50 protein-coding genes and 1 tRNA gene (1 of these 51 running past the window's edge) are annotated in these 57,671 nt (G+C 57.8%); 31 read left to right on the forward strand and 20 right to left on the reverse strand.

Annotated features, from left to right (window positions below):
• From ADS46_RS18870 to ADS46_RS09380, 7 genes are all read left to right on the forward strand, one after another.
• Positions 1-657 (forward strand): bacteriophage T4 gp5 trimerisation domain-containing protein (locus ADS46_RS18870; protein ID WP_420706119.1); only part of this gene is annotated, 657 nt, incomplete at its 5' end.
• Positions 654-1,568, forward strand: a complete 915-nt coding sequence (locus ADS46_RS09355) for a DUF4123 domain-containing protein (RefSeq protein ID WP_066319279.1) — start codon at positions 654-656, stop codon at positions 1,566-1,568. The genes ADS46_RS18870 and ADS46_RS09355, both read left to right, overlap by 4 nt.
• 12 nt (positions 1,569-1,580) lie before the next feature.
• Positions 1,581-5,057 carry a toxin VasX gene (locus tag ADS46_RS09360; protein WP_066319282.1) on the forward strand — a complete coding sequence of 1,159 codons (3,477 nt, stop codon included), beginning with the start codon at positions 1,581-1,583 and terminating at the stop codon, positions 5,055-5,057.
• A 302-nt stretch (positions 5,058-5,359) separates the two neighbouring features.
• Complete coding sequence (locus tag ADS46_RS18995; protein ID WP_234346797.1) at positions 5,360-6,205, forward strand: hypothetical protein; 846 nt, start codon at positions 5,360-5,362, stop codon at positions 6,203-6,205.
• 271 nt (positions 6,206-6,476) lie between these two features.
• Complete coding sequence (locus ADS46_RS09370; protein WP_066319285.1) at positions 6,477-6,680, forward strand: hypothetical protein; 204 nt, start codon at positions 6,477-6,479, stop codon at positions 6,678-6,680.
• Positions 6,681-7,322: 642 nt separating this feature from the next.
• Positions 7,323-8,126: a hypothetical protein gene (locus tag ADS46_RS19000; RefSeq protein ID WP_234346798.1), complete on the forward strand. Its 804-nt coding sequence runs from the start codon at positions 7,323-7,325 to the stop codon at positions 8,124-8,126.
• A gap of 28 nt (positions 8,127-8,154) precedes the next feature.
• Positions 8,155-8,583, forward strand: coding sequence for a hypothetical protein (locus ADS46_RS09380; RefSeq protein ID WP_234346799.1), 429 nt, complete (start codon positions 8,155-8,157; stop codon positions 8,581-8,583).
• Positions 8,584-8,845: 262 nt separating this feature from the next.
• Here ADS46_RS09380 and ADS46_RS09385 read toward each other — a convergent pair whose 3' ends face one another.
• On the reverse strand, positions 8,846-9,727 hold the full coding sequence (locus tag ADS46_RS09385; protein ID WP_066319289.1) for a LysR family transcriptional regulator: 882 nt from the start codon (positions 9,725-9,727) through the stop codon (positions 8,846-8,848).
• Positions 9,728-9,836: 109 nt separating this feature from the next.
• Between ADS46_RS09385 and ADS46_RS09390 the strand changes: the two genes are divergently transcribed.
• Positions 9,837-10,718, forward strand: a complete 882-nt coding sequence (locus ADS46_RS09390; protein ID WP_066319293.1) for a hypothetical protein — start codon at positions 9,837-9,839, stop codon at positions 10,716-10,718.
• A gap of 48 nt (positions 10,719-10,766) precedes the next feature.
• Positions 10,767-12,050: a M24 family metallopeptidase gene (locus tag ADS46_RS09395; RefSeq protein WP_066319296.1), complete on the forward strand. Its 1,284-nt coding sequence runs from the start codon at positions 10,767-10,769 to the stop codon at positions 12,048-12,050.
• A gap of 36 nt (positions 12,051-12,086) precedes the next feature.
• Here ADS46_RS09395 and ADS46_RS09400 read toward each other — a convergent pair whose 3' ends face one another.
• The 8 genes from ADS46_RS09400 to ADS46_RS09435 form a co-directional block, all read right to left on the reverse strand.
• Entirely contained in the window at positions 12,087-12,929 is an 843-nt protein-coding gene (locus ADS46_RS09400; protein WP_066319297.1) for a nitrilase-related carbon-nitrogen hydrolase, read from the reverse strand.
• A gap of 94 nt (positions 12,930-13,023) precedes the next feature.
• Positions 13,024-13,905, reverse strand: coding sequence for a glycine betaine ABC transporter substrate-binding protein (locus ADS46_RS09405; protein ID WP_066319299.1), 882 nt, complete (start codon positions 13,903-13,905; stop codon positions 13,024-13,026).
• A 45-nt stretch (positions 13,906-13,950) separates the two neighbouring features.
• Positions 13,951-14,682 carry an ABC transporter permease gene (locus ADS46_RS09410; protein ID WP_066319300.1) on the reverse strand — a complete coding sequence of 244 codons (732 nt, stop codon included), beginning with the start codon at positions 14,680-14,682 and terminating at the stop codon, positions 13,951-13,953.
• A gap of 2 nt (positions 14,683-14,684) precedes the next feature.
• The gene (locus ADS46_RS09415; protein ID WP_066319301.1) at positions 14,685-15,845 is read right to left on the reverse strand and encodes an ABC transporter ATP-binding protein; all 1,161 of its coding nucleotides are present in this window, start codon (positions 15,843-15,845) and stop codon (positions 14,685-14,687) included.
• 42 nt (positions 15,846-15,887) lie between these two features.
• Positions 15,888-16,553, reverse strand: a complete 666-nt coding sequence (locus ADS46_RS09420; RefSeq protein WP_066319304.1) for an ABC transporter permease — start codon at positions 16,551-16,553, stop codon at positions 15,888-15,890.
• Positions 16,554-16,765: 212 nt separating this feature from the next.
• Entirely contained in the window at positions 16,766-17,701 is a 936-nt protein-coding gene (locus ADS46_RS09425; RefSeq protein ID WP_199825212.1) for a GGDEF domain-containing protein, read from the reverse strand.
• 185 nt (positions 17,702-17,886) lie between these two features.
• On the reverse strand, positions 17,887-18,405 hold the full coding sequence (locus ADS46_RS09430) for a hypothetical protein (RefSeq protein ID WP_066319307.1): 519 nt from the start codon (positions 18,403-18,405) through the stop codon (positions 17,887-17,889).
• Between the two features lie 334 nt (positions 18,406-18,739).
• A tRNA-Met gene (locus tag ADS46_RS09435) sits at positions 18,740-18,816 on the reverse strand.
• Between the two features lie 273 nt (positions 18,817-19,089).
• Between ADS46_RS09435 and phbB the strand changes: the two genes are divergently transcribed.
• Positions 19,090-19,836 (forward strand): acetoacetyl-CoA reductase, encoded by a 747-nt coding sequence (phbB, locus tag ADS46_RS09440; protein WP_066319309.1) that lies wholly within the window; start codon positions 19,090-19,092, stop codon positions 19,834-19,836.
• Positions 19,837-19,931: 95 nt separating this feature from the next.
• Here the strand turns inward: phbB and ADS46_RS09445 are convergent, their stop codons facing one another.
• Positions 19,932-22,736 carry a DUF349 domain-containing protein gene (locus ADS46_RS09445; protein WP_066319314.1) on the reverse strand — a complete coding sequence of 935 codons (2,805 nt, stop codon included), beginning with the start codon at positions 22,734-22,736 and terminating at the stop codon, positions 19,932-19,934.
• 189 nt (positions 22,737-22,925) lie between these two features.
• On the opposite strand from ADS46_RS09445, the gene minC reads away from it, so the two are divergent.
• From minC to sbcB, 4 genes are all read left to right on the forward strand, one after another.
• Positions 22,926-23,699, forward strand: coding sequence for a septum site-determining protein MinC (gene minC, locus ADS46_RS09450; protein ID WP_066319320.1), 774 nt, complete (start codon positions 22,926-22,928; stop codon positions 23,697-23,699).
• A 136-nt stretch (positions 23,700-23,835) separates the two neighbouring features.
• Complete coding sequence (minD, locus tag ADS46_RS09455; protein ID WP_066319322.1) at positions 23,836-24,654, forward strand: septum site-determining protein MinD; 819 nt, start codon at positions 23,836-23,838, stop codon at positions 24,652-24,654.
• Positions 24,651-24,902, forward strand: coding sequence for a cell division topological specificity factor MinE (gene minE / locus ADS46_RS09460; protein ID WP_027337743.1), 252 nt, complete (start codon positions 24,651-24,653; stop codon positions 24,900-24,902). The genes minD and minE overlap by 4 nt, the downstream gene beginning before the upstream one ends.
• 130 nt (positions 24,903-25,032) lie before the next feature.
• The gene (gene sbcB / locus ADS46_RS09465; protein WP_066319325.1) at positions 25,033-26,526 is read left to right on the forward strand and encodes an exodeoxyribonuclease I; all 1,494 of its coding nucleotides are present in this window, start codon (positions 25,033-25,035) and stop codon (positions 26,524-26,526) included.
• A 24-nt stretch (positions 26,527-26,550) separates the two neighbouring features.
• Here sbcB and ADS46_RS09470 read toward each other — a convergent pair whose 3' ends face one another.
• Both ADS46_RS09470 and ADS46_RS09475 read right to left on the reverse strand, forming a co-directional pair.
• A complete protein-coding gene (locus ADS46_RS09470; RefSeq protein ID WP_156524495.1) occupies positions 26,551-29,373 on the reverse strand; it encodes an insulinase family protein in 2,823 nt (940 codons plus the stop codon).
• A 50-nt stretch (positions 29,374-29,423) separates the two neighbouring features.
• On the reverse strand, positions 29,424-30,101 hold the full coding sequence (locus ADS46_RS09475) for an SOS response-associated peptidase (protein ID WP_066319329.1): 678 nt from the start codon (positions 30,099-30,101) through the stop codon (positions 29,424-29,426).
• A gap of 177 nt (positions 30,102-30,278) precedes the next feature.
• Here ADS46_RS09475 and ADS46_RS09480 point away from each other — a divergent pair, with 177 nt between their 5' ends.
• Together ADS46_RS09480 and ADS46_RS09485 are read left to right on the forward strand one after the other, a co-directional pair.
• Complete coding sequence (locus ADS46_RS09480; RefSeq protein ID WP_066319331.1) at positions 30,279-30,893, forward strand: TetR/AcrR family transcriptional regulator; 615 nt, start codon at positions 30,279-30,281, stop codon at positions 30,891-30,893.
• Positions 30,893-31,555: a 1-acyl-sn-glycerol-3-phosphate acyltransferase gene (locus ADS46_RS09485; RefSeq protein WP_066319334.1), complete on the forward strand. Its 663-nt coding sequence runs from the start codon at positions 30,893-30,895 to the stop codon at positions 31,553-31,555. The genes ADS46_RS09480 and ADS46_RS09485 overlap by 1 nt, the downstream gene beginning before the upstream one ends.
• Positions 31,556-31,567: 12 nt before the next feature.
• On the opposite strand, the gene ADS46_RS09490 is transcribed toward ADS46_RS09485, so the two are convergent.
• Positions 31,568-32,845 carry an HlyC/CorC family transporter gene (locus tag ADS46_RS09490; RefSeq protein ID WP_066319336.1) on the reverse strand — a complete coding sequence of 426 codons (1,278 nt, stop codon included), beginning with the start codon at positions 32,843-32,845 and terminating at the stop codon, positions 31,568-31,570.
• A gap of 82 nt (positions 32,846-32,927) precedes the next feature.
• Positions 32,928-33,725 carry a cytochrome C assembly family protein gene (locus ADS46_RS09495; protein WP_066319338.1) on the reverse strand — a complete coding sequence of 266 codons (798 nt, stop codon included), beginning with the start codon at positions 33,723-33,725 and terminating at the stop codon, positions 32,928-32,930.
• A 199-nt stretch (positions 33,726-33,924) separates the two neighbouring features.
• Between ADS46_RS09495 and ffh the strand changes: the two genes are divergently transcribed.
• From ffh to ADS46_RS09550, 11 genes are all read left to right on the forward strand, one after another.
• Positions 33,925-35,346: a signal recognition particle protein gene (ffh, locus tag ADS46_RS09500; protein WP_066319340.1), complete on the forward strand. Its 1,422-nt coding sequence runs from the start codon at positions 33,925-33,927 to the stop codon at positions 35,344-35,346.
• Positions 35,347-35,567: 221 nt separating this feature from the next.
• Positions 35,568-35,816: a 30S ribosomal protein S16 gene (gene rpsP / locus ADS46_RS09505; protein ID WP_007111767.1), complete on the forward strand. Its 249-nt coding sequence runs from the start codon at positions 35,568-35,570 to the stop codon at positions 35,814-35,816.
• Positions 35,817-35,861: 45 nt separating this feature from the next.
• Positions 35,862-36,407 (forward strand): ribosome maturation factor RimM, encoded by a 546-nt coding sequence (rimM, locus tag ADS46_RS09510; RefSeq protein WP_066319342.1) that lies wholly within the window; start codon positions 35,862-35,864, stop codon positions 36,405-36,407.
• Between the two features lie 47 nt (positions 36,408-36,454).
• Positions 36,455-37,231: a tRNA (guanosine(37)-N1)-methyltransferase TrmD gene (gene trmD, locus ADS46_RS09515; protein ID WP_066319345.1), complete on the forward strand. Its 777-nt coding sequence runs from the start codon at positions 36,455-36,457 to the stop codon at positions 37,229-37,231.
• 173 nt (positions 37,232-37,404) lie between these two features.
• Positions 37,405-37,761 carry a 50S ribosomal protein L19 gene (gene rplS, locus ADS46_RS09520; RefSeq protein WP_066319347.1) on the forward strand — a complete coding sequence of 119 codons (357 nt, stop codon included), beginning with the start codon at positions 37,405-37,407 and terminating at the stop codon, positions 37,759-37,761.
• 112 nt (positions 37,762-37,873) lie between these two features.
• Positions 37,874-38,755 (forward strand): site-specific tyrosine recombinase XerD, encoded by an 882-nt coding sequence (xerD, locus tag ADS46_RS09525; protein ID WP_066319488.1) that lies wholly within the window; start codon positions 37,874-37,876, stop codon positions 38,753-38,755.
• On the forward strand, positions 38,730-39,533 hold the full coding sequence (locus ADS46_RS09530) for a DsbC family protein (protein WP_066319349.1): 804 nt from the start codon (positions 38,730-38,732) through the stop codon (positions 39,531-39,533). The genes xerD and ADS46_RS09530 overlap by 26 nt, the downstream gene beginning before the upstream one ends.
• An 85-nt stretch (positions 39,534-39,618) precedes the next feature.
• Positions 39,619-40,935: a homoserine dehydrogenase gene (locus ADS46_RS09535; protein WP_066319352.1), complete on the forward strand. Its 1,317-nt coding sequence runs from the start codon at positions 39,619-39,621 to the stop codon at positions 40,933-40,935.
• Between the two features lie 8 nt (positions 40,936-40,943).
• Positions 40,944-42,332, forward strand: coding sequence for a threonine synthase (thrC, locus tag ADS46_RS09540; RefSeq protein WP_066319355.1), 1,389 nt, complete (start codon positions 40,944-40,946; stop codon positions 42,330-42,332).
• A 5-nt stretch (positions 42,333-42,337) separates the two neighbouring features.
• Positions 42,338-44,161, forward strand: a complete 1,824-nt coding sequence (locus ADS46_RS09545) for a single-stranded-DNA-specific exonuclease RecJ (RefSeq protein WP_066319490.1) — start codon at positions 42,338-42,340, stop codon at positions 44,159-44,161.
• A gap of 44 nt (positions 44,162-44,205) precedes the next feature.
• Positions 44,206-44,823: a YitT family protein gene (locus tag ADS46_RS09550; protein ID WP_066319359.1), complete on the forward strand. Its 618-nt coding sequence runs from the start codon at positions 44,206-44,208 to the stop codon at positions 44,821-44,823.
• A gap of 74 nt (positions 44,824-44,897) precedes the next feature.
• Here ADS46_RS09550 and ADS46_RS09555 read toward each other — a convergent pair whose 3' ends face one another.
• Both ADS46_RS09555 and ADS46_RS09560 read right to left on the reverse strand, forming a co-directional pair.
• Positions 44,898-47,414 (reverse strand): heavy metal translocating P-type ATPase, encoded by a 2,517-nt coding sequence (locus ADS46_RS09555; RefSeq protein WP_066319362.1) that lies wholly within the window; start codon positions 47,412-47,414, stop codon positions 44,898-44,900.
• Positions 47,411-47,830, reverse strand: a complete 420-nt coding sequence (locus ADS46_RS09560) for a MerR family transcriptional regulator (RefSeq protein WP_066319364.1) — start codon at positions 47,828-47,830, stop codon at positions 47,411-47,413. Before ADS46_RS09560 ends, ADS46_RS09555 begins: the two co-directional genes overlap by 4 nt.
• Positions 47,831-48,096: 266 nt before the next feature.
• On the opposite strand from ADS46_RS09560, the gene ADS46_RS09565 reads away from it, so the two are divergent.
• The gene (locus tag ADS46_RS09565) at positions 48,097-49,449 is read left to right on the forward strand and encodes an OmpP1/FadL family transporter (RefSeq protein WP_066319367.1); all 1,353 of its coding nucleotides are present in this window, start codon (positions 48,097-48,099) and stop codon (positions 49,447-49,449) included.
• Positions 49,450-49,559: 110 nt separating this feature from the next.
• Here ADS46_RS09565 and ADS46_RS09570 read toward each other — a convergent pair whose 3' ends face one another.
• The 4 genes from ADS46_RS09570 to ADS46_RS09585 form a co-directional block, all read right to left on the reverse strand.
• On the reverse strand, positions 49,560-51,173 hold the full coding sequence (locus ADS46_RS09570) for an ABC transporter ATP-binding protein (protein ID WP_066319369.1): 1,614 nt from the start codon (positions 51,171-51,173) through the stop codon (positions 49,560-49,562).
• A gap of 33 nt (positions 51,174-51,206) precedes the next feature.
• Positions 51,207-52,085 carry an ABC transporter permease subunit gene (locus tag ADS46_RS09575; protein ID WP_156524493.1) on the reverse strand — a complete coding sequence of 293 codons (879 nt, stop codon included), beginning with the start codon at positions 52,083-52,085 and terminating at the stop codon, positions 51,207-51,209.
• Positions 52,078-53,007 carry an oligopeptide ABC transporter permease OppB gene (gene oppB / locus ADS46_RS09580; RefSeq protein ID WP_066319373.1) on the reverse strand — a complete coding sequence of 310 codons (930 nt, stop codon included), beginning with the start codon at positions 53,005-53,007 and terminating at the stop codon, positions 52,078-52,080. Before oppB ends, ADS46_RS09575 begins: the two co-directional genes overlap by 8 nt.
• Positions 53,008-53,084: 77 nt before the next feature.
• Complete coding sequence (locus tag ADS46_RS09585; RefSeq protein WP_066319375.1) at positions 53,085-54,659, reverse strand: peptide ABC transporter substrate-binding protein; 1,575 nt, start codon at positions 54,657-54,659, stop codon at positions 53,085-53,087.
• Between the two features lie 219 nt (positions 54,660-54,878).
• On the opposite strand from ADS46_RS09585, the gene prfB reads away from it, so the two are divergent.
• The 3 genes from prfB to ADS46_RS09600 all read left to right on the forward strand — a co-directional run.
• Positions 54,879-55,977 (forward strand): peptide chain release factor 2 gene (prfB, locus tag ADS46_RS09590; RefSeq protein ID WP_156524494.1). Its coding sequence is split into 2 segments (ribosomal slippage): positions 54,879-54,953 and positions 54,955-55,977, totalling 1,098 coding nucleotides; the frame shifts between segments, so codons are not numbered across the junction.
• Between the two features lie 34 nt (positions 55,978-56,011).
• Positions 56,012-57,523, forward strand: coding sequence for a lysine--tRNA ligase (gene lysS, locus ADS46_RS09595; protein WP_066319379.1), 1,512 nt, complete (start codon positions 56,012-56,014; stop codon positions 57,521-57,523).
• Positions 57,524-57,614: 91 nt separating this feature from the next.
• Positions 57,615-57,671: the start of a hypothetical protein gene (locus ADS46_RS09600; RefSeq protein ID WP_066319382.1), read on the forward strand. It continues 330 nt past the right edge of the window; the window shows 57 of its 387 coding nt (coding positions 1-57); the start codon lies at positions 57,615-57,617; the stop codon falls past the right edge of the window.

Raw genomic sequence — 57,671 nt, forward strand, 5'->3', positions numbered from 1 at the left:
GCGGTGAATACCGCGCCGTACCCGCTGCCCGAACACAAGACCCGCACGGTACTGCGCACACAAAGCCACAAGGCCGAGGGCTTCAACGAACTGCGCTTCGAAGACGAAGCGGGCGAAGAGCAGATCTGGCTCCACGCCCAGAAAGACCTGGAGCTGCTGACGCTCAACAACCGCACCGAAGAGATCCGCCGCGACAGTCACCTCAAGGTGCACAACGACCGCATCAGCGAGATCGACAACGACGATCACCACATGGTGCATAACAACCGTCACACCCAGGTAGACGGCAACGACCACCTGATGATCGATGGCACCCGCCACGAGAAGATCGGCCAAGCACACCTGATGGAAGCCGGACAGGAAGTGCACCACAAGGCAGGCATGAAAGTGGTGATCGAAGCAGGCGCGGAAATCACCCTCAAAGCCGGCGGCAGCTTTCTGAAAATCGACCCCAGCGGCGTCACCATCGTCGGCCCGCAGGTCAAGATCAATTCTGGGGGTAGCCCAGGCTCGGGCAGCGGGCAGGCGGCGCAGCCACCGCAGTTGCCGGAGGAGGTGGAAGCACCGCCTAAATTTACGCCGGTAAAAGCACCGCAACAGGCGGCTCTCTTGCAGCAACAGGCCCTGTGCCCCGTCTGTGAGGCAGCAAGTGAATGAATAGTTGGCCACTAAGCGCAGGTTTACAGGGCGGTGCATGGCACTGGCCTGAAGGCCAGCGGGTCTATCTACTCTTGGATGGTGTACGCGTTGAGCAGCTGGCCAGGCGGCTTTATGAATGGTCGTCGGATCATCAACTTGATGCCGACCTGCTTTACGCAGGCACGCCGTTGGCGGATGTTAGCGATGTTTCCCCATGGCTTATCGAGTTGCCGGATGCTCGCCATCCCGTCTTGCAGGCTTTTTTAGCGCAAGGTCTTGAAGACGAGTGGGGGTATCTTATTGAAAGCCAGGTATCCCTTGAGGAGGTTGGGTACCACCTGCGTCAACTGTTGCAGGTGCGCCATCCATCAGGGGTCAGCATGTGGCTGCGTTTGGCAGACCCCGCCGTAATAGGGGCGCTCCTGCCCGATCAAAGCGACCCGGACATGGTGCCGTGGGGGCCTATTGAATGCTTAGTCCGACCTGATGCGGTAGTAGAAGCATGGGTAAAAAGCTCCCCTGCTATTAGTGCCACCGAATCGCCCGTAGTGATTCCCATAGAGGGTTATCTACTCAATGAAACGCAGCTCAGCCGCTTACAAGCATGCGATAAGAGACGTGATGTTCGTAGCTTGCTGCATTTTGTTGAGAAGCACTGCCCTGAATTCCCGCTGCCAGTAAAGCAGCTCGAACGTTACAAATTGCTGGTGGCGCTGACTGAACCCGCCCGCGGGTACGGCTTTACGAACCCGCGCCAGTGGGGCCTGTTGTGTACGCTTTTTTCACGTTGGCATTGTGCTAGCTGGAAAGCGCTAAGCGGCAAGGCACCTGGGCTGTACGCTTGCCTGACGAATACGTCAGAAGCCTCGCCCTCTGAGCGGCTTAAAACAGCCTTTACTATTTCTTCCATCCACTCTGAGACGACATAGGGAGTTTGTCATATGTCTGCGTTTGAGCGCCCCACTGATGACCGGGACGACAGTGCACTTGCCGCCCACGAACTCCCATGCCGTGATAGCGAAGAAGGCGCTACCTGCCCTCTGCTCCAAGGCAAGGTGCAGTTGCTGCCGTTACGCTATGGCCTAGTTGAAGAACTCGAACCCGGATGTCCCACGCCCTATGCCCTGAGCGCCCGACCGCTGGGCCTTCGACTGCTGCGCAATGGCTATCTCTATATACTCGATGGGGAGACGAATGAACTCGCCGAGTACGAGTTTCGTGACCAGGGTGACACGATCAAAGGTGGCAAGCTCGACTACGAGACGGACCGTACGCTCTACGTCTGCTTTTCGGAGGTCAAGTGGACGGACGCAAAACGCGCCCAGGTGCAGGAAAGCGGAGAGGATCGTGATGCCTTCATGCAAGCGGTCAATCTTGAAGGCGCCAACCCTATTTCCGGTGGTGGCGAGCATCTAATTACTACCGCCCAGGCTGAAGAGTGGGTGGCTGAGTTCGCGGAAAACGCCGAGCTAGAGGTGCCAGAAGAAGGCTATGAACAGGAAAGTGAAGCCTATCACTGGGAAAATGACCACTATTACCACAAAACGCGTTTAGGCAAGCTGCTAGATCAGCATGACGTTGAAGATCGCGACGAGTGCCTGTGCCTGATCGTTCGCGATGATCTTGGCGTGATGCGTGATTTGGCGCAGTTCCAAGATGAAGTAGTGGGGTGGATAGAGCAGTGGGCTACGGAGAACGAAGGGCGTACCGAACGGGATTACATGTTGGCCTGCTATATAGAGTCGCTCTCCCAACTGAACGAAGCTTCATTAGACGACATGCGCCAAGTGTCTGATGATCCAGCCGTTCAGGAAATGTTGGACGAAGTGGCCGCGATGGAGGAACCGCGGCAAAGTGAGGTTTGGCAGGAGCTGCTTGATTTTCTCAATCAGGACAGTAATACCGGTAGGTTGCCACAGCCCACCGACCCGGACTTACCTGATGATCTTAAAGAACGCCTTGACGAAATCCGTAGCGACGCGGACCGTACTAATCCGCGTACAATCGTCGATCAGTTGAATAGCGAAGTGCATGGCTACTACCTCAAAGAGAGTCTTGGCGAGAGCTTAGGTAGCGACTTTCTAGATCGCCATGGTGAGGCGTTGCTCACGATGAAGCAGGGGCACAACGAGCGGCTCAAGGCCCTGCTAAAAGGCAGTAAAATCGGAGAGCGAGGCATTAATGACCTGATTGAACGGGAACGCATGGATGATTTTCTCGCTAAGCAACGCCCCCGCTTGCAGCGTTGGAATACTTTGCTCGATGCTATCTCTGATGACCGCGCCGATATGCTATGCAATACACGCTTCCATAACGCTGCCTGGTATTTTGATGCCCAGGTTGACGAACAGGTACTTGAAGGCTTCAAGGCCCAGTACGGCTGCTTGAAAGACATCTGCCGCAACGACGAGGTAACGGAGCGGATAGCTGATTGGTTGGAGGACGCACCGCACTATGATAGGCCGCTGTTCCATACGCTGCCGCTTGCTGAACAGAATGATTTCATTGGCCAGTACTCTACCATTGCTAATGCTGGCTACGGCACTTTGCTCAAGCTGGATGATTTATGCAGTGAGCTTACGTCCATTGAGTCGGGGCAGTTACCCGCAGTTGATACACTTCCCGAGAATACTCAGGTTATTGCCGATAGTGCCCATCAAACCCTGGGGCCCGCTATCTCGCGGGGAATCGCCAAGGTTATGGAGGAGCTTCATCAGGGCATCGACCGTCAGTCAATGCCCGACCTTGAGGAGCTGTTCCGGCGCCTGCCCAAGGCCCTACCTGCACGAATTCTGGATGCCGCCCAACGTACGGGCGCCAGTTTTGTGGTGGCGTCTCGTCAGGAGCTAGAGAGTTTCCGTCGCACCATGCAGCGTGTCTTGGCGCTGCGTGAGGAGCTCGACACTACCCGTAGACGCCGCAATCAAGTGAAAGCAACGGCCGGGCACCGCTCCCCAGAGGCTCAACGCCTGCTTAATGAATTCAAACGCCTTCGCCAGGAACTACAAACGGTGCATGAACCCGCTCTCGCGCGGGCTCTCAGCCCGATTGAAGAACTCCCCGAGGACAGCGTTCGTATCTCTGGCGCTGCACCCGGTCGTGCTGGCCTGACACTGATATTGCCCGCGGCCCAGCAGACTGAAGTGGGCGGCTTAATTCGCAATTTACGGCAGGGGGTTGCGGCGGCACCTAGGGCAAATCTGGCCGGGGATGGGCTAGGGCTCTTGGTGTTCGCAGCTCAGTTTTCAGTGTTATACAACGCCACAAAAGTACTAGTGGAAAATTATCTTAATGGTGGAGAACGTGATTGGACCCCTGTTTTAAAGAGTTTTGTTGCGACTGGCAGTGCTGGATTCCTAGCTGCTCAGGGAATTATGGATACTGCGCTCAGCGCTAGGGCAAACGTTCTTGCCAATGCTTTGGACGTTCCTGGTGCCCAAGGGGTGAGTGTCGCACTTGGAAGGCTACATGTTTTTCTTGGTGGCTTTACATACTTCTTTGGCTCTTTTGCAGCGTACTCAAGTTTTTCTAATCGCCACGGAACATGGCAAGAAGCCGTCCGTAGTGGTAACCGTAGCGCTCAGAGCGCAGCCATGGCGAGCATGGCTGGTGCGGGGGGAATGCTGGGGGCCAATGCTTATGGGCTGACTAATACTATTCGTACTGGTTTTTCGGTGGCGTTCCGGGGTGTTGAATGGGCCGCCGCTGGCATCCGTCTGGGAGCAGTATTTTGGCGTTTTAACCTTGCTGGGGGCTTGTTCAGCATACTCGAGTTAGGCGGCAGCTGGCTTTATAACCACTATAGCATCAGCCGCCATGACGAATGGCTACTGTCCACGCCCTGGAGCCAGGATGCCTCTAAAGCCGGGAATGACTCGCTTGAAGCGTATCAGGCACGGTTACAAGAGATTGCCCAGGCGCCTAAAGTTAATGTCAGTATTGACGAGGCTGACAGCTGGTGGAAAAGGAAAATAAGTGGGCCAGAATCGGTCGATTTTAAACTCTCCTTGCCCATCAGCCTGCAAGACCTCACGGCACCGTTTGGCGGCAAAGCGCTGGTGCGTCTTTCCTTGGGCGGCTACCAGGTGCAGCCTGAAGATGGTGGGCGAGATTATCGGCCTGAGCGCTGGGTGACGGCTACCGATAAGATCGTGGAAAGCTTAACGCTTGCTGATAAAGCGCCACTTGCGTTTGACCTGCCTCGGCCCGAGCCACTGAACTCGATATCGGCGCGCCCTACCCATACTGTTTTTGCTGTTCAGTTGGAGGTGCTGAACAGCGATGGTCAATATCAGGCCAACGATTACCATATTTACGTATCGCCCTCGGGCGGGGAGGGGGATTACACGCCATCGGACGTTGCTATTCGTGGCGAAGAAGCCCCTTGGCAGCACATCGATCCTCTTCTTTTTACTTGATTTAAGGCTCCCCTATGTCGGTCAAGCAGAACACAACTTCGCGCCCTGATATCCTCCGGCCCCACCGGGCTGGGGATATTGAGTCCTTTCCAGGAGGCAAGGTTATTTACCTGTCGCCGACTCCCTTGCCCACGAAATCCGCACCCTTGGACTTCAACCAGGCGATTGGGGAAGTAAACGATGCTTACATGGATTTCGGGGGGAGCCTTCCCACGCCTTTTACCTGGCAGTTTACGTTAGGCATACCCTTTATAGGTTTTTTAATGTTGGCTTTTCTTATTCCAGTGTTGGGGGGGGGGCTAATGTGGTTCATTGGAAAGGATATTGCCCTATTTTATGAAGGGATTGACGGGCTATTTAATGAGGTATTCACTCAGGCAGTAGTGTTCTGCACATTGATATTAATATTAGCCCTAGTGATTAAAGCCCACTACCACTTTAAGTTTCGTGAGGCTGTGCCCACCCGTTTTAATCGCCAGCGCCGCGAGGTCGCCTTTGCGCCGGGCGGAGGTAAGCCACCCATCATTGTGCCCTGGGAAAGCGTGGCGGCCTGGGTGACTCAAGCGCAGGGTATGACGCAATACGGTGTGCAGCGTCAGTATGGCTTGGGGATAGGCTTTATCGAGCCTGAGACAGGGCAGCAGCACTTTCTTGAATTATCACAGCCGGGTATGCCATTGGCGTTGGGGCTTTGGGAAGCGGTGCGAGCCTACATGGAATACGAGGTCAACACCCGCGAGGAACTCCAAGACCCGCACGGGCTGCATCGCCCCGGTGATCCGCCCTACGAGGGCGTGCATACCTTCCACAACGCCCGGCGTCGATTGCATCGCCGCTACCGCGAGGGCGAAATAGGCCTGTTCAAGGTCACGATATGGTACCTGTGGCATATTCTCGACCTATGGACGATTCCCTTCCATCTTGCAGAATGGGAAATCCGCGCCATTCAGAAGGCCGAGCGCAAGACCCTGCCAGCGAGCCTTGATGAGTGGTCGCAACCCCTGCCCGAAGCCCAGTGGGCCAAGCCTAGCGAAGAGCTCATGCGCCTATCAAAAGAAGTCAGACAGCGCCACGCGCAACAGCCAAACCGGCCGATCACAGCCATTTTCGCCGAGGTCTATGGCGAGGAGGCGTCACTTTCGGCCTGAGGCAACGAGAGTAAGTACGCAGCCAGCGTTTTTAATGGTATTCATCAATAATCCAGTATTGGAGAGTAAAGAAGTGACCGAAAAAGCAGTAGGCGCAAAATAAGAGAATGCTTTAATTGAAAACATTGATTTTGAGTGCCCCTCATGCGCCTCTTGCTTCTCCGAAGAGTCGCAATGGATTACTGGTCTTTTACAAGCCCAGACGGCCACTTGCCCGCATTGTAAAAGCGAGCTGTTGATCGGAACCGAGGATAAGGAGCGCCTGGCGAGCATGATGAAGAAAAAAGAGCAATTCGGGAAGGCGATGTTTGTTTTTATGCTGCTCTACACAATAGGGGGACTAATCGCCTCTCTCTACTTTGGCGGGCTGGGTTTTATTCTTTATATGCCCGTCGGGCTCGGGGTTTTCGGTTTATTGAAAGCATTCGTTGATAATCAGGTTGATCTAACGATTAGTCTAAACCAAACCGTATAACCGGAATGCCGACGATTAAATCGAAAGTTGGCGTACGCTAATATTAGCTAAACGATGCCTGTATTGCTCCCCAAATCGGTATTGATTCTAAAGTGATTGAATATAACCCGAATGTTTAACACCAACCCCACAGAAGCGCTTCCCCCCATGCGTGCGGGCGAACGGGAAAGCCGTGCCGGAGGCGAGCAATATTGCTTGAGCCCGATACCCCTACCCACAGATAGCGAGTACGCGGTGGATGTAGCGCATATCGATGTTCGTCACGATGACGTCACTATGGATATTCGCCAGGGCGCGAGCCCCGACACCATGATGACGGCAGGGCATGTGCTAAGCGTTGGAACTTTGTTTATGAACGGCTTTTTTTTAGTGGTGTTTTGTATGGCAATCATAAAAAACACGGCGTACAGCCAGGTATTAGCATTCTGGGGTGGGGGGCTGTATTTTGTTTTTTTGTATATTTTTATTCTAGGTATTATATGGATCAATACGCTGCTTAAGCGCACACCTCCTATTCGCTTAAATCGCCAGCGCCGTGAAGTTGCTTTTGTAGTAGAACCCCCAGGTCGCTTCTGGCTTCCTGCGCCTCAAAACCTGTGGTTAATATCGACAGTGGGTACAGCCGCAGCGATATCTGGAGGAATGGGGATAATTGAATTTAACGAATGGTTGCGTAGTGCTCGGGATAGTTTCCCTATCGGTTTGACGCTGCTGCATATCGTCGCCATGGCCTTTTTCTTCGTTTATCCCCCTCTTTACGATCTCATCTGCCGACTCTGCAAGCGCGAGCGCCGCACGGTACTGGTGCCCTGGGAAGATGTGGTGGCTGTGTGTGGCTTCAACCCCAGCTTGGGGCCGGGGGCGGTTACCGGCTTTGGCTGGAACTTTGCGCTACTGCCCCCGGATCCAGAGCGCCCTGGCTACACTCTGCCAGGGTCGGGCATTATCGTCGGCGTGGGTGGCCTGCCGGGGGCGCTGGCCCAGTGGGAGTATATTCGCCGTTTTATGGAAGAAGGCGCTGATGCCATTACACCCTCTGCCAAGGAGTGGGGCGTGGAGTGGTATGACGCCTATGTGGCTCGTGAAAAAGCCGAATGCGAGCGTACGAATGACAGCGCTCGCTGGCGGCGCTTTCGACGTAAGCGGCTATGGGAGCATGCTCGCTTCGCCCACTGGTACACCGAGTACCGCATGAAGCATATCCTCCCCAAAGCCGTGCCCCGCGATTGGCTAGCTGAGTGGTCGAAGCCCTTACCCAAATCCCAATGGGCTAAGCCTTCCCAAGCCGAGAGTGAACTGAGTGAGCACTTGCGCGCCGCTTACCAGCGCGGCGAAACGTTTATCGAAATGGGCGATATCGAAAAGCGCTTTGGGGTAACAGTGCCTAAGGCACCTCATACGTCTTATCCCACTCTGCCCTTTAGAGAAAACGCACGAACGGCATGAGCCGTAAACGGACCCAGATAAGGACATCATGATGCAAAAGGAAAAGTGGCCGTTGGACACGATGGCCGTTCTAACGTGTGAGCAATGTGGCCATCAATGGTCGGCTAATTGGAAAAAGGCCAAAGCAATACAAGATGAACGCTTGTCGGCTTGCCCCCAGTGCAACCATCAGGGGGAGTTAAGCGAAGAACAGAACACGACTCTTGCGGCTCATTTAGACAATGTCGAGAAGGTCACGAGCAGAGGTTCCACAAGGGTGATGTTGGCAGGTTTAGCCGCCTTCTTAATCGGCATCGGTAGTTTTTTGGGGCTAGTGCCAATTGGCGTGGTCATAGTCGTCATGATCCCCGCTGTGTGGATGATGTTTTCTTCCTCGTCTGAAGCGAAAAAATTAACGCCGATCAGGTTTGCTTTGTCTTCGCCAAAAAGTGATAAGAAAGCAGGTTTCCATCATTGAGCTAAAGGCGCCTGCTTTACCAAGCTATTTATTCAAGCGATATAAAAAGCGGAATTAATGGGGGCATACCAAGGTCCAGTTCCCCTTGGACCGACATCATTCCATCTTCAGTAGCACCCAGGTTTAGAGCCAGCAGTGACTTTATATCTTTGTCACAGCGAATTGCGCGGCTGGCTCTATACCAGGCCCAATCAATCTCAGCTCATTTGCTCAAGCCGCTGTGCGTAACTTGATATCCAGGTCAATAAAAACCAGCGACGTACTAAGGTGCTTCCCTGCCCCCAAGACAGGCAATCGACTCGTGCTCGGCGACCACGCTTTCAAGGGATTTGCATAACGCCTGAAACGCTTCGCTGGAGTGTCCGGGGCGTTGGTGGAGTTCAATTTCGACATGTCCCAGGTTGGGGAGGCCTTCTTCTTCGGTCACTATCCGGCAGCCCGGCGGCACGCTACGCGGGGTTTTAACGGTTATTGCCAGTCCGTTTTGCACCGGCACGTTGATACCTGTCGGGGATTGGCTGACGTAGCGAAGCTCCCAGCGGGTCTCATCGCGGCCCAGCGCAGATAACGCATGCGCCCTGAAAATGCAGCCCTCGGGATTCAGGGCCAACGGCAGTGTTTGCCATTGCGAAAGTGAGACGTGGTCGGCCATGACCCATACCATCGGCTCCCAGCCAAGCAAGTGACCGGATTGAGTGGGCTTGTGCCTTACCGAGAGCACCACGTCTAAAAGCCCTTCCTGGAACCGCTTGACCAGGGTGTCGCTGATATCGCAATGCACTTCTAACTGAATCTGCGGAAACTGGGCCGCAAAGCGTGGCAGCAAGTCGGGCAGGTAGGTAGCGGCCTGTTCTTCCGAGGTGCCCAGCCGAATAAGCTCGCCATGCATCCCGCCCTTCAAAAGGTCCTTGGCCTCATCTTCGAGCTTCAGCATATGGCGCGCATAGGGAAGCAGGTGTTCCCCGGCGGCCGTCAGCAGGACGCTGCGGCTGGTGCGCTCAAAAAGCGCTTGATGCATCTGGTCTTCAAGCCGCTTGATTTGCAGGCTCATCGCCGATTGAGTTCGATGCAGCACCTTCCCCGCTGCGCTAAACCCTTGGCATTCGGCGACGGTGACAAACGCACGTAGTAAGTCTGTGTCCATGATGAATGAGCCATTTAAATGGGTGTTATCTTAACTATTCATTTCTATTATGGAAGAGCCTTCACTAGCCTGTCCAGATAAGCTTCCAACGCGACAGGAGCGTGACCCCATGACAATAACCGCCGCTAAACAACCCGTGAATGCCCTCGAAGGGCTGATCGACCTTGAGCGCTACCCGCTCAATGAGTTGTCCTCGCCGGCAGGAAAAACGTTTATCGCCGATTGCCGTCGCCAACTTGAAGAAGATGGCTGTGTGGTGCTTAAAAACTTTGTTCCTGAAGCCGCATTAGCTCGGCTTGAGCGTGAAACTGAACGACTATCGCCAGACGCCCACTACAACCAGACCGAGACCAATCCGTACAACAGCGACGGTGACGCATCGCTACCCGCCACACACCCCAAAAACCGCTTTGATGATCGGACTAACGGCTTTGTCGCCGGAGACCGCATCGACCATGACACCATTATCCGCCAGGTGTACGAGAATCCCGAATTTCAGCGGTTTATTGGTGCGGTTGTGGGTATCGAAGAGATCCACCAATACGCCGATCCCCTGGCCGATCTGGTGGTGAACGTGTTGCGCGAAGGCTGTCAGCACCCCTGGCACTACGACACCAACGAGTTCATCGTCACCATGATGACGCGGCAGTCCCACAGCGGTGGGCGCTTTGAATATGCGCCGGGGATTCGTAACCCCGAGGGTGAAAACTTCGCTGAGGTGGAAAAGGTCATCGATGGTGATCGCTCTCGCTTGAAAGCGCTGGATCTTCAACCGGGTGATTTGCAGATTTTCTTTGGTCGCTATTCGCTCCACAGGGTGACACCCGTGGTGGGTGACAAAGAGCGCCATACGGTGATTTTCGCCTATGCCAAGGAGCCTGGTTTCGTGGGTCGTCCCGAACGTGCACAGCGCATCTTCGGCCGCATGGCGCCGGTCCATGAGCAGATTCTTAAAGATGGCATGCAGCGCAGCGATAGCCTGGCAGATTAACGCCATGTCGTCTTTACAACAGCTACCCACTCCCAACGCGAGATATTCATGAGCATTGTTGAAAGCGAAAGCCTGACTGATAACGAACCGGATCACATTCCCGTCGTGCCCTCGGCGCCCATGGCCAACGGCGACAGTATCCCCACGGCGTTTGACCCCAAGCAGCTGCGCGCCGGACGTCTTGAGCGCCTGCGCGCCATGATGGCGGAAGAAGGGTATGCAGCGCTGGTACTGTTTGACCCGAACAACCAGCGCTATGCGACAGGGTCGCGCAATATGTTTGGTTACTTTTTGCGCAACTCCACGCGTTACGTCTACGTACCGCTGGAAGGGCCCATTATCCTGTTCGAATATCCTGGCAGCGCGCACGTATCCACCTGGCTTGAAACCATCGATGAGGCGCGAACCTCCAAGGTAGTATGGTCGGCGGTGAACCAGCGTGATGGTATGTCATCCGACCCCTTTGGAGTGGAGATTGCCGAGCTGGTCAAAGAGCACGGTAAGGGCAACAAAAAGGTCGGGCTTGATCGCTGCACGCTGAACCTGGCGCGGGCATTGGAAGCCCAAGGGCTCGATGTGTATGACTGTATGCAGGACACACTGCACTGTCGACGTATCAAAACGCCCGAGGAAATCGCCTGCCTGGCGCAGTCGATGGCCGCCAGTGAGGCCGCTGTCGCCGAAGTCGAAGCGGCGATTAAACCGGGGGTTACCGAAAACGAGCTGTTCGCGATCATGTACGGCGAAGTGATCAGAGGCGGCGGTGAGTTTATCGAGACCCGTCTGCTTTCCTCGGGGCCGCGCACGAATCCCTGGTTTAACGAAGCCAGCGACCGCAAGATCCGCCCGGGTGAATTGGTGGCGCTGGATACGGACACCATTGGTTGCCATGGCTACTACTCGGATTTTTCGCGCACTTTCCATGTCGGGCCCGGCAAGCCGACGGCCTATCAGCGCGAGCTTTACGGTATGGCCTACGATCAGGTGCAACATAATATGGGCTTGCTCAAGCCGGGCATGAGCTACCGGGAAATTGCCGAGCAGGCATGGAAAATCCCCGAGCGCTTTATCGACCGCCGTTACCCGTCGATCATTCACGGGGTAGGCATGCACGGCGAGACGCCGCTGGTCGCCCACCACATGGATTTCGACCGTTTCTCCAAGGACGGTATCCTGGAGCCTGGCATGGTGGTGTCGGTAGAAAGCTATATTGGCGAAGTCGGGGCAGCCGACGGCGTCAAGCTGGAAGAAGAGGTGCTGATCACCGAGACCGGCATTGAGCGGCTTTCCCGCTATCCGTTCAACGACGTGTTGTTGAACCGAGAAGTGTAGTCGCTTGACCTAGCCGCTGGCGATGCCTCAACGTCGCTAGCGGTATCCCGCCATCAACTCTCTCACCAGCGGTGTGTCGGCATCGCGGTGAGTGGGCAGTTCAAAGCGCGCCTTCGCAATCGCGGTGCGTGACAGATCCGCAACAATCAGCGCTTCTTCATCATTGGCCTGCGCCAGTGTCTCGCCACCTGGTCCAAGAATGCGCGAGCCGCCCCAGAAGTGGCTATCGCCTTCCGGCCCGAAACGGTTCGCCATTATCACGGGCGTGCCGTACGTCATGGCATAAAAGCGTGTATTCAGCGCCCAGTTTTCTTCATTGGAAAAGTCGTCGCTGACGATGCCGCTGGCCGAGTTGATCGGCGCGCAGAGTACCGTGGGGCGGGCGAGTAGGGCTGCATGCACAAGCGCCGGGTTCCATAAGTCGGCGCAAATCAGCTGGGTGGCTGACCAACCCGGACAGATATCCGTGTGAGTGAGCTCACTGCCATGGGTGAACCACTTGCCTTCCTCAAGTCCTCCATAGGTGGGCAGGTTCAGTTTTCGATGCACGGCGATGAGTTGGCCGTGCTGAAAGATGGCCAGCGCGTTGTAATATTCACCAGGGCTTGCCTCTTCCACGAAACCGACGACGACCTGCATCGGGCCGCAGGCCCGGGCCAGTGTTTGCAGGCGCGGGTCTTCCAGCGGCATCGCCACCTGCATCACGCGGTTTGCCAAGCGATAGCCCGTCAGTGAAAGCTCGGGAAATACCAGCAGTTCGACATCGTCGTGCTGGGCGTCGGCAATCAGTGCCAAATGGCGCTCAAGGTTGTCATTCACCTCGCCAAGCGTGGTATTGATCTGGGCAGCGCCGACCCGCAGGCTATTTTGATAATGCATGGGCTCCCTCATTGAAAAAGCCGCTCCCATGGAGCGGCTTTCTAGCGATGACATGTCAGGCATTATGTCAGTGTCCTGACTGAGCGCCTAGGTGTTACAGCAAGTCATTCTTTTCAAGGAAACTCTCCGCCACGTCTTCAATCGATTCACGCTCAACATCTACCTGAGCGTTAAGGTCGGCCATGGTTGCATCATCTAGCAGCGCGGAAAGCTTGTTCATCTGGTCGGCCAGATCAGGGTTCGCTTCAAGGGTTTCGGTGCGGACTACCGGGGCGAGGGCGTAGGCCGGGAAGAAGCCCTGGTCGTCTTCGAGGACGTGAAAGTTAAAGGCGGGGATACGCCCGTCGGTGGCAAACACAAGGCCGACGTCGACTTCTTCATCGCGTAGTGCTTGATAGACCAAACCGGTATCCATGCGGCTCACGTCGCTGCGACCCACGCGAAAGTCATACGCTTCCATCAGCGGCCGCCAGCCGTCTTCACGGGCGTAGAACTCGGCATTAAGCGCAAAGGTCAGGACTTCATCGTTATTGACCGCTTCGGCCAGGTCGGAGAGCGTTTCGATACCGCGTTCTTCGGCGGCCGCTTCGCGCATGGCAAGGGCGTAGGTGTTGTTGGCATCCGACGGTTCAAGCCATGTCAGGCCTTTCTCGGCGTCGAGCTCCTTGACCCGCTGATAGGTTTCGTCGGGGCTCAGGCTTTCGCTGATCTCGTTGTAGTTGATCAGCGACGTGCCGGTGTATTCCCAATAAAGATCAATCTGACCGTTTTCCTGGGCTTGGCGAAGAATGGCCGAGCCCATGCCTGAGCGGCTATCAACATCGTAACCCAGGCTGTCCAGATATTGGGTGGTCATGTTGGCGAGGATCTGCTGCTCGGTAAAGTTCTTACCGCCCACGCTGATTTCGTTGGCGTTAGCCAGCGAGACGCTGCTCGCCAGGGCAATGCTTGTGAGTGCTGTAGTTAATGTTTTCATTATCGAATCCTTCTTTTGTTAGTGAAACGTCAGTCACGGTGACCGTTAAGCGCGGCCCGGATTGACCCCGCGGGGGACAACGAGAAACGCAATCGTCGCAATCAGCGCATCGACCACGATCGCCAATAGCGCGGTGGGGATAGCGCCCGACAGCATCATGATCGGGTCGTACAGATCAATGCCGGTAAAGATCAGCTCGCCAAGGCCGCCCGCGCCAATCAGGAACGCCAGCGGCACGGTGCCCACATTGATGGTGAGCGCGGTGCGCATACCGGCAAAAATCACGTAGAGGGCATTGGGCAGCTCGACTTTGAACAGCCGCTGCATGGGTGACATGCCAATACCGGCAGCGGCCTCCATCAGTGCCGGGTTAACACCTTTTAACCCGGCATAGGTGTTACGGGTAATCGGCAGCAGCGTGGCGACAAAAAGGCCAAATACCGCCGGTACCGTGCCAATGCCCAAAAAACTCATGGATAGGGCAAGCACGGCGAGGGTGGGGATGGTGGTGCCGACGTTGAGTACCTGCATCAGCGACTCGGCCACTCGTGCCATGCTCGGGCGGGAGAGCAGCACACCCAACGGAATCGCAACGATAATCGCAAGGCTACCCGACATCACCGTGAGCCAGATGTGTTGAACCATCAAATACTGAACGTCAGGCAGATACCAGACAAACTCATCAATAACCCCGCTGGATTGGCTCCATACACCGGCAAGGAAAATGGCTACCAGCACCAGTGCCTTAAGCGCCCCTTTTATGGATCGAATAGGCATGGTTACTCCTTGATGGCCGCCGATGGCTTGCGATCATCCCCTTGGCGGGCGCGATAGCGTGCGCCCAAGTGACTGGTCATGGCCCTCTGGGTGATTTGACCGCACACCGTGCCTTCTGCATTGACGCAGGGCAGCCAGGTCTGGTCGTGGGCAAACATCAACGAGGCGGCTTTGCGCAGGTCGTCGTCGAGATCGACAACCGCCGGCACGGCCTGGAAGTGATCTCGGCAGTAGCCCTTTGTGGTGCGGGCGATGGAACGGCTGATAATGCCGGCGGGCTGCTTGCGATCGTTGACCATCAAAATGGCATTTTGATAGCCATAGTTGTCGATCTTGGCAAGCGCGGCTTCCAGCGTATCGCTGGGGGTAACCGTGCCGATCTCATCGGTGACGATCTCGCGCACTTTTACCAGGTTCAGGCGCTTTAGCGCCCGGTCTTCGCCCAGGAACGATTCCACAAAGGCGTTTTTCGGGGCGGCCAGCAAATCATCGGGCGTGGAGTACTGAACCAGCTTCCCTTCCCGGAAGACCGCCACGCGGTCACCCATCTTGATGGCTTCATCAATATCGTGGCTAACGAACATGATGGTCTTGTTGAGTTCTTGTTGCATCTTCAGGAACTCGTCCTGAATGACCGCCCGGTTGATCGGGTCGATAGCCCCAAACGGCTCGTCCATCAACATGACCGGCGGGTCAGCGGCCAGCGCGCGGGCAACACCAATGCGTTGCTGCTGGCCGCCCGACAACTCGCTTGGGAAGCGTTTCAGAAAGGCATCGGGCTCCAGCGCGATCATGGCCATCATTTCGCGGGCACGCGCCTTGTATTTGGCCTTGTCCCAGCCCAGCAGCTTGGGCACGATGGTGATGTTTTCCTCAATGGTCATATTGGGAAACAGGCCGATCTGCTGGATCACGTAGCCGATATTGCGTCGCAGCGTCTGGGTATCGAGGCCGGTGGTATCGTCGCCATTGATAAACACTTTGCCGGAAGTGGGCTTTACGATCCGGTTGATCATTTTCAGTGTCGTGGTCTTGCCACAGCCCGATGGCCCCAACAGGACGCATATTTCCCCTTCAGGTACTTCCATATCGATATGGTCTGCGGCCACCACCGCGCCTTTCGGCGTATCGAACACCTTGGTCAGGCTGTCAAGTCGAATCATAGGGGTGTCTCTTATAGTAGAAATGACGTCAGGAAAGCGGCATCAGGTCGCGGCGGCCTGGCGGCTCATCCCTTTAGGCGTCAGGCGCTTTTGGACATACAGCAGTGAATAGTCAACGATAATTGCCAGTACGCTTACGGCAATCGCGCCGACGATCAGCTGACGCGGGTCTGACTGTGAAATGCCACGGCTGATGAAGGTACCCAAACCTCCAGCGCCGATGTACGCGGCAATCGCCATCACACCAATATTGAGGACCACGGCCGTACGAACCCCGGCCATGATGACCGGTATGGCGAGTGGGATCTCGACCAGACGCAGGCGTTGATTGGGACTCATGCCAATACCTCTAGCCGCTTCCCGCAACGCGGGGTTCACATTGTTGATCGCAGTGTAGGTGTTGCGAATGATGGGCAACTGGGAATAGAGCAGTACCGCGATAACGGCAGGTACGTAGCCGATGCCGTGCCCTATCAGCGATAGCACCGGAATCATGATGCCGAACAGCGCGATTGACGGGATGGTGACGATAATCGAGGCCAGGTACAGCACCCCTTGAGCCAAGCGCTCGTTTTTGGTGATCGCAATGCCGATGGGCACACCCGTCAATGTCGCAATGCCGACAGCAACACCGACAAGGGCAATATGCTCCAACGTTCGCGACAGCAGCAGGCCCGCACTGTCCAGGGCATATAAAAGTATTTCCAAGCGCAGCCTCCTTATTATAAAAATGAATAATGGCCAGAGCGCGGTCCGCCAGGAGGCATCGCGCCTGCTTGCCTTTACGGAGAGGTTTAGCTTACCAAAAGGGTGGCGTGATTATCGGGAATTGGCATGACGATGCGAAATAGGCTGAATTTGGGGTTTTTATATGACCTGGTTTGGTTTGCAGGAGGCGTTACCGTTGCTGAAACATGATGTCAGTCTACGACAACACGGTTACGCCCGTTGGTCTTGGCTTCGTAGAGGGCCTGGTCAGCGCGGCCATAAAGATGATCAAAAGAAGTGTCGGGATTGTCGGCAGTTGCCAGCCCCAGGCTCACCGTCACGGCAGTGGGCACGCCAAGTTCTTGATGAGATAGCCTTGCCACTCGCTTACGTATCCGTTCAACCACTTCCAAGGCACCTTCGGCATTGGTTTCAGGCATGAGGACACAGAACTCTTCACCTCCAAGACGCGCAACAATATCTGCCTTTCGGACTTCGTCACATAGTGCGTCGGCAAATGCCCGTAGCACTTGGTCGCCAGCAGGGTGGCCAAAGTTGTCATTCACGTGCTTGAAGTGGTCAAGGTCGAGCAGGGCCATGCTCAAGGGAAGCCTGCTGCGTTGGCTCTGTTCGAATAAAAGCTCGCTGAAATTAAGCATGTAACGGCGATTGCCGAGCCCGGTGAGTTCGTCCATCAGGCTGAGCTTGAGCACTTTTTTATGCTGATGATGCAAGCGTATTAATGCCAACATAAGGCCGCCAGCCAAAAGCAGGATCACAAGTATCAGGATGGCGATGCCTACCGCAAGACGGTCCATCACAATACGCTGTTTGGCGGCTTCAGAATGTAAAAGATGACTGAGCTTGCTATAGGCTTGAGCCATGTCATTTTCAATAGTCAAGCCTTGTTGAATCAGCTGATCAGGAGGCTCGCCAGACGCAACCTCATCTAACGCCTGCTTTATGTCAGGAAGCCTCTCTTTAACGCTATTTAAGCGATTTAAAGATGTCTCATAGCTGCCAGGCGTTAGGCGACTCTGGCTGAGTCCAAAGGTGACACCCTCAATATGCCTTGGAATGCGCCAAAGCAAGTTGTCGAAGCGCTCTATAAGCTGATTATCCTGTGGCTGCTCGCGGAACTCGCTCAATGTGGAGCGTAACAGAGTGGTGTGCAGTTGCGGGCGGACGACATCGGCGACGAGCGCAGTGTAGTTTGATCCTAGGTGCTGGCGCGCATGGAATAAGTAGACTCCTACCGCGATGGCGCTGATGCCAGCGAGCAGAGTGAACCCAAGGCCCAGCTGCCAGCCAAGCGACCGGTCAAAGCGTAGCTTCATTGTTGAAGGTATATATCTTTAATCGACCATATCCATGGCGTCATGCTTTCAGTTCCCGCTTCGACGGCCTCAGCATCTTCGGGAATGATCAGCATCGTAGGGCCAAACTCGTTCCGTGTCAGTGACTTGCCGTCTAGCCTGGTGACGAGAAGGTAACGTTTGGCTGCCCGGTCTTCAGGCGTTATGAAGGTCGTGTAATCATCATGCGCAATGAAGCGTAATGTCGCTGAAACATCAATCTCCTGAGCTTCGAGAAAGTCGTCAAGCCAGACACCCGCAAAACTCCCTTTCGGCCCTTCAAAATGTTGCAGTACCACTTCATACAGAGGTGACTGCTCGATTGCTGCTCGACTAATGGGGCGGTGTACATCGGCACTGTGCAGTGTGAGAACTGGTGATGCATCTGTTGATGGTGAAAGCGCGCTCGATGTGACCTCGGCCGCAGGGACTGGCGCGGCAAACACACCAGCCGCAAAGACCGTCATCATGAGTATTTGTCGTACGGGAGCAAACATGACTGAGACTCTTAATTATGATTGTTATTAAACATACAGTGCTTCTAACAGAGTCGTCTAGCCCTTCTGTATGGTTGGCAATGCCAGGCCAGTAAACAACAAATAGAAGGTTGTGAGTCTGCTAATCTAGTTTCCGCGCATTATAAGAGGTATAGATATTGGCAAGCGATAAACCAACGAGGAAGATGAAAACCTGAAAGGTCCATTGGTGTTTCAAAGAAAGCGGAGTCTAATTAAGGGAAGGCTGTAAGTTGCCTATTGGCCAAAGTGGGTCGACCAACGCCAACAAACAAAAAGGCAGATCAGTAAATTACTGATCTGCCTTTCAAAAAATTGGTAGCGGGGACCGGATTTGAACCGATGACCTTCGGGTTATGAGCCCGACGAGCTACCAGACTGCTCCACCCCGCATCAACGTGTGGCGTATTCTACGCTTTTTTTACGTTTCGTCAATAGGCGTTTTAAAACGTTTGCCCTATAGCCGTTGGTGGGGTTCGTGCTGCAACATGAGCCGAGTAGCGCTATGCTGAGGTTAGTGCAACAACAACAATGCTGACTCTCGGTAAGTCGCGCATCTGTATGGCGATTTGCCGTTGGTACTCAAGCGCCAAGGCGCTTTTCACAATGGCTTGCGGTGCTAATTCTGCAACGCCCAAGCCATTCGTCATATCAGGGAGGTAGTCAATGGCCAATCAAGCCCCCGTCGCCTGGGTAACTGGTGGAACTGGTGGTATCGGCACGGCGATTTGTCGTTCGCTGGCGGATGCGGGTTATCTGGTCGTAGCGGGTTATCACAACCCCGAAAAGGCCAAAACCTGGCTGGCATCGCAGCAAGCCGATGGCTATAACAACATTGCGCTGTCCGGTGTCGACCTTGCCGACCATCAAGCCTGCCTGCAAGGTGCCCAGCAAATCCAGGAGCAGCATGGTCCCATCAGTGTGTTGGTGAACTGTGCAGGCATCACCCGTGACGGCACCATGAAGAAAATGTCATACGAGCAATGGTATGAGGTGATCGATACCAACCTGAACAGTGTCTTCAATACCTGCCGCAGCGTGATTGAGATGATGCTCGAACACGGATACGGGCGGATTATCAATATTTCGTCCATCAACGGCCGCAAAGGGCAGTTCGGCCAAGCGAATTACGCGGCGGCAAAAGCGGGTATGCACGGCTTGACCATGTCGCTTGCCCAGGAGACCGCTACGAAAGGCATTACCGTGAACACTGTGTCGCCCGGCTACATTGCCACCGACATGATCATGAACATTCCAGAAAAAGTGCGCGAGGCGATCCGTGAAACGATCCCCGTCAAGCGCTATGGTACGCCAGAGGAAATTGGCCGACTCGTGACCTTCATCGCCGACAAGGAGTCCGGGTTCATTACCGGGGCGAACTTCGATATCAATGGTGGTCAGTTCATGGGCTGACCCAGCCGTTCATTTTGCTCAATGACCACAAAGCCAGCGATACCCTCGCTGGCTTTTGTGATTGAGGCTTTTTTAATTGCGGCTTTGGTGGTGGATCAAGGCGGAGGTGTTCGGGCGAGCTGGGTGAGTAACTCATCCAGCTCACCGACCTCTTGATCCCATAGCGACCTGGGCATAGGCCCAAGGGCGATCAGGTCGGCAAGTACATCGCTCACTTCCTGCGCGCGGCTGCGTTCTTTTTGCAGTCCGTCGTTGAGGCGTTCCACCTGGATGGCCAGCCGCAGGGGTTCATCTTGCTGATGCACACGCCCCATGGCGAGCAGTGATAAGTGGACACGAAGCCGAGCCAGTTGGTCTTTCAGACTGGCTTCGTGTGCCTCGGGGAGTGTCTCCTGGCGTCGTTGATTGCGCTGATGGTGGGCCTGCTCAAAAGGCGCCTTCAAGGTTGTTTCGCCCAGCACCGCTTGGGCGTCCACCGTGTCTGCCTGTTCGTCGACAAGCCGACGTTGGTCTGCGCGCAAGTGAGCTTCGATAAGCGGCGTCAGCTGCTGCCAGGCGGTGACCGTATCGGCGACTTCAAGACGATTCAGGCGTTCACGCCGGGCGCGAATAATGCCGCTTAAACGCCGCTGCATCCCTTCGCTGCGGCGGCTACGCGGCAGTGGTTCCAAATGAGTTGCCTGTTCGATGAAGGCATCCAGCTTGGCGTAGTCCTTGGCATCTTGAGGTTGCCAGCTATCCATTTCGTCGATCAGCGCTTGCAGGCTGTCGAGCTGGCGTTGCTGCTGGGCAAGCTGCTCTTTTTTATGCGCGTCGCGCCGGGCAAACAGCTGGTCGCATTCGTGACGGAAGGCCTTCCAGAGCGTTTGTTCCTCCCCTTTAGGTGCCCGCCCCAATTGGCGCCACTGCTGCTGTAGCTGTTTGGCGTCTTCAATGCGCTCGGCGAGCGGACGTTCGTCCTGGTGGAGCGTCTGAACCTTGCTGATCAGGGTTTTTTTCTGATCGGCAATATGCTCGGCGCGGGTATCGATCAAGCTTTGTAGCTGGTGGCGGACGCGGCCAAACCGGCGACCAATGGCTTCTGCCTGTTCGCGTGGTACGGGAGAGTGGTGACGCCACTGTTGACGCGCTTTATCGCGAATCTCGCGCAGCACATCCGGGTCGGCGTCCTGCGCTGGCTGTGCAATCAGCGTCTCGAGCTGCTCGCAGAGCGCTTCGCGAGCCCGCAAGTTGGCTGCCCGCTCTTCGCTCAGTTGCTCTCGCCAGGGAGCAAGGCGTTCATGGATGCGGTCCGAGGCGGCGCGAAAGCGTGCGGACAGCTCTCGATCAGCCGCCGCATCACCCAGCGATCTCCATTCCTTGACGAGCTGGCGGTGGTGGCGATCCAGCGCCGCATCCGCCATATGTTGGTCGTCGGCTAGAACTTCGATGGAAGCGCACAGTTGTTCACGTTTGGGGCCTGCCACGAACCCTCGCCAGTCACGCAGTTCGGCGAGTTGCGCGCCAAGCTGTTTCAGCCGCGCTTTGAGGGGGCGGGCGTCGTCGCCCTTGAGCGCATCAATGCGCGGCTTTAGCCGCTGGTGAAGACGGCTGGCACTTTTGAAAGCGCCCCGTTCAAGCAACTGCGCGAAGGCATCCAGGTCGTTGTTGTAAGCGCTGAGGGATTGGGCATCATTTTGTGTATCGGCTGTTTCGTGGGCGTCGGCAAGCGCCTCTTGCGCTTGGTGGGCAAGCGTTGGCATGGTCAGGCTGTCAGGCCAGCGGCACTGGTCAAGCAGCGATGCCATGGCGGAGTGGTCGGCGTCGGCCAGCGCTTGCTCAAGGTCTGCGCTAATATGCTGCCAGCGCTGCCAGGCTTCGATACAGGCCTCGTAATCTTTCAGAGCCCGGGTGTAGCGTTGGCGCATCGAATCGCTGGGCGGGTGTTCGTCAGACAGTTGCTGCCAGCGCTGGCCAAGCAACTGACGCTGGGCGCGAAGGCTGTCGATATCCTGTGCCGTCAATCCATTGCCAAGGCGCAGGCCTTCCAGGGTTTCTTCCAGCCCTTCCAATAGCTGTTCTCGGGTCTGGTCGGTGGCTTCGCGTTGCTGGTTGTTCTGCTGACGCGCCTGCTCGTGAGTTTCGTGGTCGTGCAGCGTTTTGCGGCACGCAAGTACAGCCTGATGGTAACGTGCCTCCTGGTCGGGGTCAGGCGATTGGGGGAGCTGTTCCCATTCACGCTGCAGGTGACGCAGTCGGCCGCCGTAGAGGGGCTCCCAGGTGGCTTGGGCGTGTTTTTCCAGTTGTTGCAAAAGCGTCTCGCGCTTTTGTTGTTGGGCTTCTTTCCACTCGGCGTCGGCCCGGCGTTCCTGCAGCCGATCTTTGGCCATGCGCACGACCTGTCGGTCCCGGCGGGCTTTCTTCAACAGCTGTTTCAAACCTTCTTCACTGACCACGCGATCAGCTGCCTGGTGACGCACGGCCGCGACGCCGTTATGGCAGGCGTGTTCGATGAAGTCGCGTTCATCGGTTAACCGGGCGAGTGCGGTCAACCGTAAGTTGAGGTTGTCGCCCTTATGCACAAGCGCGTTGAGGATCTTGGTATCATCGATACGCTCGGCAAGGGCCTCACGCTGTCCAAGCGCCGTTTGCCCTTGTTGGCCGCTGAGTCGCTGACATAGCGCCTCTTGCCAAGCCGTATCGTCCTGGTGGGCCGGGTAAGCCGCCATCAGTCCTTCAAGGTCGTCAAGGGCAAGTAAGGCGGCAAGCTGTATGTCGCTATCCGGATCCTGCGCAAGCGAAGCGAGCGCCTGGCGCTGTTCGCGATGGTCAGGATCAAGGCGGTGGAGAGCCTGGCGACGTACCTCGGCATTGGGGTGTTGCCAGCGAGGTGCGAACAGGCGTCTTAACAGTCCGTGCATGGATCATCCTGCTGTGAGGCGCTTTGCGTGAAAAAAATCAGACGTCGACACTTAGAAGGTTGCAGTTGTCGGCGCTGTCGCTTAGCGTTGACTTATAATGTGGGTTCGATGAGGGTTAATTCTCACCGCCCAAAAGCGCTCAAATGCGCTACCTTAATATCTTACCTGAACATGACATGGAGTTCGGCCATGAGCCTCAATGTGGATAGTGCCGACGTGGCCTTTACCTTTAAAGGCGGCATGCTGCCGATGACCGTCATGGAGCTAAACAGTGCTGACCCTGAGCATATCCGACGTCAGCTGGCGAGCAAACTGTCTCAGTCGCCCGCGTTCTTTCAGCATACACCGGTTGTGCTTAACGTGGAAAAGCTCGATGAGCCCCATCTTTCGCTGGAGCGTATCTGCGCCGTCTGCCGTGACCACAAGCTGCTCCCCGTGGCAGTGAGGGGGGGCACTGAGCCTGTCCGTCAATCGGCGTGGGCGCTCGGCCTTGGCTGGTTCGCGCCGGTCGATGAAAGCCGTGCGCAAATGCTCAAGAGTGTTGGCAGCGATAGCGAAAGTGCCGCGCCCGTCGCCTTGGCAGACGCAAACACCGCTGAAGAGCCAGCCCAGGCGCAGGAAAGCAACGGTGCAGAAACCACGCGCCTCTACCGTGGTACGGTGCGCTCGGGGCAGCAGGTGAGCGCTTCGGGAGGTGATTTGGTGGTCATCGGTGCGGTCAATGCGGGAGCGGAAGTGCTGGCCGCCGGCAGTATTCATGTTTACGGCGCATTGCGCGGTCGGGCATTAGCGGGTATTCATGGCAATACCCAGGCGGGTATCTATTGCCGCGAGCTGGCCGCTGAATTACTGTCGGTGGCGGGTAATTACAAGCGTCTGGAAGATATTGATTCTCAGCTGCTGGGTGCCCCCGCTGAGGTGCACTTTACGCAACAACAATTGGAAATTAAGCCGCTTAATTAGCGCCTAACGCGTAAATCGTTGAGAATGCCAGCCACGCGGCGTCACCGCGTGGTTTACAGATGACATAGACGTTCCCGTTGTACGTAGTGCGCCAACGGTGTGATTACGATGAACGACTTCAAGAAGGAAGTAACTCTTGGCCAAAATTATTGTAGTGACCTCAGGTAAAGGGGGGGTCGGCAAAACCACTAGTGCCGCCGCTATTTCGACAGGCTTAGCCCTGCGCGGAAAGAAAACGGTGGTGATTGATTTCGATGTGGGCTTGCGCAACCTTGATCTCATCATGGGTTGCGAGCGTCGCGTGGTGTACGATCTGGTAAACGTGATTCAAGGTGAGGCGGGGCTCAATCAAGCATTGATCCGCGACAAGCGGGTTGAGAATTTGTTTATTCTGCCGGCTTCACAAACCCGCGACAAGGATGCCTTGACCCAGGAAGGCGTTGCCGAAGTGCTCGACAAGCTGAAAGAGGACTTCGACTTCATCATGTGTGATTCGCCTGCCGGTATCGAACGTGGCGCCCAGTTGGCCATGTACTTTGCCGATGAAGCCATCGTGGTGACGAACCCGGAAGTATCCTCGGTGCGCGATTCCGACCGGATTCTGGGCCTGCTGGCATCCAAGACACGTCGCGCTGAGGAAAGCAGCGACCCGATCAAGGAACACCTGCTGGTCACGCGCTACAACCCTGAGCGTGTCACCTCGGGCGACATGCTGACGCTGGACGATATTCGTGAAATATTGGCGATTAACCTGCTCGGCTTGATTCCCGAGTCCGAAGCTGTGCTGCGGGCGTCGAACCAGGGCGTGCCGGTGACCCACGATATTTCAAGCGACGCGGGCCAGGCCTATAGCGACACCGTCTCGCGTCTGCTCGGTGAAGACATGCCGCTGCGCTTTCACGAAATGCAGCGTAAAGGCCTGCTCAGCCGCATGTTTGGTGGAGGTCGGCGATGAAACTGCTGGAGTTCTTGAAGCGTGAGCGCAAGAAGTCTGCCTCGGTGGCCAAAGAACGCCTGCAAATTATCGTGGCGCATCAACGAAGCCAACGAGGGCAACCCGATTACATGCCGATGCTGGAACGTGAGTTGCTGGAGGTCATTCGCCGCTATGTTCATGTCGATGACGATGCGATTCAGATCTCACTGGATAGTGAAGACAACTGCTCGGTGTTGGAGTTGAACGTGACGTTGCCCAAAAGCTGACCCGCGCTTTCTGGAAGCCAGGGTTGCTGCAACCGGGATTGCTGACATCAGAGGTTTCCTGAATACGCGGCGAAACCCAGCGTGGATATGCTAGGCTTGGGCTTTTCAATGCCCAGCGGAGTGCTTGTCCATGGCGTCACCCAATGCTGCCCCCGCCAGCTTTTTATGGCATGACTATGAAACCTTTGGGGCTGATCCGCGTCGTGATCGGCCCGCTCAGTTCGCTGCTCTGCGCACCGACGCTGAGTTGAATGAAATCGGCGAACCGATTGAGCTGTTCTGCCGCCCCGCTGACGATTATCTTCCCCATCCCGCCGCCTGCTTGATTACCGGTATTACTCCCCAAAAGGCACAGCGTCACGGTCTCCCGGAAGCCGAGTTCGCTGCTGAGGTGCAGCGTCATATGAGCGAGCCGGGCACCTGCGTGGTGGGCTATAACAGCCTGCGTTTCGATGACGAAGTGTCGCGCCACCTGTTCTACCGTAATCTGCTCGACCCTTACGCCCGTGAGTGGCAAAACGGCAACTCGCGCTGGGATCTTATCGATGTGGTCAGAGCCTTTTACGCCTTGAGGCCCGAGGGGATCGAATGGCCGTTGCGCGACGATGGCGCGCCGAGTTTCAAGCTGGAAGACCTGACGGCGGCCAATGGCATCGCCCACGAAGGCGCCCACGATGCGGTGGCCGATGTGCGTGCGACGATTGCGCTGGCGCGCCTGCTGAAGTCGCGCAATGCCAAGCTGTTTGATTATTTGCTCGGCCTGCGCGGCAAGCGGGCAGTGGCCAAGCAGCTCGACTTGCCCAGTGCCAAACCGATCTTGCATATTTCGCGTCGCTACCCGGCAAGCCGGGCGTGCAGTGCGCTGGTGATGCCGTTGGCCGAGCATCCGAGCAACCCCAACGGGGTGATCGTCTATGACCTGAGCGTTGATCCCAGCGAGTTACTGACCATGTCGGCGGCGCAAATTCGTGAGCGCGTCTTCGTCAGTCAGCAGGACCTGGCGGAGGGCGAAACCCGCATTCCGCTCAAGGTCATTCACATCAATCGCTGCCCGGTAGTCTTTCCCACCACTGCGCTGAAAGACGTGGAGGGGCCGCAGAAAGGGGAGTATGGCGACATCGTGGCCCGGTTGGGGCTGGATATGAACGCCTGTCGTCGTCATTGGAAAATGCTCCGCGAGGCACCTTCGGTATCCCAGAAAGTGGCCGAGGTCTTCAGCGCAGGCTACGACGATGCGCCCCAGGATCCCGACCTGATGCTCTATGCTGGTGCCTTTTTCTCGGCGGCCGACCGCAAGCAGATGGAGCGGGTCAGGGCCATGGACCCTTGGGATTTGGTGGGCGAGCGGTTTGCCTTTCAGGACCCGCGACTTGAAGAAATGCTGTTCCGCTTCCGTGCGCGAAGCTACCCGGAAACCCTCGAGGGCGACGAGCTGGAGCAGTGGGAGGCGTTTCGCTGGATGCGCCTGAACGATGCCACGCTGTCAGGTTTTACCTTGAAAGCCTTTGCCCGGGAGATCGAAAACTACAACCAGCAGACGCTCACCGATCAACAGCGCCAGATTCTCGAGGAACTCGTGCTCTATGTTGAAGCCATGTTGCCTGCCCAGGCATTTGACGCCTGAGCAGGTAGGCTTAGGGCCCAACGGTTAGTGGTCGGCTTTTTCGGGTAAAGGCGTAAACTGCTGGCGGATCGCCGCCACATCGCTGGGTTCGTCGCCGGGGTTGAAGCGCACGTCCAGTTGATGTTCACGCAGCGCAGGCCAGAGTGTCTGCAGTTCGTCTAGCGTCACCTCAAGGGCCAGCTCGGCGAGCTGCTCACGATGGTCAAAGTGCACTTCATCCCGCGCGGTTGCCTGCCAGTAGCGATTGGTCATCTGCGCCAACCCCGTATCGCGCTGGCTCAAGCGGGTGTTCACTGCTTGGCGGTAGGCGTCCAGCTCACCGTCGTCCAACTGTTCAAGCCGCTCGTCGGCATCTTCCAGAAACGCGTCCATGCGCTCGGCAATGGTGTCGCTATCGGCGTCCGGTGACTGTACGACCATGGCGATGCCAGGGGCGTCCAGCACCGGTGAGTAACCCGCGTTGACGATGTAACCAAGCTGCTCCTCGGTGCGTAGTTGCTGGTAGAAAGGCGTTTCCAGCCACTGGGCGAGCACCTGCGTTGCGGCTTGCTCGCGCAATGTTTGGTCACGGCCTTGCAGGTAGCGCAGTACGATGGATTCTTCACGCTGGCTATTGGGGTGCAGGACCGTATCGTCGCCGTTGACGGCGAGCGGCGTGAGATTGCGTATATCGTCGCGCGTCAGCCGGGGAGTTAGCTTGCCGCGCATCAGGTTTGCCTGCTCTCTGGCAAGTTCAGGCCCCAGGTTGCCGACCGCCATGGCATCCACGTAGAGGTCGTCAAGGAAGCGCTGGCGGAAGTCGATCAGGTGACCACGCGCCAGTCGCTGGCTGGCCTCAAGCAGGGCTTGGGTCGACCATTGCGGGGTTAGCAGGGCTTCGCCCAGGGTGCCGCTGGCTTGGGCGTACAAAGAAGCTTGAGGGGCGTTGCGCCATTCACGCTGTAAACGGTTGAGCACCCGCTCAAAGTCACGCTGACGGATGTCGGCGCCGCTGAGCTGGTCGAGTGCCTGCTCGATGAGCGGGGTCTGACCGTCCCGCCAGCCGGAAAACGACAGCGTGATCCCCCGTGAATGGGCATAGGCACTGAACGACTGGCCTGCCAGCCAGGCTGGGTAAAGCGCTTCGTTAAGACTGTCGTTCAGCCAGTTGGCCAACAGCCGGGTGAGCACCGCTTCTTCGGCGGAATAGCTGGCACTGGGGTGCTGCAAGCTTAGCCGCCACTCCACCTTGGGCGTGTTGAACTGGGCGACCTGCATGTGCCAGGCGGTAAACGAAGGCGTGTCGATCAGCGTACTGGGGCGTTCGTCCTGGCCTTCCAGCAGGGTCAGGTCGCTGGCGATAAAGGGGTTGGGTGCCGGTAATGCCAGCCCGCTCAAGGCTTGGCCACTTTCGCTAGGCGTCTGTTCGCGCCAGGCGGTGTCGAACCAGGGCGTTACCTTTTCGCTCTCGATATCGGGCGCTGAGTAAATCCGCAGCATATTGTCCTGGGTCAGCGCATCCAGGTAGCGTTGATGCTGCTCGGCATCGAACTCATCCATCCGATACGCGGCATACTGGACGTCCTCCACCGGGTAGCGCGACAGGTTCATCGACAGTCGAATGGCTTCCTGCTGGGGTTCGCCGTGCTGTTGAAAGCGGAAGGCCTGTTCGTTGAGGTCGGCTTGCTCGGTGTAGCGCCACTCTTCAAGCCCGCCCTGGCGGATACGCTCGATGGCGGCAAACAGCGTGGCTTCAATGTCGTCCAGGCGCTGCGCGCCGTCCTCGGTAAGGCTTATGGAGACCGTGAAAAGCGCATGCTGGCCATCGGCGCGACTGATCCCTGTCGACAACGCGTCGGCAAGCCCGGCGTCCTTGAGAACGGCGAACAGGCTGCCATCGCTTTCATCGCCCAACAGGTGGGAAATCAGTTGAGTGGGTTTCTGGCGATAAGCGTCGGTGGGGTCGGGAATGGGAAAGTAAAAACGTAGTTGATGGCGATCTTCAATCGACTGGCGTTCTACGTAACGGGGCAGCGTGTCGCGATCGACCAGCGGGGCTTCGATGGCGGGAGCCTCCCGGTCGTTATCGGGAATCTCGGCAAAGCGCTCCACCACCCAGTCTTCCAGGGTATCCAGCGACTGAGGCGCTACCACGGCCAGGTTCATTACATTGGCATCGTAGTGGCGCTGATAAAACGCCATCACCCGTTCGCGAAGGGTGGCTTCACCTTCCGGGGGATTGGCCAGCGTCTCGCGGTTACCCACGGCAAATTGGGTGGTGGGATTATCCGGATTCAGCAACTGGTTGAGTACCGCGTTTTCGCGCCTTCCTTCATCGCGACGGCGTGATACGTACTCGGAGTGCACCACATTGCGCTCGCTTTCAAGCTTGTCGGCATTAAACAGCGGCGAAACAAAAAATGCACTGAATCGGTCCAGAGCGCCTTCAAAGGCGGAAGGCTCAATGCTGAAAAAGTAATTGGTATCCTGGGAGGCGGTGAAGGCATTGTGCGACCCCGCATTGCGCGATAGATAGCGCTGATAGGCGTCAACCTCAGGGTAGGCCTCGGTGCCCAAAAACAGCATGTGTTCGAGAAAGTGGGCGAGCCCCTGCAGGTCATCAGGGTCCTGGGCGCTGCCGACCCGTACGTTCATCGAGGCCGCCGCTTTATCGGCCTCGTCATCGCTGACGAGCAGCACATTCAAGCCGTTTTCCAGTTCGAGCACGCGGTAGTCGCGCTCGTCATACGGGCTGACGTGGGGCGTAACGACTTCCTTGATGTCGTCTTCATCGGCCGCCAGCGCCGCAGGCGCAAGCCAGAGGCTGCCCATGGCCATGCCCAGCAGGGCACCTCCGGGCAACGCCATTTTCCACCGTGCAAAGCGTTTTAAACCAATCAGTTGACGCATGTAAGCTCCTATGACGTGGTCCAGCGTATCATCGGCCCGGTGGGGTGAGCGCAGGCCGGCGACTGGTAGGTGGGAAAGTTAATCTGCTTTGATACCGGAAAAGCGCCCAACAGTTCCAGTGGTGCGGGCGTCAATAAACGATCAAGGCGAGTGTGAGCCGTGTCGGGATTTAACCATTCGTCTGCGTCCCGCGGGTCGATCACCGCAGGCAGCCGGTCCGTCAGGTGCGACAAACAGGCGTTCGCAGGGACGGTTACTAGAGCGGTGGAGTCGTTGTAGGCAGTGAGTGTGGTGTGATACCGGCACCACAGCCCCGCAAGTAATAGCGGTCCGCGGTTGACCTGCGTGACCAGGTAGGGTTGCTTGGCACGGGGTAGCCGTTTCCAGATGTAAAAGCCGCTCACCGGCACCAGGCAGCGACGCGAGCGATAGGCTTCCTGAAACATGCCCCGTTGGTTCAGGGTTTCCGCTCGAGCGCAGTGTGGGGCATTATCCAGGACTTTTAGCCAGGGCGGTGTCAGCCCCCAGAATAACGACTCTAAACAGGGTTGACCCTCAACCGTGCGGATGGCCGATATCGGCTGTCGCGGTGCCACATTGGGTGATTCAATCAAGGGTTCAGCCATCTTCAGGCTTGGGAGTAGGCGGGCAAGAGGCAGTTGCTGCACGTGTAAGCGCCCGGCCATGCAGGTCTCCTTTACGCTAACGCGTTGTCTGTACCCGTTTAGAGGGTATTAAGCATGAAATGTCGAGGTTTGGAGTCGAAAACAGTGTTCGATGTGGGGTATCCTATAGCATCCCTTGTTCACGCTAAAGCGCGATAAGGCATTCTTCCTGTTTGCCGTTCACCTTAAGAGATCGCCATGGCTCGCCCCAGACAGCACGCGCCGGATGCACTACACGCGCAGGTTATGCACGCTTGCGATGAATGGTTGGCCCAACAGTCCATTCATGGCTTATCGCTGCGTTCCCTGGCCAGAGAGGTGGGCTGCGCCCCCAGTACATTGCTCAAGCTGTATGGCAGCTTTAATGTTTTGTTGCAACACGTCAACGTCGAAACCCTGGCGCGCCTGCAGTCCACGATTACCAACCTTGCGTCTGATGAACCCGAACCCTGGCTGCGGGCGCTGGCCAATGCCTATTGGCGATTTGCCGAAAAGGATTGCTACCGATGGCAACTGTTGTTTGACCATCCGTTGGCCCAGGAAGGCGAATTGGACCAGCGTCAGAGCCAGCTGATCGAAGCGTTGTTTACCCAGGTTGAAACATCGCTCAAACAGTATCAGCCCCTGCTGGATGATGCCGAGGCGCGACGCCTGGGGCGCACCTTATGGGGCAGTGTGCACGGGCTGGTTCAGTTGGGGTTGAATGAACGCCTCGGTTACTGGCAAGGGCACCAGCTCAAGGTGGATGAACTGCTTGACCAGCTGTTGAGCACCGTTCTCGCCGGGCTGCGCAACCGAGAGCAGCCCGAGTAATGGGATTGGTTAAGCCAGTGCGCCACCTGCTGCGCGGCGGTATCTTTCTGGCCATGCGGCTTTGTTATCGCCTGCATGTTCGGGGGCGTTGCCATATTCCCAAGCAAGGGCCAGCGCTGGTGGTGTGTAATCATGTCAGCTTTATGGATGCGCTGGTGCTGGGCGGCGGCAGCCCCCGCCCGTTGCGTTTTGTCATGGATCAGCCGATCTTTGACTCCCCCTGGCTTAGGTGGTGGTTTCAACTGGTCGGCGCCATTCCCATCGAGTCTGAGCGTCGCAGTCCGGGCGCATTGCGTCGCGCCCTGGAAGAAGTCAGCCAGGCACTGCGCCAGGGTGAAGTGGTGATGGTGTTTCCCGAAGGGCGACTAACGCCCGACGGTGAGATCCACCCTTTCCGCCGCGGGCTCGAGGCGATTGTCATGAGGGACTGCGTGCCGGTGGTGCCCGCCGCGCTTGCGGGGCTCTGGGGGTCGTGGACATCTCACTACGACGGTAAGGCGTTGAAGAAATGGCCCAGGCGTTTCCGGGCGCCGGTAAGCCTCCACTTTGGCGACCCCGTTGACCCGAGTGACACGGGGGAACTGGCGCTGCGCCGCTACCTTGAGCAGCAGGTGAGGCAGCTTAAAGTCGAGGCGGACCAGGATATCGTGCCACGCCAGTGACAGGGCGCCAGTCTATTGACCGAGCCCGCTTCGCGTCGCCTTCCAGCAGCGGGCGGAGGTGATCAGGTTGTCCCGAATCGCCAGAATCTCCATCCGTGTTGCCCCTACCTGCAGGCAGGCAGGTCCTTCGGGAAAGCCTTCCAAATGCTCGAGAATTAACCCGTTGAGGGTTTTGGGACCATCGGTGGGTAACTGCCAGCCCAGCATCTTGTTGATGTCTCTTATGGTCGCGGTGCCTTCGATGACATGACTGCCGTCATCCTGTTGATGTATCTCATCGTCTTCCGATACGTCGGTGGTGAATTCACCGACAATCTCTTCAAGAATGTCCTCCAGGGTGACAAGCCCTTCAACATCACCGTATTCATCGACCACGATGCCGATACGGCGCTTCTGTTTCTGGAAATTGAGCAACTGGGTGTGAAGCGGCGTGGATTCCGGAATGAAGTAGGGCTCGCGGGCTTCCTGCACGATCGCTGCCTTGGTGACTTCGCTGCGCGATAAAAAACGTGCCGCATTGCGTAAGTGCAGCATGCCGATAATGTTATTGATATCGCCTTTGTAGACCGGCAGGCGGGTATGCTGGCTGGTGCGGATTTGCGCCAGGATGTCTTCCAGTGAGTCGTCCAGATCAATGCCCAGCACTTCATGGCGGGGCACCATGATGTCGTTGACGGTGACGTTTTCCAGATCGAGAATCGAAAGCAGCATGGCGCGGTGGCGATAGGGAATCAGCGTGCCGGCTTCGTGCACCACGGTACGCAATTCATCCCGCGTGAGGTTGTCGCCGCCGTTTTCGACACTCTTGACGCCGATCAGGCGTAGCAGCCCGTTGGAAACGGCGTTGACCAGCCATACCAGTGGGTAGAGAAGCTTGAGCAGCGGTTCAAGCGCGTATGAGCTTGGGTAGGCAATGCGCTCGGGCTTGATGGCCGCATAGGTCTTGGGCGTCACCTCGGAAAAAATCAGAATGGTGATGGTCAGCAGGGCGGTTGAAATGGCGGGGCCCGACACATCGCCGAAAAAGTGGATGGCAATAATCGTGGCAATGGAGGCGGCAAGGTTATTGACGAAGTTATTGCCGATCAGGATAACGCCAATCAGCCGGTCGGGGCGCGCCAGCAGGCGCATGACGCGCTTGGCGCGACGGTCGCCGCTATTGGCGTTGTGGCTGAGCCGATAGCGGTTGATCGACATCATGCCGGTTTCAGAGCTTGAGAAAAAAGCGGAGAGGGCAATGAGAAGGGCCAGCAAGCCAAAGAGTAATCCCAGCGGGAAGTCATCACTCAAGTCAGAATTTCCTTTATGCCGTGTTCAGCTCGATTTGTAAGAGGTTGCAACAGAGGTGTCAATACGCCTGATGCCTGCAAGGTTAGCGGTTAAGTACCACTTCCAGCACGAACTTGCTGCCAAAGTAGGCTAACACCAGAATAGCGCAGCCGCCGAGCGTCCAGCGCACCGCGCGCATGCCGCGCCAGCCAAACCGGTAACGGCCAATCAAGAGCCCGGTGAAAATCACCCAGGCCAGAAGTGACAGTACCGTTTTGTGGGCGAGGTGCTGGGCAAAGAGGTTATCCAGGAACAGCAAGCCGCTGATAATGGATAGCGTCAGCAATATAATGCCGACCCACACCAGCTCGAAGAGCACCCGCTCCATGGTGGTAAGCGGAGGAAGTGACTGGACAATGCCGCGGATGTGATGGTGGCGCAATGCCTGATTCTGCAAGCCTACCAGCACCGCTTGTGCGGCGGCAATCGCCAGCACCGCAAAGGCCAGCGCGGAGCTGATGGCGTGCATCAAAATACCCGGCGTAAGCCCGCTGTGACCGCTTTGACTGGGTAGCCAGGTAGCGGCCATCAGTGCGATGCCGGCGAGCGGGAAGAGCGCGATGCCGGCGTTGAGCACGGGCTTGAACAGGCTTGCGACCAGGACCACGTTCACGGCAACCGCCATCAGCAGTGTAGCGCTGGTGGTAAAACCGGGCAGCAAGCCGGGCGTTTGCCCGACGAGCTGAACCACCACCGGGATATGCAGCAACAGGCCTAACGCGGCTAAAAGCCGCACGATGACCTGGCGCGGGGGCACGCGCCGGAACAGCGCCATCCCCTGCCAGATGGCAGCGGCTATGTAGAGAACAAAGGCGATGGTGGCGAAAGGGAGCGCCTGCATGATGCTATCCGTGCGCCTTGCAGCGCGTCGTAATGAAACAAATCGAATTGATAAGCCACTACTATAACGAATCCTTACAGTGACGCACAGTCATCTATATCTTGCGCCCATGGAGACTCAAGCTGCGAGCGCGTATAATCTTTTTCATTAGCCTAGGGCCGGTCAAGCCCGGCAACAGCGACGGAGGCAGAGAGGCCCCATGTTTTCGACTCTTAGTGAGCGTCTTTCCCAGACGTTAAAATCGATCAAAGGTCAGGCGCGTCTGACCGAAGACAACATTAAAGATACCCTGCGGGAAGTTCGCCGTGCGCTGCTTGAGGCAGACGTTGCGCTGCCCGTGGTCAAGGACTTCGTCGAGCGGGTGCGCGAACGGGCCGTGGGGCAAGAGGTATCCAAAAGTCTTTCGCCCGGACAGCAGTTCGTCAAGATTGTCCAGCAAGAGCTGGAAGCCACCATGGGCGAAGCGAACGAAGGGCTTACATTAAAAAGCTCTCCGGCCGTGGTACTGATGGCAGGCTTGCAGGGCGCGGGTAAAACCACCTCGGTGGCCAAGCTGGCGCGCTACCTGCGGGAACGCGAAAAGAAAAAGGTCCTGGTGGTCTCGGCCGACGTCTACCGCCCCGCGGCGATTGACCAGTTGGAGACGCTAGCCAAAGAGGTGGAAGTCGACTTCTTCCCCTCCCGCTCGGATCAAGCGCCAGTGGCGATTGCCGAAGCGGCCATCAAGCACGCCAAAATCCAGTTTCACGACGTCGTATTGATCGATACCGCAGGCCGCCTGGCCATCGACGAAGCCATGATGGCGGAAATTCAGGCGTTGCATAAAGCCGTCACGCCTGACGAGACGCTGTTCGTTGTCGATGCCATGACCGGCCAGGATGCGGTCAATACCGCAAAAGCGTTCCACGATGCGCTGCCGCTTACCGGGGTGGTCCTGACCAAGGCCGACGGTGATGCGCGGGGCGGTGCTGCGCTCTCGGTGCGTCATGTCACCGGCAAGCCGATCAAGTTCATGGGGGTCGGTGAAAAGGTCGACGCCCTGGAACCCTTCCACCCTGACCGGGTCGCCTCGCGGATTCTGGGCATGGGCGACATGCTCTCGCTGATTGAAGAAGCCGAGCGCACGGTCGATAAGTCCAAAGCCGACCAGTTGGCCAAAAAGGTCAAGAAAGGCGACGGCTTCGATCTGGAAGATTTTCGCGAGCAGCTCCAGCAACTCAAGAAAATGGGTGGCATGGGGGGCTTGCTCGGCAAGCTGCCGGGTATGGGGCAGATGGCGGATATGGCCCAGGGGCCTGGTCCCGAAAAAGAGCTCGGCAAGCTTGAAGCGTTGATCAACTCCATGACCCCCAAGGAGCGCCACAAGCCTGAAATCATCAACGGCTCACGCAAGCGCCGTATTGCGGCGGGTGCGGGACTTCAGGTGCCGGACTTGAACCGTCTGCTCAAGCAGCACAAGCAGATGCAGAAGATGATGAAAAAAGCCGGCAAAAAAGGCGGCATGGAAAAAATGATGCGTGGCATGTCCGGCATGATGGGCGGCGGTGGCGGCCCAGGCGGCCCCGGTGGCATGGGTGGCCCTGGCGGCATGGGTGGGCCAGGTGGATTCCCGCGCCGCTAGGCATTGCCGTCGGGTGGCATGCTTGACGGGCTGATAGTTTTCTGGCTATCAGGCTTTCCAAGCCGAGCGCATTTGCGTAGAATGCGGCGTCTTCTTGTGTGGGTGTTGGTCATATAATGACGATACCCCACGCTGAAGGCTTTTATAGTATGAAGAGTGTTTCCGGAAGCGAACGTCGCTAAGGCGCACTCTCGTAACCTCAACCGAAGGATAGTTATCGTATGGTTACCATTCGTTTGGCACGTGGTGGCGCCAAGAAGCGTCCCTTTTACCACCTGACTGTTACTGACTCACGTAACGCCCGTGATGGCCGTTTCATTGAGCGTATCGGTTTCTTCAACCCTGTTGCACGTGGCCAGGAAGAACGCCTGCGCGTTGACCTGGACCGTGTCGTACACTGGCAGAGCCAGGGTGCCCAGCTGTCAGGTCGTGTTGCTGAGTTGGTAAAAGAAGCGCGTAAACAGGCCTAAACCTGTTCGCGATGTGGCAAGTGCTGTTGTACGTTGAGGTCGTCAATGACGCGTTTTGAAACAAGCCATACTGACGACACGCATGTGGTGCTCGGCAAGCTGACAAGCTCCCACGGAGTGAAAGGCTGGCTGAAGGTATATTCCTATACCAGCCCCATGGACAGCATTTTGGACTACCCCGAATGGTGGGTGCGCCAAGGCGACAGTCTGACGCGCATGACCATTGTTCAGGGCCGTCGGCAAGGTAAGGGCCTTGTGGTTCAGCTTAAAGGGATCGATGACCGTGACGCGGCCGACGCATTGGCCCAGGCGGACATATTGATGCCCAAAGCGGCCCTCCCTGAGCTTTCCGATGATGAGTATTATTGGCATGAGCTTGAAGGCCTTGCGGTTTTCACTCAAGCCGGCGAACGGTTAGGGCAGGTCAGTTACCTGTTCGAAACCGGTGCCAACGATGTCATGGTCGTTCGCGGCGATGTCGAGGCGATCGACAAGCGTGAGCGCCTGCTGCCGTTTTTGCCGGGCGACGTCATTGTTGAAGTCAGTCTTGAAGACGGCCGAATGGTCGTTGATTGGGATCCTGAGTTTTGAGCATTGAACAACAGCCGGGCAGTGGAGATGACGTTTCACACCCCGCGATGTGGATAGGTGTGGTATCGCTGTTTCCCGAGATGTTCGATGCGCTCACCCAGCAGGGCGTGGTCGGTAGAGCGATCGAAAAACGGCACATAGAGCTCGCGTTCTGGAATCCGCGCGATTACGCCACTGACCGCCATCGTAGCGTTGATGATCGCCCCTATGGCGGCGGCCCCGGGATGTTGATGAAAGTCGACACCTTACGCGCTGCCATTCATGACGCCCGACAGCAGGCGCATGATGCAACCGGCCAGACGCCCACGGTGATTTATCTATCACCCCAGGGGCGCAAGCTGGACCAGCAGGGTGTGACGTCACTGGCGTCTAAAGGCCCATTGGTTGTTGTCGCAGGGCGCTATGAGGGCATTGACGAGCGGGTGGTGGAAAGTGACATCGATGAAGAATGGTCAATTGGCGACTATGTGCTAAGCGGCGGCGAGCTGCCGGCCATGGTGTTGATTGACGCGGCGGCAAGGCTGATTCCCGGTGTATTGGGGCATCAGGATTCCGCCATCGAAGACTCGTTTAACGACGGTTTGTTAGACTGCCCGCACTACACCCGTCCCGAGGTTATCGACGGGCGACAGGTGCCGGATGTGCTGTTGAGTGGTAATCACGCCGCCATCAAGCGCTGGCGGTTGAAGCAATCCCTGGGTCGCACCTGGCAGCGTCGACCCGACCTGCTGGAAGGGCGGCCGTTGGATGCCGAACAGCGCAAGCTGTTGAACGAGTTTATCGAGGAATACGCTCTTTCCGGTTCGTCAGCCAAGACTGACTAGGAAATCAAGACTGAACCGGCATGAGCGGCGGTGCAGGGCGGTAATGGCGACGCGCCAGCGCACCTGTGTCACCCATAACGACTCCCGCGTCGCTCGTTATTGAGCGCCGGGATCACGGCGACCGCCTTCCATGGCTGAGCGGTTTCGCCACCACGTTATTTAGGAGCATGATGATGAGCAGTAAAAACAAGGTGATCCAGGCGCTCGAAAACGAGCAAATGTCCAAAGAGGTGCCGAACTTTGCACCGGGCGATACCATCGTCGTTCAGGTGAAAGTCAAAGAAGGCAACCGCGAGCGTCTGCAGGCGTTTGAAGGTGTGGTCATCGGTAAGCGTAACCGTGGCCTGAACTCCGCGTTCACCGTGCGCAAGATTTCTCACGGCGTTGGCGTTGAGCGTACCTTCCAGACCTACAGCCCGCTGGTTGACTCTATTGAAGTCAAGCGCCGCGGTGACGTGCGCCAGGCCAAGCTTTACTACCTGCGCGAGCGCAGCGGTAAATCGGCCCGTATCAAGGAAAAGCTGGCCTAAGGCGAGTCGTTTCCGCAGGCGCTTGCGCCTGGGTATCAAAACCCCGTCACCGCTCTGCGGGGCGGGGTTTTGTTTATCTAACAGATGAAGCAACCTAATGGGCGGCTTGCGTATGCATGTCATTGATGCTTTTTTGGATGCTCTGTGGCTGGAGCGCGGGGCCAGTGAGCATACGCTAGCGGCTTATCGACGCGACCTGAACGCCTGGCAGCAGCACCTGGAGGCGCACGGCGAGTCATTATTGTCGCCCACGCCTGACCGGCTGGATGCGTGGTTCACCAGCCGCCGTGAAGCGGGCTATCAGGTACGCAGTAATGCTCGTGTGTTGTCGAGTCTGCGCAGTTTTTACCGCTGGGCGCGCGTCCACGGTCACGTTTCCAGTGATCCGCTGGCGGAGGTGCGCCTGCCGCGGGTACAGCCAGGCCTGCCCGACACGCTGGAAGAAGACGAAGTGGAGCGCCTGCTTCAGGCGCCGGTACTGGATACGCCGCTGGGCGTACGTGACCGCACGATGCTGGAGTTGCTCTACGCCTGCGGACTGCGGGTCTCGGAGTTGGTAGGGTTAACCAGTGACGCGGTCAATTTGCGCCAGGGGGTGGTCCGGGTGCGCGGCAAAGGCGACAAGGACCGCCTGATACCGATGGGGGAGGAGGCCGCCGACTGGCTGGCCCAGTATATGCAAACGACGCGGCCCATGCTGATGCAGGATCCCACGCGCCCGGCACTGTTTCCAGGCCGTGGTGATAAAGCGATGACGCGACAGACCTTCTGGCATCGCATCAAGGTGCACGCCATCACGGCAGGCATAACACGTCCCCTGTCGCCACATACGCTTCGACATGCGTTTGCGACCCATTTATTGAATCATGGGGCGAATTTACGGGTCGTACAGCTGTTGCTAGGTCATAGCGACCTATCCACCACGCAAATTTACACGCATGTGGCCCAGGCCCGCCTGGAAAGTCTGCATGCTGAACATCACCCAAGAGGTTGAATGCATGATGCGCCGAGGCACAGAACAAACGACGTCCCAGAGCAAGCCGTGTAAGCTGATAGGCTGGCTGATGGTCGGTGCGTTGTTACCCATGGCAGCGCAGGCAAATAGCGCAACCGATGCGCTGCGCGACACGCTAAGCGTCAATGGCCAGGCAATGCCGGTCGACAAGGTGCGTGAAACGCCGATGGAAGGGATTTACCATGTCCAACTGGAAAACGGCGAATCCTTTTATTCGAATGCCGACGGCAGTCACTTTCTGGTCGGCGACCTCTACGAGAATGCCGACAGCGGGCTGGTGAACCTGACCGAGCAGGCGCGCAACCAGGAGCGCGCCGAGGCGATTGCCGCGATCCCGGAAAGCGAGCGGGTGGTATTTCGTGGAGAAGACACGCCGAGAGCGACGGTGGTGGTGTTCACCGACCCCACCTGCCCTTATTGCGTAAAGCTTCACGAAACCGTGCCAGAGCTCAACGAGCGGGGGATTGCGGTACACTATCTGGCCTTTCCGCGTAGTGGCGTTAATGCCAGCGCGGGTAGAACGCTGCAGCAGGTCTGGTGTGCCGATAACCCCAGCGAAGCCATGTCGCGTGCCAAGCAAGGCGAAACGCTTTCCGGCTCGGCCAGCTGCGACAACCCGGTCGCCGAGCAGTACGAACTGGGCCGCCAGCTCGGCGTCCAGGGCACCCCGGCGATTATCCTGCCTGATGGGCAGATGGTGCCAGGATTTGTGCCGCCGGACCGCATGGTGGAAATGCTGGAACTGGACGACGCCTAGCATCAACAGCCACGGGCCGATTGATCAACCATTATCACGCTGAGACACTGCACCTCTGAGTGCACAATATGAAAGGGGAAGTATTTTGAAACCGGTAAGAGTAGGCATTTGTGGGCTGGGTACCGTCGGTGGCGGTACCTTCAATGTGCTGACGCGCAACGCGGACGATATTGCACGTCGTGCGGGTCGTCCGATCGTGATTGAGCAGGTGGGCCACCGCAGTATTCACCCCGATTGCGACATTACCGGTATCAATGCCACCACGGATGTTTTTGAAGTGGCCACCAACCCCAATGTGGATGTCCTGGTTGAGCTGATTGGCGGTTATGACATTGCCCGCGAACTGGTACTGACCGCGATTGAAAACGGCAAGCACGTGGTCACGGCCAACAAGGCGCTGATCGCCGTCCACGGCAACGAAATTTTCAAGGCGGCCCACGAAAAGGGCGTGATCGTGGCATTTGAAGCCGCCGTCGCGGGGGGGATCCCGGTCATCAAATCGCTGCGCGAAGGCCTGGGTGCCAACCGCATCGAGTGGGTCGCGGGCATCATCAACGGCACCGGCAACTACATCCTGACCCACATGCGCGACGAAGGCCGTGCCTTCGAAGACGTGCTCGCCGAAGCCCAGGCGCTGGGCTATGCCGAATCCGACCCGACCTTCGATGTCGAAGGCATCGACGCGGCGCATAAGCTGACCATTCTGGCCTCGATCGCCTACGGCGTGCCGCTGCAGTTTGAGAAAGCCTTTACCGAAGGCATCTCGCGGATTACCGCCGAAGACGTGGAGCAGGCCGATAACCTTGGCTACGTCATCAAGCACCTGGGCATCTCCAAGCGCACCGACCATGGGCTTGAATTGCGGGTACACCCCACGCTGATCCCCAAAGAGCGCCTGCTCGCCAATGTTCACGGCGTCAAGAATGCCATCGCGGTAATGGGCGACGCCGTTGGGCCGACGCTTTATTACGGTGCCGGTGCAGGCGCGGAGCCGACGGCTTCGGCCGTGGTGGCGGATATCCTCGACGTGGCGCGTGACATTGCCACCGACCACCACTATCGCGTGCCTTACCTGGCGTTCAGCGGTATTGACGAAGACGTCAGCCAGCTGCCGATCATGCCCATGGAAGACATTACCACGGCGTATTACCTGCGCCTGCTGGCCGTCGACCGCCCCGGCGTACTTGCCCGCGTGGCGACCATCCTTGCCGAGCAGGGCATGTCCATCGAGGCGCTGATCCAGAAAGAGGCGACCGAAGGCGAGCTGGTGCCCATCATCCTGCTGACCCACCGCACCAAGGAGAAGCAGATGAACGAAGCGATCCGTGAAATCGAAGCCATGGCGGATATTGCGGGCCCTGTCACGCGTATCCGCGTGGAAAGCCTGGACGAAGGGGAGTAACCCACCACATGCGTTATATCAGCACGCGCGGGCAGGCGCCCGCGCTCTCCTTTGAAGAGGTGGTGTTGACCGGCATGGCCAGCGACGGTGGGCTTTATGTGCCGGAAACGCTGCCGTCGTTCTCGCAAGAAGACCTGGAAGCGATGGCTGGCCTGTCTTACGCGGAGATCGCGTTTCGCGTCATGAAGCCGTTTGTGAATGGCGAGATCGACGACGATACCTTCCGCCAGATCGTCACCGATGCCTACGCGACCTTCAATCACGATGCGGTGCTGCCACTCAAGCAGCTGGACGCCAGCCATTTTCTGCTCGAACAGTTCCACGGCCCGACTCTGGCGTTCAAGGACGTCGCCCTGCAGCTGCTGGGCCGTCTGCTCGACCACTTCCTGCAAAAGCGCGGTGAGCGTGCGGTTATCATGGGCGCCACCTCTGGTGACACCGGCTCGGCGGCCATTGAAGGCTGCCGTCACTGCGACAACCTGGATATCTTTATCCTGCACCCCCACAACCGTGTCTCGGAAGTGCAGCGTCGTCAGATGACCACGGTACTGGCCAATAACGTGTTCAACATCGCCATCGAAGGCAATTTCGATGACGCCCAGGCGATGGTCAAGGCCAGCTTTGCCAATCAGGACTTCCTGAACGGCACGCGCCTGGTGGCGGTGAACTCCATCAACTGGGCGCGCATCATGGCCCAGATCGTCTATTACGTGGCCGCGGGCGTGGCGCTGGGTGCGCCCAAGCGCGAAGTGAGTTTCTGCGTGCCGTCGGCCAATTTCGGTAATGTCTTTGCCGGGTACATGGCCTACAAGATGGGCCTGCCGGTGAAGCAGTTCATCATTGCCACCAACGCCAACGACATCCTGCACCGCACGCTTGCCGCCAATGACTTCTCCAAGAAAGAGCTGGCGGCAACCCTTGCGCCGTCCATGGATATCGTCGTGTCGTCTAACTTCGAACGCCTGCTGTTTGATGCCTACGACCAGGACGGTGCCGCGGTGGCGGCGCTGCTGGAGCGTTTTCAGCAGGAACCCACGGCGCTTGCCGATGCGCCGCTGGCCAAGTTGCGCGAAAAGTTCTCAAGCCACAGCGTTGACGACGCGACGATCTTGGAAGTGATTCGTGAAGCCCACCACCGTACCGGTGAAATACTCGACCCGCATACGGCCACCGGCTATCGCGCTGCCGAGCGTGCTCGGGCCGACCAGACCACACCGGTGATTACGCTGGCCACGGCGCATCCTGCCAAGTTTGCCGAAGCGGTGGTTAAGGCCGGGTTCCAGGGCGTGCCGTTGCCGACACATATGGATGACCTGCTTGAACGCGAAGAGCGTTACGCGGTGTTGCCCGCTGAGCTCGCCGCGGTGCAGCAGTTTGTCGCTGACAACCGGCGCTAGGTATGATGGCCGACGTGACAGACCGACCACCTGCCCGCCAGGCGGGGGCGTCTCTGCAACACGCTAGCCGTCCCCGGCTGGAGCCTCGTCCACTGGACGAGGCGGTGTATGCCCGCGCCCAGGCGGAAGGCCTGAATGAGCTGCAGGCGCGCCTGCTAGCGTCACGGCTGCCGGGCTATCAAGGCGAGCTGGCCCCGCTGGTATCGCCCAGTCTGCGCTACCTGGCGCACCCTGAGAAACTCGCTGACGGCCGCCGAGCCGCCGAGCGCATCGCCCAGGCGGTTGCCGAAGGCGAACCGATCGGGATTCTCACCGACTATGACGTGGATGGCATCACCTCCCATGTGGTGATCCGTCGTACCCTGGTCGAGTTATTTGGCGTCCCGGAGCATAAGCTGCACAGCCTGATTGGCCACCGTATTCACGACGGTTATGGAATCAGTCTGCCGCTGGTCGAGCGCACGCTGAACCTGAAGCCGCTGCCGTCGCTGGTGATTACTGCCGACTGCGGCAGCAGCGACGAGCCGCGCATTGCCCGCTTGAAAGCCGCGGGCATCGATGTGGTGGTCAGCGACCACCATGCGTTGCCGCTGGAAGGCCCGCCCCCTTCGGCCTATGCCTGCGTCAATCCAACCCGTGATGACTGCGACTACCCGGATAAAACCATCGCCGGTTGCATGGTGGCGTGGCTTACGATGTCGCTTGCGCGCGGTGTGCTGATCGAGTGGGGCGCCCTGTCAGCCTCCACCCCTAAGCTGTCGCCCTGGCTCTCTTACGTCGCGCTGGGCACGGTAGCGGATTGCGTGTCGCTGGGCGGTAGCCCCGCCAACCGTGCAGTGGTCAGCCACGGCCTGACCTTGATCAACCGCATGGAGGCCGCCTGCTGGCGGGCAATGGCCACCCGCTTGGGCGCCGACAGCGTACCGTTCAATGCCGAAACGCTGGCCTTCCAGATGGGGCCGCGCATCAATGCCCGCTCGCGGCTGGACGATCCTTACGCGGCGCTGCACTTCATGCTCGCGGAAACCGAGGGCGTGGCCAATCGCCAGTTGGAAGTCCTCGACCAGGATAATCAGTCGCGCAAGGCCATCGAGGCTGATATGGCGGAAGAAGCCCGCGCCCTGGCCATGTCCGCGTTGGAGGCGAACGAGCCGGCGGTTGTCGTGTTGCTGGAAGATGGTCACCCAGGCGTGCAGGGCATTGTCGCCTCGCGGCTGGTGCAGGCCTATGGGCGTCCGGCGCTGGTACTTACCCGAGCGGCCGCCCCCGATATGCTCACCGGTTCCGGCCGCTCGATTGACGGTCTGCACCTGCGCGACGCTTTGCAACGCACCTTTGAACTCGCCCCCGAGGCGCTGCCGCGCTTTGGTGGCCATAGCGGAGCAGCAGGCGTGGGTGTTCCTCGAGGGCAGTTGGAGGCCTTTAAAGCCGCGTTTCTTCAGGCGGTGGAAGAGCAACTGGCAGGCCGCGAACTCTATCCGCGCCTGTGGACCGACGGCGAGCTATCCACGACACAGCTCGCACTGGCAACGCTTGGCGATATCGAGGCCCTGGGCCCCTATGGCCGCGAGTTCGATCCGCCGCTGTTTGAAGGGCGCTTTATCGTCGAAGCACTGCGACCGGTGGGCGCGGAAGGCGCGCACCTGATGATGGAGCTTTCCATGGGCCCGGTGACCTGCAAGGCGATCTGGTTTCGCGCGCTGACCCCTGGTGAGCTGCCCGCATTCAGCGTCGGCGATACGCTCCACTGCGCCTACAAGCTTAATCGCAACCGCTGGCGGGGGCGTGAGACGCTGCAGTTGATGGTCGAACACGCTGATCCTGTCTGAATCGACTATTTTATAGCCGTCATTATTTAAGTAAGGACGCTCTCATGCGCGTGGAAGATCTTCCCAAAGACCCTCATAAACCCTATGAGGATGTCATGGCGATGTTGCTGGGCACGTTCTTTGTGGCGCTTGGGGTGACGTTTTACACTCATGCGGTACTGCTGACCGGTAGCACAGCAGGCTTGGCGCTACTGCTGAACTATATGACGGGCTGGGGCTTCGGGGGATGGTTCTTTGCCATCAATCTGCCGTTCTATTACCTGGCCATCAAACGCATGGGCTGGAGCTTTACGCTTCGCACCTTTGCGGCGATCGGCCTGGTATCGCTGTTTTCCGAGCTCACCCAGGGCTGGGTGCAGTTTGCCGCCGTGCCGTCGCTGTATGCCGCCCTCATGGGCGGCGCGCTGATGGGCATCGGCATGCTGATGCTGTTTCGCCATCGCACCAGCCTTGGCGGTATCAATATCCTGGCGCTTTACCTCCAGGAAAAACACGGCCTGCGCGCAGGCTTCGTGCAACTGGGTATCGACGGGGTGATTCTGCTGGTAGCGCTCACCCAGTTGCCGCTGGACCGCGTGGCCTACTCGGTACTGGGGGCGCTGACGCTCAACTTGATCATCGCCCTGAACCACAAGCCAGGGCGCTATATTGGGGTGAGCTAGAAACGTCTAGCTCAGCCAGAACCACCAAACAATCAGCGCGATCAGGCCGACCCCGGCAAGGTTGATCAGTAGGCTCATGCAGTGTCTCCTTTGGATTGAGTGGCGCTGGTTTTCCATAGCCGCAGGCGGTTGGCGTTACTGACCACGGTGATGGACGACAGCGACATGGCTGCACCCGCGATCATCGGTGAAAGCAGCGTACCGGTCAGCGGGTACAGCACCCCGGCGGCGATGGGAATGCACAGCACGTTGTAGCCAAAGGCGCCGATCAGGTTCTGTTTGATGTTGCGCAGGGTGGCGCGGCTGATTTCGATGGCGTCGGCGACGCCGTGCAGCGAGCCCCGCATCAGCGTCATGCCGGCGCTTTCGATGGCGACATCGGTGCCCTGGCCAATCGCGAAGCCGACATGGGCACGCGCAAGCGCCGGGGCGTCGTTGATGCCATCGCCGACCATGCCGACGATTTCGCCAGCGTTTTGCCGCCGCTCGATGTCAGCGTGCTTGTCTTCGGGCAGCAGCCCGGCGCGGTAATCGTCAATACCCACCTGGCGCGCGATCGCTGCGGCCGTGTGGGGGTTATCGCCGGTCAGCATGACGACGTTCAAGCCGTCTTCCTGCAGCCGCTTGACGGCGGCAACGGCATCGTCGCGCAGCGGGTCGCTGATGCCGAACAACGCCGCCAATTGCCCATCCAGGGCAAAATACACCAGCGTGCGGGCTTTCTCTTCCAATTCGCGGGCGTTTTCCAGACGCACGGAAAGATCGACGCCGGCATTCTCCATCAGGCGTGCGTTGCCGAGCAGCAGTGACTTTCCGTCGGTGGTTTGGGCTTTGACACCGCCCCCGGTGACGCTGTCGAAGTCCTGAATCCCGGCAGGTTCAGCGTCATGTGCGTCGGCATAGGCCATCAATGCCGCTGCCAGCGGGTGCTCGGAGCCGCGTTCCAGGGCCGCGATATAGCCAAGCGTCTGGGCCGTATCCTCGTCCAGCAGTTCCGCCTCTGTAACACGGGGTTTGCCCTCAGTGAGCGTGCCGGTCTTGTCCACGACCAGTGTGGTCAGTTTGCTGGCGGTTTGCAGGGCGTCGCCGTTTCTCACCAGCACGCCGTGTTCAGCGGCCTTGCCTACGCCAATCATGGTGGAAATCGGCGTGGCCAGGCCCAATGCGCAGGGGCAGGCGATAATCAGCACTGTCGTGGCCGTTACCAGCATGTGAATGACCCGTGGCTCGGCGCCGATGTTGAACCATATCAGTGCGGTAAGCACGGCGATGATCATCACCGAAGGAACGAACACGCTGGACACTTTATCGGCCAACTCGCCAATCGGCGGGCGCGAGTTCTGGGCACTGGCGACCTGTTCGGTGATCTGTCCCAGACGGGTGTCGGCGCCCACCCTTGTTGCCCGGTACACCAGGCCTCCTTTGCCATTGACCGTCCCGGCGCTGACTTCATCGCCCTGGCCCTTTTTCACCGGTTCGGGTTCGCCGGTGAGCATGGATTCGTCGATGTGGCTGGCGCCTTCGATGACCTCGCCATCCACCGGCAGCCGCTCGCCGGGGCGAACGCGGATTTGGTCGCCTTCGCCTACGGCATCGATGTCCACCTCACGTTCTTCGCCGTCCCGGATCACCCTTGCGGTGCGGCTTTGCAGGTCGAGCAGCCGTTTTAACGCATCGCTGGTGCGCCCGCGCGCTTTAAGCTCCATGGCGTTGCCCAGCAGAATCAGGCCGATCACCATGGCGGAGGCTTCAAAATAGATGCCGCGGGCGACCTCGGGTAGCCAGGGGGCAAACAGCACGACCACCACCGAGTAGAGCCAGGCGGTACCGGTGCCCATGGCCACCAGCGTGTCCATGTTGGCCTGATGGTGCTTGAGGTTTTTCCAGGCGTTGACAAAAAAGTGACGCCCGGGAAAAGCCAGGATAGCCAGTGTCAGCAGCCCGATCACTAGCCAGAACAGCCGCCCGGCGCCCATTGGATGTGGGTGATAGACGAACATGCTGAGCATCAGCGGAACGGCAAGTGCCAGCGACCAGGCGCTGCCTTTCAAGCGACGCTTGTAGTCGTGGGCTTCCTGTTCTGAGCGCGTTCTTTCCGCCTCGCGCATATCGACAATGGGCTCGGCGCCGTAACCCACCGACTCCACGGCCGCTACCAGGGCCTGCTGGTCGGCATCGCCAAAAATCTGCGCGGTATGCGTGCCAAAATTGACGCTTGCAGTGTCCACGCCTTCGGTGCGCTCCAGCGCTTTCTGAACGCTTTTTACGCAGCTGGCACAGGTCATGCCGCTGATCGCCAGGCGGGTTTTCTGGTGGCGTCCCTGGGGAGCGCTTTTGGCAGGCGTGGCGTCAGTCTTCTGGTCTTGTTGCTCGTCCGGCGTCTCGGCCGTGCCGGGCGGGTAGCCTGCTTGGCGCAGCGTTTGGTCCAGGGTAGCGTCGTCCAGCGTGGTGGTGACTTCGAGGCGCTTTTCACCTGGTTCGCCTACCACGTCTGCGTCGCTGTCCTGTTGCTGAATCGCCTCGCGCATGCGCGTTACACAGCCCTGGCAGCTCATGCCGGGCACCGTGCGCGTCAGGGTGTGCTGGCTCATTTTACCTCCTGCTTCTCAGGGAAGCTTTCGATCAAGCGGCAAAGGCTGTGGCCGTCCGGCGTACCGTCGGGCATGTGCTGCCAGCTTTCCAGAGCCTGCTCCATCCGCTGGGCAAGCGCCTCGAGTTCGCGGATCTGGGCGCGGATTTGCGGCAGCCGGTTGGCCAGCAGGTCGCGCACCAATGGGCAGGGGGAGTCCCCGTGATCGGCGTGAGCGAGGATGTCGCGAATTTCGGCGACGCTGAACCCCAGCTTGCGCGCCCGTTGAATGAAGTGCAGCCGTTCGAGGTCCGTCGCGGAGTAAAGCTGGTAGCCGTTATCGGGATGTCGTTTGGGCGCAAGCAATTGCTCCCGGGTGTAATGGCGTACCGTTTCGGCGGTGACGCCACCACGTTTTGCCAGCTCGCTGACTTTCATTGTGCGCTCCAATGGAAAGTGTTGATGACTGACCATGAGTCTAAAACCTATGGGTTACAAAAAGGTCAAGGTTAAGCAAAAAAATAGGCCGAAACGGTTAAAACAATGATTTAAAACGTACGTGCGACTAATGTATAAGGCAAAAATAAAATAAAACGCTCGTTTGCCCTTGAACCAAGCGGGCTTTTGGGACAAAACTGACATGTACAAAAAAAGTATGATGGATGTTCACCATCCCGTCGGATCATTGGGAAAAGAGGCCCACTATGCACAATAAATTCAATAAGCTCGCCCTGGCAGTCGCCGTCGCCACTGCCGCCTTTGCCAGCCAAGCCCAGGCGGGTGGTTTTCAACTGAATGAGCAAAGCACAAGCGGTCAGGGTTATAGCCACGCTGGCCGAAGTTCTAACGTAAACGACGCCACTATCGTTTTCGGTAACCCGGCAGGGATGTCGTTTTTAGATCGTGCGCAACTTAGTGTCGGTGCTACTTATCTAAATGTGGATACTGATATTAGTAATGCTCAATCAAGCAGAACCATCGACCAGGGCGTGGCGGGTGGGGGCCTTCCAAATGGGGTTTCGGTACCTTTGGGTTCAGTGACAGGTACCAACGACGGAGATATGGTCCCGGGGTCGACTATTCCATATGGCTTCTATGCGCAGCCCATTAATGATCGCTGGAGCTTTGGCTTTGGTGTCTATGCACCCTTTGGGTCGGAAACCGAGTACGAAGATAGCTTCGAAGGCCGCTATCACGGCAACCACACACGCGTGGAAGTGGTGAGCGCGCAGCCAACGTTATCCTATAAGTTCAGTGAGCAGCTTTCTGTAGGCGCAGGCTTGACCTATAACCAGATTGACGGCGAGTTGGCTTCGCGAGTGCCTGGTATTTTAGTAGGTCAACCTGCCACTGCCGGCCCAGCAGCAGACGGTGAGGTTAGAGTTGAAGGCGACGACGAAGCATGGGGCTATAACTTGGGTGTTATTTATCGTCCGGCTCCCGAAACAACACTGGGTCTAACCTATCGTTCCAAGGTGGATTACACGCTCAATGGGACCTCGCGGACCAGTGAGGGCTATGAAAGTGTGAGGGCTAATCAAGATGCTTCACTGGATATTACAACGCCTGAAACGGTCAACTTCTCTATCACACAGGAGATGACCGATAGGCTGACGCTAATGTTCGGTGCCTCCTGGACGCGATGGAGCCGTTTTGACCAGATCCTGGTCGAGGGCAGTGTTGATGATGAAATCATCAATGAACAGCAAAACTATTCGAATGCCTGGGCGTTTGCCACGGGCGCGGAATACCAGCTAAACCCTGAGTGGGTGTTAAGAGCTGGCCTGGCAATCGACAACACGCCGACAAATGATGACACCCGCAGCGTGCGCATTCCCTCCGATGATCGTCGTATCTTCTCGCTGGGTGCAGGCTGGACGCCGGTTGAAAATATGACCATTGACGTTGCTTATTCCTACCTCACTGAGCGTGGCACAGAAGTGGACCAATCGCGTGACTACCAAAGTGGTGGCGCCACTGTTGCTAATGCCAGCTACTCAGCCGACTACAAAAACGAAGCCCACGGCTTCGGTGCTCAACTGACCTATCGCTTCTAAGAAATCAGCGTTTGCCAGAACGACCCAAACCCGGCTTCGGCCGGGTTTTTTACTAACAGGCAGGGGCGGATGGATGTGGTTGTAAGCGTGCTGATAGTCAGGATTGCCGATTAAGCTGCGGGGCTTTCCAGGAAAGCGGCGCGCATCAGTTCGCGGGTATAGGTCTCGCGTGGGGCGTTGAACAGCGATTGGGTGTCGTTTTGCTCGATGATTTCCCCTTGGCGCATCACAATGACCTCATCGGCCAGTGCGCGCACCACGGCAAGATCATGGCTTATGAATAAGTAGGTCAGGCCGTGGCGTTGTTGCAAATCGCGTAACAGCTTAATCACGGTCATTTGCACCGAGCGGTCAAGGGCAGAGGTGGGCTCGTCCAGCAACAGGAACTCGGGTTTGACGACCAATGCTCGGGCGATGGCAATCCGTTGCCGTTGACCACCGGAAAATTCATGGGGGTAGCGGTGACGGTGGGCGGGGTCCAGGGCGACTTCTTCAAGGGCCTGGATAACCTCGGTATCGCGTTCGGCACGCCCGAGTAGCGGCTGATGAACGCGTAACCCTTCACCGATAATCTCGCCTACGGTCATGCGCGGGGAAAGCGAGCCAAAGGGGTCCTGAAAGACAACCTGCATGCGTGACCGCAACGGGCGCATGCCCGCATGGTCAAGTTGACCGACATCGATGTCATCGAAATGGATGTTGCCATGGCTTTTTACCAGCCGAAGAAGCGCCCGGCCCAGGGTCGTCTTGCCTGAGCCCGATTCGCCCACGATACCTAGGGTTTGACCTTTGCGCAGCGTCAGGTCGATGTGTTTCACCGCTTCAAAATAGCGGTTGGGGCCAAACAGGCGCTTTCTGATCGGAAAGCGAACGCCAATATCCTGCGCCCTGAGCAGGGTGGGCGCTGAGTCGGGAACGGGTTCCTTATGGCCACTTGGGTTGGCGTCAATCAGCATCCGGGTATAGGCGTGCCGGGGGGATTGAAACAGCGCTTTGGTAGCACCCGCTTCGACGATTTCACCGTGTTGCATTACGCACACGCTGTCAGCCAGGTGCCGGACAACCCCCAGGTCGTGGGTGATAAACAGGATCGCCATGCCATAACGGGCCTGGAGGTCTTTCAGCAGCGCGAGAATCTGCGCCTGAACGGTGACATCAAGGGCGGTGGTCGGCTCATCGGCAATCAGCAGTTGTGGCTCGCAGGCCAGCGCCATGGCAATCATCACTCGCTGGCGCTGGCCGCCGGAAAGCTCGTGGGGGTAGCTGTCGATGCGGCGCTTGGGCTCGGGGATACCCACCTGTTCGAGTAGCTCCACGACCCGCAGGTAGGCATTGTTGCCCCGCAGTGGCGTGTGCTTATGCAGGACTTCACGAATCTGTCTGCCTACCCGATGCATGGGGTTGAGCGAGGTCATCGGTTCCTGGAAGATCATTGAAATCTCGTTGCCGCGTATCGCCCGCATGCGCTTGCGGTTGACGGTAATCAGGTTTTCATTGCCCGGCCCACCATGCCAGCGAATGGTGCCGGTGGCTCGAGCCAGCTCGGGGAGTAAGCCCATCGCCGCAGTCGAGGTGACCGACTTGCCCGAGCCTGACTCACCAACGAGTGCAAGCGTTTCGCCTTGGCGCAGGGTGAAGCTAACGTCCTTGACGGCCGTGACGGGGCCATCGGGAAGGTCGAAGTCGACCCGCAGACGATCAACTTCCAGTAATGGATGTGGCATGTAGCCTCCTTGCGTTTGCTGACGGGGCCTGTCTCAGCGCGTCTTGGGGTCCAGGGCATCGCGCAGACCGTCGCCCAGGAAGTTTAAGCACAGCAGCGTGGTGGCGAGAAACGCAGACGGGAAAATCAGCATCCAGGGCGCCGTTTCCATCATGTCCTTGCCTTCGCTGATCAGGACGCCCCAACTGGTCAGGGGCTCTTGAACGCCGAGGCCCAGAAAGGAGAGAAAGCTCTCCAGTAAAATAACCTTGGGGACAGTGAGGGTGACATAGATGATCACGGGGCCGATGGCATTGGGGATCAGGTGGCGCGTGACGATCTTGAAGCTGCTGACGCCTAATGCATGAGCGGCCTCAACGAACTCACGGCGTTTTAGAGCTAGCACCTGTCCGCGCACAATGCGCGACATGTCGAGCCATTCAACAGCGCCGATGGCGGCGTAGATCAGCAGGATGTTACGCCCAAACACCACCATCAGCAGGATGACCATGAACATGAAGGGCAGCGAGTACATGATGTCGACGAAGCGCATCATCAGGTTGTCGACCCGGCCGCCAACATAGCCAGCGATCGCGCCATAAAGAACGCCGATCACCAGCGAAACGAGGGTCGCCACCAGGGCGACGGAAAGCGAAATCTGCCCCCCATGCAATACCCGCGTGAGCAAGTCGCGGCCGTTGGCGTCAGTGCCCGCATAGTGGCCGCTTTCTAGACTTGGCGGGGCCAGAAAGGCGTTCCAGTCCACTTCATCCAGCGCCCAGGGGGTTAGCCAGGGGCCGAATACACAGGCCAGGGCAATGACGATGAGGAGTACCAGGCTGGCGGTGGCCGCCCTGTTCTGGCGGAGCCGCCGCCAGGCTTCACGCCCCAGGCTGTTGCTTGTGACCGGCGGGGCTGACGTTGCATTATTCATTATCATAGCGAATTTGCGGGTCCAGAGCCGAGTAGAGTAAATCGACGATGAGGTTGAGAATAACGATCAGGCTGCCGTAAAAAACTACCGTGCCCATCACCAGGGTGTAGTCGCGATTGAGCGCTGCCTGGACGAAATAACGACCAATCCCGGGGATCCCGAAAATCTGTTCGATCACCACCGAACCGGTAATAATCCCGGCAATGGCAGGACCCAGGTAGGAAATAACCGGGAGCATGGCCGGGCGGAGGGCGTGACGAAAGATCACTTCGCGCTCGCTAAGGCCTTTGGCGCGAGCCGTGCGGACAAAGTGACTGCCCAGCACTTCGATCATGCTGGCGCGCATCATCCGCGCGATATAGGCGATCTGCTGAATGGAAAGCGCCACGACGGGCAGGATCATGTTTTTCCAATGACCGTCGTTCCAGCCGCCGACCGGTAACCAGGCGAGAAAGACACCGAACACCAGGGCCAACAGCGGGGCTATCACGAAGTTGGGAATGGCCACCCCGGCCAGCGCTGTGCCCATGACCATATAGTCAATGGTGGAGTTGCGTTTAAGCGCCGCAATCACCCCCATGGGAATTCCCGCCAGTAGGGCGAGGCCAATTGCCCACAGGCCGAGTTCCAGGCTGACAGGAAAGCCTTGAGCAACGAGCTCGGTAACCGAAAAATCCTTGTATTTGAACGAGGGGCCAAGGTCGCCCTGGAGCAGGTTCCCCATGTAGGTGAGATATTGTTCCCAGACGGGCTTGTCCAGGCCGTAAGAGGCCATTAAGTTGGCCTCGATTTCCGGCGGCAGTTGACGCTCGCCGTCGAAAGGCCCGCCCGGGGCCAGATGCATTAAAAAGAACGACAGGGTAATGACAATCCATAGCGTCGGGATTGCCTGAAGCAAGCGTTTTAGCGTGTAGCTGAGCATTTTTGGGCCTCGCTCCTCAGGCCGGTGGCCTGAGGATGTAGCGGCAATCAGTCGTTATAAAAACGAACGAAAGGAAATCAATCGTCGAAGTGAATCCAGCGTGAACGGTGGATATCTTCAATATTGGTTTCCCAGCCGGATAGATCGGGGCTGACAAGGTTGCGCGAGACATAGTAGTAGATGGGTAGCGTAGCGCTGTCCTCCAGAGCGATGGTCTCTGCTTCGGCCATGATGTCGGCGCGCTCATCCAGATCCTGTGTATTGGCGGCTTCGCTCATCAAGGCGTCAAATTCCGGCGAGCTGTAGGCACCGTAGTTATTGGCGACGCCGCTTTCCAACAGGCTCAGAAAGTTTTGGGCGTCATTGTAGTCACCGATCCAGCCAGCCCGGGCAACGTCGAAGTCGCCCTGGCGAATATCTGCGTAGTGAACGGCAACCTCCGAATTATACAGCTCGACCTCAACGCCCAGGGGTTTCCACATGGCGGCAATGGCGATGGCGACCTTGCGATGGTCCTCGCTGGTGTTATAGCGCAGCATGAGTTCCAGCGGGTTATCCGGGCCATAGCCTGCGTCTTGCAGCAGTTCACGGGCGCGCGCCAGGCGCTCGTCCTGGGAGAGTTCGGCGAAGCTGGCGGTGGGCGCTTCGTAGTGGCTGACGTTGGGCGGAACGAAACTGTAAGCCGGCACTTCGCCGGTACCCAGTATTTGATCGGTAATGACTTCGCGACGAACGGCCAGACTAAGCGCTTCACGCACTCGCGGATCCGCCGTTGCATGGCCGTCGCGGGTATTAAAGGCGTAGTAATAGATGCCCAGGTAAGGCGCTACCTGAACGGCTTCGGGCAGGTTCTCCATCAGCCAGTCGTACTGCTGGGTGGGAAACTCCCGAGCGATATCGATCTCGCCTGCCCGAAAACGGTTCAGCGCCGTATTGCGCTCTTCGATAGGGAAGTAGACGACTTCTTCAAGCGCTACATTGTCCACGTCATGAAAATGGGGGTTGCGCGATGCGGTGATGCGCGTTTGCGACTGCCACTCTTCGAGCTGGAAAGCACCGTTTGAGACCATGTTGCCTGGGCGTGACCACTCGTCGCCGTAAGTATCTACCGTGTGGCTGGGCACCGGGTAGGCGGTGTAGTGGGAAAGCTGGTCTAGAAAGTAAGGTGTTGAGCGCTCAAGAGTGATTTGCAGGGTGGAGGTGTCCAGGGCCTCGACGCCCAGGGTGCTTGCCTCGGCGTCGCCCGCATAGACGGCTTCGGCGTTTTTGATCGGGTACAGCAGATAAGCGTAATCAGCGGCGGTGGCAGGCGATAGAATGCGCTGAAAGGCGTACACGAAGTCATCCGCCGTGACGGGTTCACCGTCCGACCACTTGGCATCGTCCCTTAATGTGAAGGTGTATACCGTGCCGTCATCGGAGATTTCCCAGGATTCGGCAACGCCTGGGATACGCGAGCCATCGGCGGCTTCAGTGACCAGGCCTTCAAACAGGTCGCCCACCACATCGTTTTCCCAGGTGCCGCTGATTTTGTGCGGATCAAGCGACGCTGGCTCGCCCATGATGGCCAGGCGAAGTGTGTCTGCCTGGAGAGGGGCGGCAACGCTTAGCGCCAATGCGGCAGTGCCCAGGAGAGTGCGTGTTGTTGTCATGTCGATCCCTCAAGAATTGTCCTAATACGGTTGTTTGACAATTTAGTACTAGCACCGCTGAAAAGTAGGTGTCTATCAGAAATTACACATGTAGCTATGCGGATTTTCGATAGTGGCGCTGTTGATGGTTGTTGGGTGCCAATTTCGTTACAATGCGCTTCTTTCCTTTGAACCGTATTCACTGAGCTAATTTTTTACTGACCAATACCAAGGTATTCCATGTTGGAAACTAACCCGATTCACCTCCAGATCAAGGACCTGTCTGAACGGACAGAGGTTCTTAGGGGGTATCTTTGACTATGCCGAGAAGCAGGATCGGCTAGAAGAGGTCACCCGCGAACTGGAAGACCCCAATGTCTGGAGCGATCCGGACTACGCGCAGAAGCTTGGTAAAGAGCGCGCCTCCCTCGAGGCGATCGTGGCCACCATTGACGACCTTGAACAGGGGCTGGGCGACAGCCGGGATCTGCTCGAGCTGGCGGAAATGGAAGACGACGAAGGCACTGTCGACGAAGTCCGCAAGGAGCTGGATAACCTGCAGGCCAACCTCGAGAAGCTTGAGTTTCGGCGCATGTTCTCCGGCGAGATGGATCAGAACAACGCCTATCTGGATATCCAGTCAGGGTCGGGCGGCACGGAAGCTCAGGATTGGGCGAATATCCTGCTGCGCATGTACCTGCGCTGGGCAGAAAGCCACGGTTTCAAGACGGATATCATCGAGATTTCAGCGGGCGATGTGGCCGGCATAAAATCGGCATCCTTGCATATTCAGGGGGAGTACGCCTTTGGCTGGCTGCGTACCGAAACCGGCGTTCATCGCCTGGTGCGCAAAAGCCCGTTTGACTCGGGTGGTCGCCGCCATACCTCCTTTGCGTCGGTCTTCCTGTCACCGGAAATTGACGACAGCTTCGAAGTGGACATCAATCCTTCTGATATTCGCGTGGATACCTACCGCTCAAGCGGGGCGGGCGGTCAGCACGTCAACACCACCGACTCAGCGGTGCGCATCACCCACGAGCCCAGCGGCATTGTGGTGGCATGCCAGAGCCAGCGTAGCCAGCACGCCAACCGCGACTTTGCCATGAAGCAGTTGAAGGCGAAGCTGTGGGAGCACGAGATGCAGCGGCGCAATGAGGCCAAGCAGCAGGCTGAAGACGCCAAGTCCGACATTGGCTGGGGCAGTCAGATTCGCTCCTATGTGCTTGACGACCAGCGCATCAAGGATTTGCGGACCAACGTCCAGTCCAGCAACTGCGAAAAAGTGCTCGATGGCGATCTGGATCAGTTTATCGTCGCCAGCCTCAAGCAGGGTTTGTAATCTTTTCAGGGTTTGATCATTAATAGGGTGCCCGATGGCTAATCAAGACGCGTCTTCTCTCGATAACGAAAACCACCTGATTGCGGAGCGCCGGGCCAAGCTCGCGGCCCGTCGCGAACAGGCGGCAGAGCAGGGCAAGAGCGCTTTCCCGAACGATTTTCGCCGCGATAGCCTCACGGTCGAGTTGCAGAACCTGCTGGGTGAAAAGGACAAAGCCGAGCTTGAAACGCTTGATCATCACGCCTCGGTGGCAGGCCGTATCATGCGCAAGCGCGGCCCCTTTATTGTGATCCAGGATGTGGCGGGCCAGATCCAGCTCTACATGGATAAAAAGGGCCTGCCCGCCGATGTGCTGGACGATATCAAAAGCTGGGATATCGGCGATATCGTTGCTGCCCGTGGCCCCGTGCACAAGTCTGGCAAGGGCGACCTGTACGTGATGATGCAAGAGGCTCAGCTGCTGACCAAGAGCCTGCGCCCGCTGCCCGACAAGTTTCACGGCCTGACCGACCAGGAAGCCCGCTACCGCCAGCGCTATGTCGACCTGATCATGAACCCGCAGTCGCGCAAGGTCTTCGAGACCCGTGCGGCGGTGATCAGCGCCATGCGTCGTTTCTTTGAAGCCCGCGGCTTTATGGAAGTGGAAACGCCGATGCTCCAGCAGATTCCTGGCGGTGCGGCGGCACGGCCGTTTATCACCCACCATAATGCGCTGGATATCGACATGTACCTGCGTATCGCCCCGGAGCTGTACCTCAAGCGCCTGGTGGTGGGCGGCTTTGAAAAAGTCTTCGAAATCAACCGTAATTTCCGCAACGAAGGGCTGTCGACGCGGCATAATCCCGAGTTCACCATGGTCGAGTTCTACTGGGCCTATGCGGATTACAATGACCTCCTGGATATGACCGAAGCCATGCTGCGCACAACGGCTCAGGAAGTACTGGGTACCACCACCATTGACTACCAGGGTGGCAGCTATGACTTCGGCAAGCCGTTCAACCGCCTGACCCTGCGTCAGGCGATTCTTGATCACGGCGATGGCATCAGCGATGCGGATCTGGATACGCTGGACGCCGCCCGTGCGTTAGCCGAAAAGCTGGGCATCAAGGTCAAGGAGAGCTGGGGGCTGGGCAAGGTACAAACAGAGATATTCGAAGAAGTGGCCGAACACCAGCTCGACCAGCCGACCTTCATCACCGAGTACCCGGCCGAGGTCAGCCCCTTGGCGCGCCGCAACGATGCCAACCCGTTTGTGACGGATCGCTTTGAGTTCTTCGTGGGTGGCCGTGAGATCGCCAACGGTTTCTCGGAGCTTAATGACGCCGAAGACCAGGCCGAGCGCTTCCGCGAGCAGTCAGCGGAAAAAGACGCCGGCGACCTTGAGGCCATGTACTACGATGCGGATTACGTGCGCGCACTGGAATATGGCCTGCCGCCAACGGCTGGCGAAGGCATCGGCATCGACCGGCTGGTGATGCTGTTTACCGACAGCCCTTCGATTCGCGACGTTCTGCTATTCCCGGCGATGCGCCCAGAGGCGGATTAACGCCAGCTAACGGTGCGGTTACGGACGAAAAGTTGGTAAGGGCGCGATTTAGCGCCCATAATGACCACGTTTCGACGGCGAGGAGAATCCCATGAAACTGCTAAATCGCTCTGCCCTGAGCGTCAGGCCGACCCAGCCCTTTGTGGAC

Source organism: Halomonas sp. G11 (assembly GCF_001663515.1).
Lineage (GTDB): Bacteria > Pseudomonadota > Gammaproteobacteria > Pseudomonadales > Halomonadaceae > Vreelandella.

Bases quoted from the DNA above. Each gene is read 5' to 3' on its own strand.
- ADS46_RS09495 (WP_066319338.1), bottom strand. From the start codon at position 33,725: ATGCAGGCGCTCCCTTTCGCCACCATCGCCTTTGTTCTCTACATAGCC.
- ADS46_RS09360 (WP_066319282.1), top strand. From the start codon at position 1,581: ATGTCTGCGTTTGAGCGCCCCACTGATGACCGGGACGACAGTGCACTT.
- ADS46_RS09390 (WP_066319293.1), top strand. From the start codon at position 9,837: ATGACAATAACCGCCGCTAAACAACCCGTGAATGCCCTCGAAGGGCTG.
- ADS46_RS09475 (WP_066319329.1), bottom strand. From the start codon at position 30,101: ATGGCCGGGCGCTTACACGTGCAGCAACTGCCTCTTGCCCGCCTACTC.
- ADS46_RS09560 (WP_066319364.1), bottom strand. From the start codon at position 47,830: ATGAAAGTCAGCGAGCTGGCAAAACGTGGTGGCGTCACCGCCGAAACG.
- ADS46_RS09485 (WP_066319334.1), top strand. From the start codon at position 30,893: ATGGGATTGGTTAAGCCAGTGCGCCACCTGCTGCGCGGCGGTATCTTT.
- ADS46_RS09575 (WP_156524493.1), bottom strand. From the start codon at position 52,085: ATGAATAATGCAACGTCAGCCCCGCCGGTCACAAGCAACAGCCTGGGG.
- rplS (WP_066319347.1), top strand. From the start codon at position 37,405: ATGAGCAGTAAAAACAAGGTGATCCAGGCGCTCGAAAACGAGCAAATG.
- trmD (WP_066319345.1), top strand. From the start codon at position 36,455: ATGTGGATAGGTGTGGTATCGCTGTTTCCCGAGATGTTCGATGCGCTC.
- lysS (WP_066319379.1), top strand. From the start codon at position 56,012: ATGGCTAATCAAGACGCGTCTTCTCTCGATAACGAAAACCACCTGATT.
- ADS46_RS18995 (WP_234346797.1), top strand. From the start codon at position 5,360: ATGTGGTTCATTGGAAAGGATATTGCCCTATTTTATGAAGGGATTGAC.
- ADS46_RS09385 (WP_066319289.1), bottom strand. From the start codon at position 9,727: ATGGACACAGACTTACTACGTGCGTTTGTCACCGTCGCCGAATGCCAA.
- rimM (WP_066319342.1), top strand. From the start codon at position 35,862: ATGACGCGTTTTGAAACAAGCCATACTGACGACACGCATGTGGTGCTC.
- ADS46_RS09550 (WP_066319359.1), top strand. From the start codon at position 44,206: ATGCGCGTGGAAGATCTTCCCAAAGACCCTCATAAACCCTATGAGGAT.
- phbB (WP_066319309.1), top strand. From the start codon at position 19,090: ATGGCCAATCAAGCCCCCGTCGCCTGGGTAACTGGTGGAACTGGTGGT.
- thrC (WP_066319355.1), top strand. From the start codon at position 40,944: ATGCGTTATATCAGCACGCGCGGGCAGGCGCCCGCGCTCTCCTTTGAA.
- ADS46_RS19000 (WP_234346798.1), top strand. From the start codon at position 7,323: ATGGGGATAATTGAATTTAACGAATGGTTGCGTAGTGCTCGGGATAGT.
- ADS46_RS09530 (WP_066319349.1), top strand. From the start codon at position 38,730: ATGCTGAACATCACCCAAGAGGTTGAATGCATGATGCGCCGAGGCACA.
- sbcB (WP_066319325.1), top strand. From the start codon at position 25,033: ATGGCGTCACCCAATGCTGCCCCCGCCAGCTTTTTATGGCATGACTAT.
- minC (WP_066319320.1), top strand. From the start codon at position 22,926: ATGAGCCTCAATGTGGATAGTGCCGACGTGGCCTTTACCTTTAAAGGC.
- ADS46_RS09370 (WP_066319285.1), top strand. From the start codon at position 6,477: ATGATGAAGAAAAAAGAGCAATTCGGGAAGGCGATGTTTGTTTTTATG.
- ADS46_RS09545 (WP_066319490.1), top strand. From the start codon at position 42,338: ATGGCCGACGTGACAGACCGACCACCTGCCCGCCAGGCGGGGGCGTCT.
- minE (WP_027337743.1), top strand. From the start codon at position 24,651: ATGAAACTGCTGGAGTTCTTGAAGCGTGAGCGCAAGAAGTCTGCCTCG.
- ADS46_RS09445 (WP_066319314.1), bottom strand. From the start codon at position 22,736: ATGCACGGACTGTTAAGACGCCTGTTCGCACCTCGCTGGCAACACCCC.
- ADS46_RS09395 (WP_066319296.1), top strand. From the start codon at position 10,767: ATGAGCATTGTTGAAAGCGAAAGCCTGACTGATAACGAACCGGATCAC.
- ADS46_RS09585 (WP_066319375.1), bottom strand. From the start codon at position 54,659: ATGACAACAACACGCACTCTCCTGGGCACTGCCGCATTGGCGCTAAGC.
- ADS46_RS09410 (WP_066319300.1), bottom strand. From the start codon at position 14,682: ATGCCTATTCGATCCATAAAAGGGGCGCTTAAGGCACTGGTGCTGGTA.
- ADS46_RS09355 (WP_066319279.1), top strand. From the start codon at position 654: ATGAATAGTTGGCCACTAAGCGCAGGTTTACAGGGCGGTGCATGGCAC.
- ADS46_RS09480 (WP_066319331.1), top strand. From the start codon at position 30,279: ATGGCTCGCCCCAGACAGCACGCGCCGGATGCACTACACGCGCAGGTT.
- rpsP (WP_007111767.1), top strand. From the start codon at position 35,568: ATGGTTACCATTCGTTTGGCACGTGGTGGCGCCAAGAAGCGTCCCTTT.
- ADS46_RS09430 (WP_066319307.1), bottom strand. From the start codon at position 18,405: ATGTTTGCTCCCGTACGACAAATACTCATGATGACGGTCTTTGCGGCT.
- ADS46_RS09470 (WP_156524495.1), bottom strand. From the start codon at position 29,373: ATGGCGTTGCCCGGAGGTGCCCTGCTGGGCATGGCCATGGGCAGCCTC.
- ADS46_RS09400 (WP_066319297.1), bottom strand. From the start codon at position 12,929: ATGCATTATCAAAATAGCCTGCGGGTCGGCGCTGCCCAGATCAATACC.
- ffh (WP_066319340.1), top strand. From the start codon at position 33,925: ATGTTTTCGACTCTTAGTGAGCGTCTTTCCCAGACGTTAAAATCGATC.
- ADS46_RS09405 (WP_066319299.1), bottom strand. From the start codon at position 13,905: ATGAAAACATTAACTACAGCACTCACAAGCATTGCCCTGGCGAGCAGC.
- ADS46_RS09565 (WP_066319367.1), top strand. From the start codon at position 48,097: ATGCACAATAAATTCAATAAGCTCGCCCTGGCAGTCGCCGTCGCCACT.
- ADS46_RS09570 (WP_066319369.1), bottom strand. From the start codon at position 51,173: ATGCCACATCCATTACTGGAAGTTGATCGTCTGCGGGTCGACTTCGAC.
- ADS46_RS09555 (WP_066319362.1), bottom strand. From the start codon at position 47,414: ATGAGCCAGCACACCCTGACGCGCACGGTGCCCGGCATGAGCTGCCAG.
- ADS46_RS09415 (WP_066319301.1), bottom strand. From the start codon at position 15,845: ATGATTCGACTTGACAGCCTGACCAAGGTGTTCGATACGCCGAAAGGC.
- oppB (WP_066319373.1), bottom strand. From the start codon at position 53,007: ATGCTCAGCTACACGCTAAAACGCTTGCTTCAGGCAATCCCGACGCTA.
- xerD (WP_066319488.1), top strand. From the start codon at position 37,874: ATGCATGTCATTGATGCTTTTTTGGATGCTCTGTGGCTGGAGCGCGGG.
- ADS46_RS09380 (WP_234346799.1), top strand. From the start codon at position 8,155: ATGATGCAAAAGGAAAAGTGGCCGTTGGACACGATGGCCGTTCTAACG.